Origin of the sequence: Parabacteroides sp. AF48-14, from assembly GCF_003477465.1 — a bacterium.
GTDB lineage: Bacteria > Bacteroidota > Bacteroidia > Bacteroidales > Tannerellaceae > Parabacteroides > Parabacteroides acidifaciens.
In genome coordinates, this window is record NZ_QUDI01000042.1 from 1 (window position 1) to 45,836 (window position 45,836).

Genomic DNA, 45,836 nt, shown 5'->3' on the forward strand with positions numbered 1-45,836 from the left:
TTTTTAATTTTGAAAAAAATTTGGAAGATTGAAAAAAAATGTTAGACTTTTGATGACTAAAATAAACGATCGTTTTTTTTAGTAGACTTTTGATGACTAAAATAAACGATCGTTTTTTTTAGTCATTTTTCAGGTAGATTTTTGCTCTGCAAATAGCAGTTGATATTCAAAAGATAGTAGTATTTACAATAAAACACTTACGTTTTTAAATGAAAAGCAGCCGAGGGTTTTCTAAATGTATTTTTACAAAACATACTTTTTGAAGAGAGTTCCCGCAGATTTCATATGTCCTGCCCGATACGTCTATACGCCTATATACCTCTCTGTTTTTCAGCGCACTAAGCCGACATCACCCTTTCACAAAAACGCGTAATCAGTATCTTGTTACATCTACATGTAAAGGGCGATTCTATGGTTCTTTTTTCCATTCCGAGATTTATCCCCTTTTCGAGGGCTTCCTGAGTGGTAAAATTTTCATTAAGCTGGAAAAAAAGTTGCATCGTTCAAATATTTTCAGGTTTGGATCCTCTGCAAATTGACAATAACCCCCTGTTTCGGCTATTTTTCTATTTCGTCCGAAATCTTGATCGATTTTTGATTGACTTTTTTTCACGGTTTTGGCCTCTCCGGCTGACAGCAATTGAAATGAAGTGCGCAGCCCATTCCGAAAAGTGTGCAATTTGATTGCCGGAAACCGGAAACAGCGGCAAAGTGATAAAGCTTAACTCCTGAAGAATCGAATATTTGCGAACGAAGGCGGACGGCGTTCCAAATATCCCAAGGAAATTTTAGGGGCTTGTTGCCGTGAGGTGCGCAGAAAATAGCCTTGAAGTAACGCTTCATCGTCCTGAGGGTTGACTTCGTGCTATATGAAGTCTGACTTCAGAGCAACAATGTTCCGGATCAGAGCGATAAAGTCCCTCTTCGCGAAAGTGAGGTGCCGGATCATAGGAAAAAGCTCCTTTTTGACAGCTGAAAAGTGGGGTGACATTTGTTTGAATTAGGAAACCTTTCGAGCTCAAAAAATCCGTTTTTTACAATAACCCCTCTGCCGCAGGCTCTCTTTTGCCGTTTCGTTTCAACGAACGGTTTTAGAGCTTAGAGGCGAAGCCTCTTCCTCTGTGGACTTCAGACCCTTTAATAGAGGTTGTTTGTAGATATTTGAAAGGGGTTCAAACCCACAGAGGAATCCGGCAAAGCCGGGGACTTAGCAACCTGTTGATTGAAATCAACGGCAAAAGAGAGCCTGCGGCAGAGGGGTTATTGTAAAAAACGCATTTTCCGAGCTCAAGAGACATCCGAAACAAAACAAATGTTAATCCACTTTTTCGACCTCAAAAAGGAACTTTTTCCTCTTTTTTGAGCGTTTCCAGCAATTACGACCGTCCTCTTTGCCATTATGACCGTGCTAATGTGTAGTGCACTCGGCACCTCGCGAAGATTAGCACGGTCGTAATGGCGATTTGGACGGTCGTAATTGGAAAGAGGACCGTCTAAAGGGCAAAAAAGTACCTGAATTTCCTTGGGATATTTGGGACGCCGTCCGTTTTATTTTCAAATATTCGATTCTCCGGGAGTTAAGCTTTATCACTTTGACGGCGTTTATGCCTTCCGGCAATCAAAAAGAATGCTTTTCAGAACGGACTGCGCACCTCGTTTTTCCTATTGTCATAAAGGGGAGCTTAAACCGTGAAAAAAGTCAATCCAAAATCGATCAAGATTTCGGACGAAATAGAAAAACGGCAAAAACAGGGGGTTATTGTAATATCCATCCGAGGAGTCGGGTGCGGAAAACTATCTTATATGTCTCCAAAAAAAGCTTTACCCCTCATCACTGAGACATAAAGCCCAAACACGTAAATCAGTTATTAAAAAAACGAAGCAGTGTTATATAATCATGTGTCTATAAGTGTATCCTCTCTTATTTGCCGGCAAAGTAACGGCACGCCTGTTGCATGGGTGTGACAGGAAGAATACAATTCCGTTGAAAGTTGTAAATTGAAAGTTGTAAATCGGATTTACTTCCGTATCTTAGTCCCCGGAAAGCCCGGCTTTCCCTAATTTTCAATTTTCAATTATCAATTTTCAATTACCAAGTGGTTTATCTAAAGCAAATCAAACTAATCAATCCGGAAGAAGTATCGGGACCGGTGGAAGATCTGAAATATCCGTACAGGGCGGCTGCCGTGCGCTATATGGACAAGTTGGTGTTTACAAAACCGGTTACTTTCCTGGTGGGGGAAAACGGGATCGGCAAATCGACACTGTTAGAAGCGGTCATGTATAAATATGAGATGCGGGATGAAGAAGCGCAGGGGATGTTGAACGACGGCGACGAGAGCCACAAGGTACTCGCCAATGTCCTGCCGGACCAGATCCGCCTGGTGGAAGTGCGCAAGCCGGACGACCATTTCTTTTTCCGCGCCGAATCGTTCTTCGACCATGCCCGTGAGATCGATGCCCGCTCGATGCGCGACATCCTCAAATACGGACGCGACTATTCGCTGGGACGCTACGGAGGGCGCCGCCTGCTCGAACAATCGCATGGCGAGAGCTTCCTCAACACATTCCTCAACTACGGGGAACGGAACATGCTCTATATCCTGGATGAACCGGAATCGGCCCTTTCCCCGCAGCGCCTGCTATCGCTTCTGGTGCGGATAAAAGAGTTGGTCGACCAGGGATGCCAGTTGATCATTTCCACCCATTCGCCTATCCTGATGGCCTATCCCGGAGCCGACATCTATAACATAGATGAAGACGGTGCCCGCCTCACTCCTTTCGAGGAGACGGAACACTATCAGCTGACAAAATATTTCCTGACGCACACCGAGCAGATGCTGCGGGAGTTGGGGATCGACTAATCGAGGAAACGGCACATCTCGCAGGCAGCAAGCAGGAAAGCGCCTACTCCGAAATTGGAGGTAGAACCGGCATTCACAACTTGTCCGGGGATGGCTTTCTCGCCTATCGGCTGCACATATCCGACCTTTCCGTCTGCCTGGAGCGCGACAGTGGTCAGATAGTCCCAACCTTTCAAGGCTGCGGGCAGATAAACTTCCTGATCGAGATAGCCATTATTGACTCCCCAAAGAAGAGCATACGTGAAGAATGCCGTCCCGCTGGTTTCCGGTCCGGGAGCATGAGCAGGGTCGAGCATGCTGCGCGTCCAATAGCCTTCCGGCTGCTGGCAGTCCACAACAGCCTTTGCCATTTTCCGGAAACGGCAAAGATACTCGACCCGGTGTGTATCCGCTTGCGGAAGTTCTTTCAATATCTTCGCAAGACCGGCCAACACCCATCCGTCGCCACGTGCCCAGAAATCTTTCTTGCCGTTTACACTCGTATGCTTCGGGTAAACATATTTGGCATCACGGTAATACAGACAGGCATCTTTGTCGTACATAATACTGTTGGCATAATTAAAATACTCATGCAGCTTTTCCAGATAAAGCGGGTCGCGAGTGATCTTATACAGTTTGGTCATCACCGGCATTACCATATATAATCCGTCGGCCCACCACCAATAATCGTTGCGGGTCGTGCTCATCTGGTATTTCATCACCTCACGGGCACGGGCGATCTTCTTCGGGTCGGGCTGCAGCAGGTATAAATCCGCATAAGTCTGAAAACAGATCTGCCAGTCCCCGAAAAGGACATATTCGTCGGTTTCACCATAGCTGTATTTCCAGTTTGCCTTATCATCCGACTTGGCCCCTTTCCATTCGTTATGTTCCGCCCAGGCTTCGGAATAGCGGAGATAAGATTCTTTCCCCGTCAGGAAATAGGCTTCCATATTCCCCGTATGGTAAGCGGCATTATCCCAGAAAGCCCTTTCGGGAACAGGATTCTGCGCTTGCCAATGGTCATTGACCCGGTAGATGATATCCACTACCTGCTTTTTCGTCCACTCCTTTTGGCTGAAACCGCTGGCAGGAAACACAAACAGGACCAGCAGCCATATATACTTATTCATATGAGTCACAATTTAGAATTAATACTCCACCGGGTAATCTTTATTAAACCGGACGTTGGCAAATGCTTTCCTGGCAGTCCAATCCTGCGGTTCCACCGTCCAGAACGAGTCATCGGCGGGAAGTCCCAACGGAAGGAAGCTCTCGGAGGTGATATACATGCTGCCATTGTTGCTGTACCAATCCCCTAATTCCGGCTGATGTCCGGCAAAGCCGATCGTCAGGAAACCGTCGTCCGTGAAATTGGTCGGATTGCTGAAGATACTCTTATGCACAGCCGTTAGTGCAGCTCTGACCTGTCCTTCCGGCAACTTTTCCGGTAGCTGCTTGCGGAGCGCCATCAGAGAAAGCGCCTGAAAAGCTCCGGTACGGTACGTTAGCGAACGTCCGAACGGCGGGAATGTCCCTTCCGGCGACACCAGCCGTTCGAGATGTTCGGCATAACGCCGGATACGCTGAAGTGCTAATCTGTACGTATCCTCCTTCACAACCTCTCTATTTACCAAAACCTCTAATACCTCCACCAACATGGGGTGGATCACAAATGAGTTATAATAATCGAAATGGAAACGTTCACCGTCGGCATACCAGCCGTCTCCCACGTACCATTCGTTTATCTTCTTGATCGTCAAATCCAGACGCATCGGGTCATAGTCTTCACCGACCATCATCAGGAATGTTTCGTTCATGGCAGCAAAGAGCAACCAGTTCGTGTACGGAGGCTTTACCCGGCGCAGTTGTTTCAGTTCAGCTATAATGCGTTGCTTCGTCGTTGCATCAAGCGGTTCCCACAACTGTTTCGGCGCCCGTATCAGAGCGTTTGAAAAGTATGCGGAATCGACCAGCGGTTGGCCTTCGTTCCGCCAGAGCAGGTAATCCGGACTATCCGGATCGACCGAATGTGCATAGCTCGCCAATGCCCATTCGCGCAGTTGTTTCCGCTGTTTCCCTTCCTGTGTATCGTCGTCCGGCAAGCTCAACCAAGGCGCCAGTCCGGACATCAGGCGTCCGAAACATTCCATATAGGTAACGCCTTTATCGCGCCCATCCCAGTTGGGACTTACCTCGACTGTCATCTTCTTCCTCAGCTCTCCTTTTGCCATATTCGACAGTACAGGCGAGGCAATCTTATACAGCAGGCTTGTCCAATACAAGCGGTCGCTCATCTCCGCTTCCGGCACCTTTTTCCTCTTCTTCTCCGGCTCTCCCGCCATCGTTAAAGAAAAAGGGCTACAGGCCACCACTCCTGTGGCGCCTGTAGCTGCTATTATTTTTATGAAGTTACGTCGTTGCATAACAATGAAGTCCGATTAATAACCAGGGTTCTGCTCGAGGACAGCATCCTTATTCAATTGGATTTCCGTCAAAGGAATAGGAAGCAAAGTATGTTTATTTGCATCAAATCCGGATAATTTCTTACTATTGTCCAATTCGTTCCAGCCGTTCAGCATCATGCTCACACGATTATCAAGTTCACCGGTACGCATTAATGTAAACCGACGGTTCTCTTCCCCTACAAGTTCACGGATACGCTCATCCAGAATAAAATTGATGTCAATCATATCGGCTGTCACTTTACCTGCCGACGGATTATTCTGACGGTATTCCTGGAAAGCACGATCGCGTAACACATTGATATCATCGGCTGCTCCCTGAGTATTGCCTTGACGGAAACGAGCTTCGGCACGAAGCAGATAAGTCTCTGCAAAACGCATCATCGGGAAGTCTTTAACAAGAGCATAACCGAAATCATCCGTTACATCATATCCGCCCCATTTGGTCGTGTGGGGATAAAACACATTTAAGGTATCGCCTTTATGTGGGATTACTTGATCGCCGGTCTTTATGGTGATATTTCTTACACCTTTATCCTTTTCTACTTGCCATCCGTCAGCATCCAGACCGATTTCCATAGAGAAATCAGGTTTGTTATACCACATCACACGACGGATATTGAAATTAGAATTACGGATATCTCCCTCTTCTTCAAACAAACCATATTTCACATAATTACTCAAACGCAAACGCCCGTTACCACGTCCACCGATAGAATCGGCATTCACCATACCATCCAACTTATGAAAAGCAGGAACCCAATTACGGCGTTGTTGCGGATTATCGATAGTTCCACCACTTACAGATGCATTATATTCCATCTCGAATGTCCAAATGCCTTCCGTATTGCCTTCACTGCGGCGCTGGTTACCCCAACGGAACATATCATGATAATAATCACCGGGGTCACCGGTATATTTGCCATAACGTCCGGAAATAAGTTTGTATTGGCCTCCCTCGATGATAGGCGTCAAAACATCTTCAGCCTTTTTAAAATAAGAATTATCACGCATCCCGATCCGCAGATAAGTTTCACCTGCCAGTTGGCGGGCTGCATCTTTGCTGATACGGCTTTCCTTAGCCAAAGCTGTAACCTCCGGCAAATTCTCTACTGCATAGACAAGATCTTCTTCAATCACCTTATCGATTTCGGTAACAGCTTCACGGACATAATCCGTACGCGGAGTCGTAGCCGACTCAATTACCAAAGGTACATCCCCCCAACCAGTTACAAGCTGGTTATAAGCCCAGGCACGGAAAAACTTAGCTTCTGCCACCAAAGCCTTATCGCCGTTTTCTTCTTCGGCTGTAATGATCTGATTGGAGCAGTTGATTATATCATAAAGCATCGTCCATAAATAGCTGACACCGGCATTTTCACTATTCAATTCCGCATAGCGGTAAAACGGGTTCTCAACTCCCTGCGTATCACCGGGTGCACCGACATCGGTTCCGACCTGCCATATTCCGGGATATCCCTGGTTACTCGAGTATCCGAGAATACAACCTACTTTATAATGTATTCCCAAGATCTTAGCATTCACATCTGCTACATCAGTTCCATAAGATGAATACATTTTTTCACCCAGAAAGCTGTCACTGCACGACGTGTTGCCAATCATTAATACAGATGCAGTGAAAGAAGCGAATAATATATCTTTAATTTTCATCGTTCTTCAATTTTAAAATGTTAAGTTAATACCGAATACATAACTTTTAGTCATCGGATAGTTATCCTCCCAATCTCCGCTACCACGTGAATCCTGACGGGTTTCAGGGTCCCAACCGATCCAATCGGTGAACGTAAACAAATTACGTCCGCTGGCATAGATTGTCAAGCCTCCGAGATGCGCTTTTTGCATCAGTTCGGCCGGGAATGTATAGCTCAAAGTTATGTCTTTGATACGGGTAAAGCTTGCATCCTGGGCAAAGCCATAACCATGTTTGTTTGATTGCTTACGCAACGAACGCCATTCATTGCTCTTATTTTCCGGAGTCCAGTAGCCGATCTCGGTAGTGGAATTACGACGTCCCATTTCATCACCGGCTATACCGATCAGGTTATTGTACTTCATCAAACCTTGGACAGTTTGGATAAATACGCTTAACGACAGTCCCTTATAAGTAAATGTATTGGTTAATCCGCCGATCCATTTCGGAGTGGTTTGTCCCTTTACATGACGGTCGTCATCATCAATTTTTTCATCGCCATTACGGTCTGCCAATTTCACATCACCGGCTTCAGCTGTCGAATCCCACTTTTCATGATCGCCACGTGCTATTTCATCTTCCTGCCAAATACCCACCTGGTCATAGTCGTAAATGACACCAATAGGCTGTCCGATAAACCATCTGTTACCCAAATCGTCTTTCCCGTCACCATACAAATCAGTGATTTTATTCTTGTTCCAAGAGAATACCAAGCTGGTTCCCCAAGTAAAATCGCGTGTCACGATATTTTTAGAGTTCAAAGTAAGTTCAACCCCCTTGTTCTGTGTCTCACCCATATTGGCATATACATTGCTGTAACCCGAAATTCTCGGTAAGTTACGTTGCAGAAGCAAGTCGGAAGTTTTGGAGAAATAAACATCAATGTTACCAGACAGACGATTATTCCAGAAACCAAAATCAAGACCTGTATTAAACGTCTTGGTCGTTTCCCAGGAAAGGTCATTATTACCCATACGTGAATTAGGATACAAGCCTACAACCGAATTGCCTCCCATTGCAAACTTGTGATTATCGAGTTTTACAAGCGTCTGATAAACGCCGATAGCCTCATTACCTGCCATACCATAAGAGAGACGAAGTTTCAAATTGCTCAACCAGTCATTTGTTTTTTGCATAAATGATTCACGTGCAACATTCCAGCCCAAAGCTACAGACGGGAACACTCCGTATTTATTGTTTTCTCCAAACACGGAAGAACCGTCGCGACGCACTGTAAAGGTAAACAGATAACGACTGTCGTAAGAATAATTAACACGTCCCATTTGGGAAACGGTAGTATAGAGGTCTGCATAAGAAGTGACAGTAGCCGTTTCTGCACTACCGAGGTTTCCGAATGACAAATCATCATTAATGAATTTCTGCCCTTGTGCAGAAGACTCGGAATATTTCTTACGTGAAGCGGCATAAAGTCCGGTCAGATCGATATGATGTTTACCGAAATCACGGGTATAAGAAAGGATATTCTCGATTGTATAAGTCTGCGTTTCGGCATTAAAAATCTTACCGGTACCATTCAGGTCATTGGCTGTTGCCCCGCTATAAGTGCTTTCACGTTTAGGCGCATATGAGAAACCACCGTTGAATTTATACTTCAACCCGGTAAGCGGATTGAATATTTTACCGAAATCCAGTTCTGCATATCCGTTGATACTTGCATTCCATTGGCGGCGTTCAGCATCACGGGTGGTATAAATCATCGGGTTAACAAACATAGTTTCACTATACATATGATAAATCTCATAATTCCCGTTCTCATCATATTCTTTAGCCCAAGGTGAAGAAGCTTCGGCCAAAAGGAAATTAACACGTCCTCCGTCACGATTGTGTGAGGCAATGTATGTATTTGATCCGACTTTCAGATAATCAGTAACATCTACATCAAGGTTTGTACGTAAGGAATAACGTTTATAGTCGTAACCGACCAAAACACCTTTTTGACTCAGGTAGTCGGCAGAAACATAATATTGTACTTTTTCGGCACCACCGCTAACGCTGACATTATGGTCCGTAATAATACCGGTACGCGATGCTTCATCATAAATCCAGTCTGTTTCAATACCGGCATTGTAGTTGTCTACTTCGGCTTGATACTTCACATTCTCATTATACATCGTCTCACCCGGATTAATAGCAACATAGTCTTTATAACGCTGAATAATTTGATCACCGTTACAGAATTGCAGTTTATTGGAGAAATCTTCAAAACCTACATAGCCGCTATACTTGATAGTGGGTTTCCCAGACCTACCATGCTTGGTCGTAATCAAGATAACACCATTCGCCCCATTTGTACCATAAATGGCAGTTGCCGAAGCATCCTTCAGGATTTCCATCGACTCGATATCCGAAGGAGCTATATCATTCAACGATCCACCGGTTTTGTTGATAGGCACTCCATCGACTACGATATACGGACCGGAATTGGCATTAATTGAGTTTTGTCCGCGTACCAATGCTGTCGGAGCATCACCAGGAATAGACGACGCTTGTGTGATCGTCACACCTGCAGCCGCACCCTGTACAGCCTGTAATACGTTTGTTACCGGAAGCTTTTCAAGGCGTTCCTTTGATACCGACGTTACCGAACCCGTCACGTCCGATTTCTTCTGAACACCATAACCGACCACGACTACCTCGTCAAGCATCTCACTGTCTTCCTTTAAAAGGATGTTCAGGTCTGTCTGATTTTTAACAGGGATTTCCTGTGCCACATACCCGATATAGGAGATAGAGAGGACAGCTCCGGCGGGAACTTCCAAAGAGAATTTACCATCGATATCGGACATGGTTCCGTTCGTGGTACCTTTGACAATAACATTTGCACCGATAACCGGTTCGCCTGTTGCATCTTTGATCACACCTGTGATTTTTTTCACTTGTTGCAGAACGGCTGCACTTTCGTGCCGCGATACATCTGCTTCAGCTGCGTTACCGTACAGTACGGGGCCAACACTCAAGAGTGCAACGGCCAAGGCTAAGCTTTGTGCTTTCATGCATTAAAAATTAAAATTAGTACTTGTGGTTCAAATTTTCTGCCAGCAAAGGAAAGGCTCTTTTCTTACTATATATGGGAAAGATGATTCAAAAAGGTAAGTTCTACACTCATACACCAGAATCAAACCTTTTTGAATTATAATTAAACCACAAGACAAGGACAGGCTGCAAAGCGCAGCCTGAATTTCAAGGATGGTCACACAACAATACGTTTCATTCCGAATGCCCCGGCACAAACTTATCCAAATACTCGCTGGGCTGCATACCGAACTCTTTTTTGAAACAAACACTAAAATACTTGGGGTCGTTAAAACCGACAGCATACGCCAACTCCGAAACACGGATATGTTTCTTTTCTTCCATAATCCGGCAAGCAGCCTTCAAACGGATATTACGGATAAAGGCAGAGGAGTTCAATCCTGTTAATGATTTCAACTTACGATAAAGAGTAGACTTGCTCGTTCCCATTTCATCGAGAAACGCTTGCTGATCGAAATCAGGGTCGGAAAGATGGCGGTTGACACAGTCGATTGCCTGCTGCAGAAAGTTTTCGTCGAGGCTCGTGTAGTTCAGTTCATTGGCTTCAAAGACTAACTGTTTCTTAAAATCACCCGACATACGTTCCTTTTGTTTCAACAAATTATTGATACGGGCATGAAGCACGCTTAAATTAAACGGTTTCATAATAAACCCGTCAGCTCCGGCATCATAAGCGTCTGCACGATCCTCTTCCCGGTTTTTGGCTGTCAACAGAACGACAGGGATGTGGCTGGTTTCCAAATGTCCTTTTAGCTGTTTACAAAATTCGATACCGTCCATTTCAGGCATCATAATATCGGAGACAACCAAATCGATCTCTTCCCGGTCGATAACCTCCATTCCCTCTTTTCCCGTTACTGCGGTATAAACCTTATAAGTAGGACTCAACAAACGAGTCATCAGGCGCAACAAATCTTCATTGTCTTCAATCAACAACAGTGAACGGAGATTCTCTTTATCTGACGGTTTCACCGATTCTTTTTCAGGCTCCTTCCACTCTTCTTTATTATCAGACGGAAGAACCGGAATATGCAAACTTTCATCGACTTCTTCAGGAGTGTAAAATTCACGGAGGATTGGAATTACTACGGAGAAAGCGGTTCCCTCATCCTGTTTACTGGATACCGAGATGCTTCCTTTATGTAATTCCACCAAATCTTTTGTCAATGAAAGGCCGATGCCTGTCCCAATTGTATTGAATTTGCGATAGTCACCCTCATAAAACCGTTTAAACAGATTCTTTATAGCTTCCGGAGAAAGCCCCTTTCCATTATCTCTGACAATTAAGTTCGCATTTCCGGAGCCAATAACAGACAGTTCGACCCGTACCGTGCCGCCCGGTTCATTATACTTGGCCGCATTGGACAACAGGTTATACAAAATCTTGTCCACCTTATCCGGATCGAACCAGGCTGGTAACTCCTGCGGATCACAAACCAGCGAAAAAAGCATTCTTTTCTTCTTAATCAACGGACGGAAACTATCCACACTGTTGCGTATGAACGACGCCAAGTCACCTTGTGAGACTCTTAATTTCAGGTTACCGGTCTCTGCCTTACGGAATTCCAGAATCTGCTGAAGCAGGCGGATCAACCGGTTGATATTGCTCGTCATAATCTGGTAATACTCCCCGTTTTGCGGTGTAATCATCTTCAGCTCATCCACGGCAGCCGATATGATAGTAAGCGGAGTCAACAGTTCATGCGTTATATTCGTAAAGAATTGCAATTTGGAGTGATTGACTTCCTCCGCCTTTGCCTGTTCAAGCTCCCTGAGATGCAATGCGTTCCGCATTTCCACCCTGTAGTGCACAATCCGGTAGGCGATATAAGCCAAAAGACACAACAGCAAAGCATAGCCGGCATACGCCCAACCTGACTTCCAGGGTGGCGGCAGGATCACGACTTCAAGATGCCGGGTGTCCTTATTCCAGGTTCCGTTCGAATTGGTAGATTTCAGAGAGAAAGTATAAGTACCGGGCTTCAGGTTATTATAATAGGCAAAGTGGCGCGAAGCATCCGCATATTGCCAATCCGTATCAAATCCTTGCAGCATATAGGCATATTTGATCTGCTGCGGATTAGAGAAACTCAAAGCGGCAAACTCGATACTGAAATTATTCCTGCGATAATCCAGCCGGATTCGTTCCGTGAAATCCGGAGCCTGTTCCGATATCTTCTTTTGTACCTTTTCATCAAGCAAAGACCAGGACTGGTTATAAATCTTAATATCCGTTATACTGATCGGCGGGAACGACTCATCTTCCATCATCCGGTCGGGGAAAAAGCTGTTATACCCCTTATAACCACCAAAGAACATTTCACCGTTTATATCGGTAAATGCTGTGTTACGATAAAAGATGTTATCCTGCAAACCGTCGGAAGTAGTATAAAGCCGGTAGGTTACGTTCGAAAGATCGTCCGGGATATGGACTTTCATCAAGCCGACATTTGTCCCCATCCAAAGGTTACCCTGCTGATCTTCCTGGATACTGAAGATAGCATCGCCTGGCAGATTTCTTTGTTTGTGTACCGGAATAAACCGGTCCTGAACAGGATCATACAAGTTCAGACCTCCTCCTTCCGTTCCGGCCCAGAGACGTCCATGGCTGTCGATAAAAAGACAAAGTACGGAGATGCTGTTCAATTTCTCATCCTCGAACGAGTAACGTTCAAACACCATCTCCTCAGGTTGTGACGGACTACCGCTGATTCTGATAATGCCCCCATTGTTCGTACCCGTCCAAATACGTCCCTGCGAATCCTGCACGATGGACAAATAGGCATAGGCATTGACAGATGCCCCGTTCAGTTTGAAAGAATCGAAGCGGACACCCTTATCCCCCGCCGTAAGGACACATATCCCATTACGGGTACCAAACCAGGTATTCTTGTCCTTATCTTCAAAAATAGAAAAAACACACTGGTTTGTCAACCAGTAATCAGTATCGTAATTGAACAACCGGACTTGCTGCCCGGCAGGAGCTGTTTTATCATACGAAACAATTCCCCAGTCATACGTTCCCAACCAGATCTTATCGCTGGTAGGAGATTGAATAATCGTATTGACAATAGGAAGACGCCCCAATCCCTTAAACTCCGGCATATCCAGATTATGCGTGTATGTTCCGGCAATACGGTTATAGACAAAGAATCCCCAGCTACCCAACCCAAGCCAGATCAAACCATCCCGGTCAACCAGGATACTGCGGACGGAAGAGTTCGTAAGCAACGGGTTTTTTACCGCATCCATCCGGTCCAGACTAAACTCCGGCTTGCGTGTAATAACGGTGTTCACGCCACCTCCCAGCAGTCCAAGCCACATCATTCCCTCCCGATCGCGGAAGACAGAACTGATCTCATTATGGTAAACAGAAGTTTCAGAGTTATCCGGTCGATAACTCTGAAACAATGAAGCTGCTTCATTGTAGAGTATGCTAAGCCCGTTCCGGGTTCCTATCCAAAGCGTACCTGTATTCAGGTCCTCATCGATATTATATATTATATCGTCACAAAGGCTATTCGGATTATTCGCATCATGCTTATACTGTTTCCAGGACAAACGTTCCGGTTCGTAAGGATTCTCGAGTAGAAACAGGCCATACCCCCATGAGCCGATCCAAATCCGTTGTTTGCTGTCTTCGAAAATATCATATGCCGAGTTCCGGCCATTCAATACCGGATAAGCAAACACCTTGTCAACCTCCGGGTCATACCGGTAAAACCCATCAGACCAAGTTCCTATCCATAGGTTATGATTGGAATCCTCGATCATTGCCTTGACAGAACCTTTCAGCACGTCCGGTTTGAAAGCTACACAAGAATCTTTTTCGGAGAAATATTCAAACACTCCCGCTTCCGTACCAATAAAAATACGGTCTGTTGCAGTTACCAGTAAACGGTCGACTATACTGCGCCGCAACTCTTTACTGTCAATTTTCCGGATATGTCCGGTCGTTTTATTGAGCACATTCACTCCGTCGTAAGCGGCGATCCACAAATTATGATGATTGTCCTCCGCCACACAGCAGATCGTATTATTACTCAACAGTCCGGGTGTATGCAGATTCGACTTGTATGTCTTAATCTGATAACCATCATATTGGCACAGCCCGCTATTGGTCGCGATCCAGATATACCCGTCCTTATCCTGATAAATTTGACGCACTTCATCCGTCGGAAGGCCATCTTGTGCCGATATATGCCCAAAATGAAATACAGGAAGAGAGTTATCCGATGCATATAAAGAAGAAATGACAAAGGATAACAAAGCTACAAGCCATAAACGAATTAACATAGCATTAGACATTGTGTTTTTGTTGTGTTCCGGGCAAAAATAGATAAAGTTTTTGATTTAATTGTATGTTTCGACACTTATTTACACAAAATGCCTGGAGATTATATCTCCCAGGCATTTACGACCTCCGCAACATATACATAATGCGGATTGCCGGCCATTGCGTTATACCATTTCTCGTACAGGGCAGGGTCGACAAAATGGTCTTTATCCATCTTCGTGACATAAAGAGTCTTACATTCGAGCGTCAGGCGCGCTTCCTTGAAACAGGGATTGCCGGATTCGGTGAAATACGGAGTCAGGCCGGTTGCAGCGACCTTATCGATATCACGGCCCGATTTCGATCCGCATATCTTATGGGCTGCCTTATGTTCTTCACCCAGGAAAGAGAGCGTAAAAGCGCCTTTGGCATCGACAAATTCGCGGGTATAGCGTTCCGGACGGATAAAGACGAACACCACCGGTTTGTTCCACAGGAAGCCTGCGCCGCCCCAACTCGCCGTCATCATGTTAAACTTGTCCTCGTCGCCGGCACTCACCAGCATCCACTCTTTTCCGATAATCTCTATAAAATTGTCCTTGATCAGACTCGGTTCAATTGCTTTCATAACTCAATACCTTATTAATAAACACTCAAAGATACGGAATTATTTATTTATCATATACTTATTAATCCTTAATCCGGATATCCTTCTTGCCTATACGAAATATTTTCTTTAGGTTTGTACGCTAATATTCGCGTAATTATCAAGACAATAAACTGCCTCAATGGAAATACTAAACAACTGGATCAGCGGAGCGAACGATATTTTATGGTCGTATATTCTGATTATTATGTTATTGGGATGCGCCCTCTGGTTCACCTTCAAAACCCGTTTCGTCCAATTCCGTATGTTCCGGGAGATGATTCGCGTACTCGGCGACTCCGCCAACAAAGCCCATGAGGGCGAGAAACATATCTCCTCTTTCCAGGCTTTTGCCGTGTCACTCGCCAGCCGTGTCGGGACAGGCAATCTTGCCGGAGTCGCCACAGCCATTGCCGTAGGCGGACCGGGAGCGGTGTTCTGGATGTGGATTATCGCCCTGTTAGGTTCTTCCAGCGCCTTTGTCGAATCGACACTGGCACAGCTTTATAAACGGAAAGGGAAAGACTCTTTTATCGGAGGGCCCGCCTATTATATGCGCTACGGGTTAGGGCTGAACTGGATGGGAGTCTTGTTTGCCATCCTCATCTCCATTACTTTCGGTTTCGCCTTCAATTCGGTACAGAGCAATACGATTTGTGCAGCCCTGCAAGGTTCATTCGATTTCAATCCGGCCATCGTCGGGGGAATCCTGACCGTGTTGACGCTCGCCATTATCTTCGGAGGAATCCAGCGTATTGCCAAGGTGAGCAGTGTGATTGTCCCGATAATGGCATTGGGATATGTGGCATTGGCATTAGGCATTGTCCTTTTCAATATCACAGAACTGCCGGGCGTCATCAAACTGATTGTCGGCAGCGCATTCGGATGGGAACAGGCATTGGGTGGTACAGTCGGTGCAGCTCTGATGCAAGGAATCAAACGAGGGCTGTTCAGCAATGAGGCCGGTATGGGTTCGGCTCCCAATGTGGCGGCAACAGCATCCGTGACGCATCCGGTGAAACAGGGGCTTATCCAGACATTGGGCGTTTTCACCGATACCCTGTTGATTTGTACCTGTACGGCTTTCATCATCCTTTTCAGCGGAGCTCCGCTGGATGGCTCGGTAAACGGGGTGCAACTGACACAACACGCCCTGACGCTCGAGATAGGGAAAGCCGGAGGCATATTCGTAGCGGTAGCCATTTTCCTGTTCGCATTCAGCAGCATCATCGGAAACTACTATTACGGGGAGGCGAACATACGGTTTATCACCCCTAAGAAAAGCATCTTATACATCTACCGCCTGCTGGTCGGCGGAATGGTGATGTTCGGTGCACTGGCAAGCCTCGACCTTGCCTGGAGCCTGGCGGATATCACAATGGCGTTAATGACGATTTGCAACCTCATCGCCATCTCGCTGTTAAGTAAACAGGCATTCCTGCTGCTCCACGATTATATCGGACAGAAACACAATGGAATCAAAAGTCCAACGTTCGACAAGAACAGGATACCGGAGTTAAAGGACAAGGCGGAATGCTGGTAATTATTGATAAATCAAACTAAACAACCGTTCCGGAGCAAAGACCTCGTTGGCAACTTCCAGTATTTCTTCTGCTGTCAGGCGTTCTACTTTGGCGAAGACTTCTGGTAAGGTGTCGTAGCGGTTATAATGGAGGAAACTCTTTCCCAAGCCCAAAAACAAGCCTTCTCGGTTGTCACCCGAGACACCTAACTGGCCGATCACCTGCTTCTTGGCGGCAGCCAACTGGGTGACCGACAGTTTCACATCACGCAGCTTTGCCAGCTCCTTATGGACCAACCGGACAGCTTTCTCCTTATTCTTCGGGTCAGTACCGAAATAGATACTTGCAAGACCTGTATCGGTATAGGAAGTTACATTTGATTCCACATTATACACCAACCCGTGCTTTTCCCGGAGGGAGACATTCAACCGGTTATTCATTCCCGGACCGCCCAACAGGTTATTGAGCAGGAAAAGCGGCAACCGCTTCTCGTCGTGCATGCTGTATGCCCGACCGCCTATCAGGACATGCGCCTGATGCGTATCTTTATGGACCTGTCGCGTCACAGGAAGAATCCCGGCAGGCGCAACCCGGTTACGCGACGCCATCGGGAAGGCGACATCCGACAAAGCGCTTTCCGCCATCTGCACAATCTTTTTAAACGGAATGCGTCCCATCGAGAAAAAGACCATGTTTTCGGGCGCATAGAAACGTTTCATAAACGACTTGCCGGACTCGCTGTCGAAGCTCAGCAACGATTGTTCATCTCCTAAGATATTATGCCCTAAGGCATGGCCGTCGAACAATAAATTCTCGAATTCATCGAAGATAAGTTCCGAAGGGCTGTCCTCATACGAGTTGATCTCGTCCAGGATGACATCCACCTCTTTCTCGATCTCCTGTTCCGGGAACTGGGAATGGAACACCAGATCGGCCAACAGCTCGAAAGCCCGGCGGAAGTGTTCTTCCATAAAGATGGAATAAACGAATGTTTCTTCCTTTGTCGTATAGGCGTTCAACTCTCCTCCCACATTCTCCATCCGGTTCAGGATATGCCAGGACTTCCGCTTTTCCGTCCCTTTGAATACCATGTGCTCCACAAAGTGAGCCAATCCGAATTCATGCGCCTCCTCATCCCTCGTTCCCGCATTCACGGCAAAACCGCAATACGACACCGGGGAAGCAGAGGGAAGATGCACAATACGCAAACCGTTCGGCAATATATGCGAGAAGTAATCTTTTTCCATTATCCATTCATTTAGAGCGCACAAAAGTACAATAAATTTCGGTGCAAAGGAAATCTGTTCCCGACGCCGTCGAAAAGAAATCCGCCGGTGTCAGGAATATACACGATGACGTCATAAATATAAATGACGCCGCCGAAAAACAAATATCAGTAACGGAAACTTCCTCCCCCTAAGAACTCACGCAAGAGAGAAGTGCCCGGAAGGCCGACATCGGGAATATAATTAAAATAGCGGAGGAAACGGAGCAAGCGGTAAGCCTCCGCATTTTCCGGATCGCATTCGCGCACTTCGCCTAAAATCGGTTCGGCAAACTTCCGCAAGGCTGCCAGTTCATACAACATGGCGCTGTTGAACATAGCATCCGCATTTTCCTGATACGGGAAAATCCATTTATCTTCGCCCCGGCGCACACTGGGCCAGCGGGCAATCGTATCACGGGCGGAATAGCCACGGAAACGGTAATCGCGGATAATACGGCGCAAGAGGCGGTTATCGGTCGTCGGAATCCAGTTATGGTTGTCTAACGAGATAGAGGTCAACACCGAAACATAAACCCGGTACTTATAGCAATCTTCGATCATGGAGGTCAACTCCGGATTCAGAGCATGGATGCCCTCGATCACCAGAACCGAATTCTGGTGCATCTTCAATTTCTTTCCTTTATACACGCGACGACCGGTTTCAAAGTCAAAACTCGGCACGTCTATCTCCTCACCCGAAAGCAATTTCTGCAACTCGCTGTTGAAATAAGGCAGGTCGAGTGCGTAGAGGGATTCAAAATCATATTCGCCCGTTTCATCCTTAGGCGTATCTTCGCGATTCAGGAAATAATCGTCTAACGAGAGGCTGACGGGATGAATCAGGTTCGTGATCAACTGTACTTCCAAACGCTTGCAGAAGGTTGTCTTTCCGGAAGAGGAAGGGCCGGAGATCAAGACGATGCGGATACCATCGTTATAGCGCGAAGCAATCTCTTCCGCGATCTTGGCAACCTGCTTCTCCTGCATGGCTTCGGATACCATGACAATCTCGGAAGACAGGCCTTTCTCGATTGCCCGGTTCAGGTCGCCTACATTATCCAGCCCGACCGTACGCTGCAAAGTCAGGTGTTCCTTATAGACCTGAAACATCTTATCTTGGCGGATGACAGGTTCCAGCTCCAACGGATTGCCTCTTTGCGGGACACGCAACAACACGCCGTCGAAATAAGGGACCAGATCAAAAAGCCGCACATAGCCGGTAGATGGCGTCAGGCAACCGTAAAAATAATTGATGTAACCATCCAAATCATAATAAGAGGTATAAGGCATACCGGCGCTTTCGATCAGACGCGCCTTGTCGTTCATGCCCCTTTCGCGAAACAAGACCGCCGCGTCGGCCGTACGGACCGTCTTCAAACGGAAAGGCAGGTCAGCATCGATAATCTCACACATCCGTTTTTTGATCTTGCCGATCGTTTCTTCATCGATATTCTTTCCATTGTGAATGACGCAGTAGTAACCTTTTGAAATCGGATGTTCCAGGTTCAACGTCGCCGAAGGCAGCACATCGTTTACAGCTTTGGAAAAGATATGACACAGGGAACGGACATACGTACGCATTCCCGACAGTTGGGAATAATCGACATATTCTACATCTTTCGGATGCCAGCAACGGAAGCTCAAGCCTTCCGTTTTATTGTTTACTTGCGCATTCATCGGCCGCAACCGGAGCGGAGCGCCTACAAGCGCATAGATGTCTAACAGTGAAGAACCAATGGGAACCTCTTTATAGGTATTGTTATTTTTGCAATAAATTGTAATCGTTTCAGACATGGTATATCAGTTATTATTTGTAAATTTGCCCCCTAAAGTTAGGAATATTAATCGGATATACATCCACTTAAACGTATTTTAAATGGACTATTCATTTTTTGATTTTCTACGCCTGATAGGTTCTTTAGGCTTGTTCCTGTACGGTATGAAAATCATGAGCGAAGGTCTGCAGAAATTTGCGGGTGACAGTTTACGCAAGATTCTGACGGCCATGACGACTAACAGGGTAACCGGTGTTTTAACCGGCGTTTTGATCACGGCCCTGATCCAATCATCATCCGCCACTACAGTCATGGTGGTCAGTTTCGTCAACGCCGGGTTGCTCACCCTCACCCAATCCATCGGGGTCATTATGGGAGCCAATATCGGTACGACCGTAACCGCTTGGCTGATTTCCGCCCTCGGATTTAAAGTCGACATCGCAGCCTTTTCCCTCCCTCTATTAGCATTTGGTATTCCTCTACTCTTTTCCGGTAAAAGTTCCCGTAAGTCGATCGGTGAGTTCATCTTCGGTTTCGCATTTCTCTTTATGGGTTTGCAGTCGTTGAAAGCCAATGCGCCTGATCTTGGCGCCAACCCCGATATGCTTGCTTTCGTGCAGAACTATACCGATATGGGATTCATCTCCATCATCCTGTTCCTTTTCATCGGTGCGATTCTGACCATGATTGTACAAGCTTCCGCCGCCACAATGGCAATCACGCTTATCATGTGTGCCAACGGCTGGATCGACTATCAATTAGGTGTAGCGCTGGTACTGGGCGAAAACATCGGAACAACCATCACGGCCAACTTAGCAGCGCTGACCGGAAATATACAGGCCCGGCGAGCGGCTTTGGCACACTTGGTATTCAACATATTCGGTGTTTGCTGGGTGCTTGTTTTATTCTATCCGTTTACAAATGCCGTTTCCTGGTTCGTGACAAATATCATGGGGATAAGCGATCCGGCAGTTGCCGTTTCCTTCAAGTTGGCGGCATTCCACACGGCATTTAATATCAGCAATACGTTCATTATGATCTGGTTCGTCAACCTGATCGAGAAGACGGTTCGTGCTCTCATCAAAGGGAAAAAAGAGGAGGAAGAAGAATACCGCTTACGTTATATTACAGGCGGTATGTTGTCTACAGCCGAGCTTTCCATCCTGCAGGCACACAAGGAAATCACTCTTTTTGCAGAACGCACGGGCCGTATGTTGGGCATGGTAAAAGAATTGTTCTACGAAAAGAATGAAGAAGCATTCCTGAAGACCTACAGCCGCATCGAGAAATACGAAAGTATCAGCGACCGGATGGAAATCGAGATTGCCAACTATCTGACCTGCGTGGCTGAAGGCCGCCTGAGTTCGGAAGGTAAGGAAGAGATCCGTATCATGCTTCGTGCCGTATCGGAGATAGAAAGTATTGCCGACTCCTGCAACAATATGGCACGAAGTATCAAGCGCCGCAACGAGTTCAAATCGACGTTTACGGACGAGCAAAACCATAACGTTGACCAGATGTTGGCACTGACGGAAAAGGCCTTGTACCGCATGATCGAGATCCTGAAAAAGACAGAACTCGTCCGCGATGATGTCAACCCGTCTTACAACATTGAGAACGAAATCAACAACTACCGCAACCAGTTGAAGAACCACAACGTGGAAGACATCAACAACAAGAAATACCAGTACCAGGATGGCGTCTACTACATGGATATCATCGGCGAAGCAGAAAAGCTTGGCGACTATGTATTGAATGTAGTGCAGGCGGTTATTGAGAAGAAGATATAAGATAAATATTTTATCCGGTCTTCTATTGCATGTCACAGCCGTATTCTTTTCATGTCACAATTGTCTTCCTTCTATGTTACAGTTGGATTTCTTTTGTTTCACGGCTGTGACATGAATAGCGGGTAGGTACGGAGGGGGCACACATCCCGCATCGTTCATTCTATCTGCCGGGTTATTCATTCCTTTACGGCACTATAACCCCATGAAGTACTGCAATACCATTTTACAGGCAATCTTGACAAGCCAGGACCTTCACGCTTGTTTATAGAACAGGCTTCGTAGGGGCAGTTCGCGAACTGCCCAGGTAGCGTATTTGTTGACACGAAGGGCGGTTCGCGAACCGCCCCTACGAGGTCTGTTTGATTCACTTCTGTCAATAAACGGATTATCCCGATTAATTATAATGTTACCCCGGATTTGAAGATTGCGATCTCCCGGTAACCGTTCTTTTCGTTATTGGTCGGACAACCGCTTGCGACATCGATGACAAAGCGGATAAACTCTTCACAAAGTTCTTTCATGCCTTTGCCTTCCAACAGGGAACCGGCGTTGAAATCGATCCAGTTTGGCTTGCGTACATACAAATTACTGTTAGTCGAAACCTTCACTGTCGGAACAAACGTGCCGAAAGGCGTTCCTCTTCCGGTTGTAAACAGAACCAGATGGCAGCCGGAAGCTGCCAAAGCGGTACTGGCCACCAGGTCGTTTCCGGGAGCGCTCAACAGGTTCAGACCTTTTGTTATTAACCGTTCACCATAGAGCATGACATCCCGCACAGCCGAAGTCCCGGCTTTCTGCGTACACCCCAGCGATTTCTCTTCCAGTGTAGAAATACCTCCCGCCTTATTGCCCGGGGAAGGATTCTCGTAAATGGGTTGTTTATTTTCTATGAAATAGGATTTGAAGTCATTGACCAAATGAACAGTCTTTTCAAAGACTTCCCGCGATTCGCTTCGGTTCATCAGGATCGTTTCGGCTCCGAACATCTCCGGTACTTCCGTCAGAACTGTCGTTCCTCCCTCTGCCACCAGATAATCGGAGAAGACGCCCAGCAACGGATTAGCCGTAATGCCGGAAAAGCCATCCGATCCGCCACATTTCAACCCCACACGCAATTCGCCTAAAGGAACATCCGTGCGCTCATCCTGTGAAGCGACTGCATAAAGTTCACGCAAAAGCGCCATGCCCGCCTCTAATTCATCGTCCACCTTCTGCGTTTCCATAAAGCGGATGCGTTCCGTATCGTATTCTCCCAATAGCTCGCGGAAAGCGCCGACCTGGTTGTTCTCACATCCCAAACCGACAACAAGAACCGCCCCCGCGTTCGGGTGCAAAACCATATCCCGCAATATCTTCCGGGTATTCTCGTGGTCATCACCCAACTGGGAACAACCATAGTTATGCGGAAAAGCGACAATCGCATCGACTCCCGCCCCTTGTGTCTCCCGCTGCAACTCATCGGCCAGCCGGCGGGCAATGCCATTCACACAGCCGACGGTCGGAATAATCCAGACCTCATTCCGGATACCGACATTCCCGTTCTTGCGGCGATAGCCTTTAAAAGCGAGCGAAGCCCGTGAAGGTTGTGCAGGAATGGGCTGCGGGTTAAATTCATATTCACGAAGTCCTTCCAGATTGGTTTTGATATTCTTCTCGTTTACCCAACAACCCGCAGCAATCGCTATCCGGGCATGCCCGATAGGAGCGCCGTATTTAACGATATAATCGCCTTCCTCAAAGTCCTGCAAGGCTACTTTATGGCCTGCCGGGATATCCTGTCGCACAACAACAGTCTTTCCATTGATGTCCAACGACATGCCGGTATGCAGGTCTTCGACGGCCACAGCCACATTATCGGCCGGATTTATCTGTATATACGTTCGCATCAGCAAATTTCTTTAACAGCAGTAAGCATTCCCTTTTCCTGAATGGTATCCAGAAACTCTTTCAGCATTTCCGTCAGCCCCGGAATCCGGTTCAGGTCTTCACCCCAAATAGAAGAGGCAGCCAATACGCCTTCCGCCACTTTCCGCGTCGAACCGGTCGCCCAAAGTTCCTGTAGCAACTTGAGGTTTTCCGCAGAGTCATCCGGCTCCGCTTTTACACCATCGGCACGTGCATCTCCCTTATAGTAGGTAATAATGGCAGCCAGACCTAAAACGAGCCCTTTCGGCAACTCGCCTTTCCGCTCCAGATAGACTTTCAGGCCCGGTAAATCGCGCGTTTCATATTTAGGGAATGAATTCAGCATGATCGAGACAACCGAATGATCGACAAACGGATTATTGAAACGTTCCATCACGTCGCGGCCGAACTGCATCAGTTCCTCTTTCGGCAGGTCTAACGTTTCCAGCAATTCTTCAAACATCACTTTATGAATGTATCTCCCCAATACCTCGTGCCGGCAGGCATCCCGTACGATATCCACCCCGGAAAGCCAGGTGACAGGCGCCAAAACCGTATGGGGCCCATTCAGCAAAGTTACTTTCCGCTGGTGATAAGGCTCTTCGCTCGGAACAAACAGCACATTCAGCCCCGCCTTGTCCGCCGGGAACTCCTTCGCTACCGAACCGGGCGCTTCAATCACCCACAGATGGAAGACCTCCGCCTGGACAACCAGGTTATCGTTATACTGTAACTTTTCCTTGATCGCATCGATCTCCTTGCGCGGGAATCCCGGAACGATGCGGTCCACCAGTGTCGCATACACCCCGCAGGATTCTGTGAACCATGTTTTAAAGCCATCGCCCAATTCCCACAATTCGATATATTGGTAAATTGTTTCTTTCAGCTTATGCCCGTTCAGGAATATCAGTTCACACGGGAAGATTATCAGCTTTGTCCTTATCGCCGTTAAATGTCTTGTAGCGATGGTAGAGTAACTGAGTCAGCTTTCCCGGATAAGAAGAAGCCGGCGCATCTTCCGGTTTGCAAGCCGGATCAAAAGTGATTCCCGCTTCCGTCGTATTGGAAATAACAAAACGCATTTCCGGCTGTTCCGCTAATTTCATGAAAGCGGCAAAATCCGTATAGGGATTCAACGCACGGCTGATCACATCGACCCGGGTCAGGCTGTTTACCTTCTCTCCTTTATCCAAGCCTTGCAGATTGACATGATAGAGGCAATCCTGCGCATTCAGCATATCCGCCATCCCCCGGTCAATCGGCTGGACAACGACCACACTACTGTCAAAACCCACCTTCTCGTTCATCTTTTGGATAATCCAATCCGCAAAGGCACGAAGGAAATTCCCTTCGCCGAACTGTATGATCCGTTCCGGATGCAGCACCTTTCCGGCTGTTTTTTTATTCAATTCTCTCATCTCAATCTCAGTTTAAAATCCGTTCATTAACGGCAATCGAAGCCGGTAATCAAATTGGGTTCTAATTTAAAGGAAAACGAAAACATATCCAACAATATGCAATAAAACATATAAATATGTCTGGTAATCAGGATTAATTTAATATATTTGCATCAAATATCTCTATCACGAACTAAAACCGGCATTTTGTATCATGAAGCATTTTCTTATTAACATACTAACTTTATTCTCTATTTTAATCACGGCAATATCCTGTTCGCCTAAAGTAGAAATCATTCCGGCTGAATTGGCCTACAAGGCCGAAGCCACTACCGGAGAAGGATCGATCTGGGACCCCTACCGCCAGACATTATTCTGGGTAGACATTGAAGGTCAGACGTTGTACGAATATCACCCGAACACAAAGAAATGCGACTCGTGGAAATTCGACCGCATGATATCCACTGTCGTACCGGAAAGCGACAGCACCGTTATCATCGCCCTGCAAAACGAAATCGTACGGGTAAACCTGGCTGACGGGCAGACGACATCCGTCGCTCCGATACCCGACAAAGACGGAAAAGTACGCTGCAACGATGGGAAATGCGACCCGGAAGGACGTCTATGGATCGGGACAATGGGTTTTGGCGCGCCGAAAGGAGCCGGAACCTTGTATTGTGTTTTACCCGACGGAACAATCAGCACCAAACTACAAAAAGTAACGATCTCGAACGGTATCGTCTGGACAGCAAACAAGAGATTCATGTACTACAACGATACGCCGACCGGCAAAATAGCCCGCTACCGCTATGATCCCGACAACGGCGATATCCTGTTTGACGGAATTGCGGTCGATCTGCCGGAAGGGACAGGGGCGCCGGACGGGATGACAATCGACAGTCAGGACCACCTCTGGGTGGCTCAATGGGGAGGCTATGGCGTTTACTGTTATAACCCTTATACGGGAGAATTATTGGCCAAGGTGAACGTTCCGGCCCCAAATGTCGCCTCCTGCGCATTCGGAGGTAAAAAGATGGACACGCTTTATATCACAACGGCTCGCGCCGGCCTGTCCGAAGAACAACTCCGCAAGTATCCGTTGAGCGGCAGCGTCTTCAGTTGCAAACCGGGTGCTAAAGGAGTAGCAGCCAACAGTTTCGGGAATTAAGGCCTTCCGGACATAATTTATCACAAATGTAAACAGCTTCTCAATATTTATTGTTTACTTTGTAAAACATTGAAATAAAAATATGACTAAGAATAAATCTGAAAAGAAAAGTAATAAACAGGGGAAGAAGCAAAACAGCTCCAAAAGCAATAACAAACGGATGAAAAAAGAGGCAATGATCAATGCCATCATCGACGTATTCAAGTCTTCTCCCAAGGAACCTTTCAACTATCGACAAATCAGCAGTATGATAGGAGTGACTAACCAAGTGCAGAAATTGCAGGTGGTGGACATCCTGTATGATCTCTCCGCTGATAACTTCATTTCCGAAATAGACCGGGGACGCTACCGCTATAACGACTGGGGAACAACAGCCGTCGGGACTTTCATGCGCCGGCAGAACGGAAAGAACTCTTTTATCCCCGAAGACGGCGGAACGCCTATCTTTGTGGCAGAACGCAACTCCGCCCATGCGCTTAACGGCGATAAGGTAAAAATACAGCTTCATGCAAAGAGAAAAGGCGCCGATCCGGAAGGTGAAGTGATTGAAATCCTGGAAAGCGAACGTCGGACAATCACCGGCAAGCTGCAAGTGACAAAAGGCTTTGCCTTCCTGATTACCGAAGACAAAACATTGGCAAACGATATCTTTATCCCCAAAGACAAGCTGAAAGGCGGCAAGACGGGCGATAAGGCGATTGTCCGTATCACCGAATGGCCGGAAGAAGCCAAGAACCCGCTGGGCGAAGTGGTAGACATTTTAGGTGCGGCCGGTGACAACAATGCCGAGATGAACGCAATCCTCGCAGAGTTCGACCTCCCATACAAATATCCGGCCAATGTGGAAAAAGCGGCGGATAAGATATCGGAAGCAATCCCCGAAGAGGAAATAGCCAAACGTGAAGACTTCCGTAATATCACGACTTTCACCATCGACCCGAAAGATGCCAAAGACTTCGACGATGCGCTTTCCGCACGTCTTCTGGAAAATGGCAACTGGGAAGTTGGCGTACATATTGCCGACGTCACTTATTACGTCAGACCGGAAAGCCTGATAGACCGGGAAGCATATGACCGGGCCACCTCCATCTATCTGGTAGACCGTACCATCCCGATGTTGCCCGAACGCTTGTGCAACAAGATATGTTCACTCCGTCCGGACGAAGAGAAACTCTGTTTTTCGGCTATCTTCGAATTAAATAAAAACGCCGAAGTCCAGCAATTCCATATCGCCCGTACGATCATCAAGAGCGACCGCCGTTTCGCCTACGAAGAAGCGCAGGAAGTGATCGAGACAGGAGAAGGCGATTACAAAGAAGAAATCCTGGCGCTCAATAGCCTGGCACAAAAATTACGTGAAAAGCGTTTCAAGGACGGAGCTATCGCATTCGATCGGTTCGAAGTCAAATTCGATATCGACGAGACAGGTAAACCATTGGGTACTTATATCAAAGAGTCAAAAGAAGCCAATAAGCTGATCGAAGAATTCATGTTACTGGCCAACCGTACAGTAGCCGAATTCGTCGGAAAAACCAAGAATAAGACAAAGAAAACATTCGTCTACCGTGTTCATGAACAGCCGGATCCTGAGAAATTGAGAGACTTCTCCGCATTCATCAGCCGATTCGGTCACAAGGTACGTACAGAAGGAAGTAAAACGGACATTTCCAAGAGCTTCAACCGCTTATTGGAGACCGTACAGGGCAAACCGGAAGAGAATCTGGTGGAGACATTAGCTATCCGTTCCATGCAGAAAGCCTTTTACGGGACAGATAATGTCGGGCATTACGGATTGGCAATGGACTATTATACACACTTCACCTCCCCGATCCGCCGTTATCCGGATATGATGGTACACCGTTTACTGGAACGTTATCTGGCGGGCGGGCGCAGTGTGATCAAAAGCAAGTATGAAGAACTCTGCAAACACTGTTCCGAAATGGAAATCCTGGCATCCAGTGCCGAACGCGCTTCCATCAAGTACAAACAGGTGGAATTTATGAAAGATAAGTTAGGGCAGGTATTCGACGGCAAGGTTTCCGGCGTAGCCGAATGGGGCTTGTATGTGGAACTGAATGACAATAAATGCGAAGGGCTTGTCCCGATACGTGACCTCGATGATGATTTCTACGAGTACGACGATAAAAACTACTGCCTGTTAGGCCGTAAAACAAGACGCATATACCGTTTGGGAGATTCCATCACAGTCAAAGTGGCACAGGCGAACCTGGAAAGAAAACAGTTGGACTTTGCGATAGTTTAACTCCAAAAGACAAGTCCTGCCACCCCGCAAGCAATCAACCCCAACCCTAACAGGGCATAAAAGATACGGGCACCCTTGCGACCCAGCCAGCGGACAAACGTCATGGCTCCGCTGGTCTGGAAATACCATTCGAGGTTCAGGATGGCAGCGACAATGGAGAAAGCCCCCAATGCGATAAAGAGAATCAGGATAAAATATTCGGTAGGTTCCATCGCTTACTTGACTTCTACGGTACGCGATCCGTCGGGATTCTCCGTAATGGCAACTTCCACTACATCGCCCGGCAAGAGTTCCTCAATCTTTTCCGGCCATTCGATAAAGCAGAGCGCGCCACTGTAGAAATAATCTTCCGTGCCGATATCTTCCGCTTCGCTCAGTTTATTGATGCGGTAAAAGTCAAAATGGTAGATCAGCTCGCCGGTCGTATCGCTGCGATATTCGTTGATGATGGCGAACGTCGGGCTGTTGATCACATCCTCCACACCCAATTCTTCGCAAATAGCTTTGATAAAGGTAGTCTTTCCTGCGCCCATGCTTCCGCGAAAAGCGAAAACGGTACGGTCGTCCATCCCGGCGATAAACGCTTTCGCGGCCTGGCGGATCGTATCTAAACTGTCGATTTTAATTACGCTCATAACTTTATAATTGAAAATGGAGAATTGAAAATTGAAAATTTGAATTCCGTTGCAAAGTTAATGCAATTTTCAATTCTCAATTTTCAATTCTCAATTATTTTGGCATCATCGTAATAAAAGGGACCAGCATCTCTTCCATCGAAATGCCGCCATGCTGGAACGTATTCTTATAGTAAGAAACGTAGTAATTATAATTATTCGGATAGGCGAAGAAATCATTATTCATCGCAAATATATACTTGCTGCTCAGGTTCGGGGAGGGCAATCCGACCTTGTCCGGATAGCGGATTTCGAGCACTTCCTTCGGGTTGTAATTCAAGTTCTTACCGACCTTATAGCGGAGATTGGTGTTCGTATTCTTGTCGCCTATCACCTTCAGGGGGTTATCCACACGTATCGTCCCGTGATCGGTCGTAACGATAACCCGGTAGCCTTTCCCGGCTATACGCTTGAAGAGTTCCAACGTGCCGGAATGCTGGAACCAGGAACGCGTCAGGCTGCGATAAGCCGCTTCGCTCTGGGCCAGTTCACGGATCATCTTGTTTTCCGTACGGGCATGCGAAAGCATATCGACAAAGTTAAGGACAACCACATTCAACTGGTTATTCAGGAGGGAAGGAACGATATTCAGCAACTTGTCGTTATACTGCGAGTCGTGCACCTTATGGTAGGAGAACGTATATTTCTTGCGGAACCGTTCGATTTGCGTCTGGATAAGCGGCGCTTCGTTCAGGTTCTTGCCTTCCTCGCTGTCTTCGTCCACCCAAAGCTCGGGGAACATTTTCTCGATCTGTAGCGGCATCAGGCCGGAGAATATCGAGTTGCGGGCATACTGTGTCGCGGTCGGCAGGATACTGTAGTAGAGGCTTTCGTCGAAAGTAAAATATTCGGCAAGCAGGTCTTTCACCTCACGCCACTGGTCGAGGCGGAAGTTATCGATCAGGATAAAGAACACCTTTTCGTCGTTATCGAGCATCGGGAACACCTTTTTCTTGAACAGGTCGGGGCTCATCAACGGGCGTTCGGCCGGGTTCTGAATCCAGTCCACATAATTCTTCTTGACAAATTTACCGAAAGCATTGTTCGCCTCCTGTTTCTGCATCCGGAGCATATCGGTCATCGGTACTTGGCTGCTTTCCAACTCAAGTTCCCAATAGACGAGTTTCTTATAGACCTCCATCCAGTCGTCGGTCGTCAGCGAGTCGTTGATCTGCATGCCGATACGGCCGAACTCCTGCTGATAGCCGACAGTCGTCGTCTCAGAGATAATCACATTCTTGTGGACATTCTTCTTGATAGACAAAAGCAGTTGGTTCGGGTTGACAGGTTTGATCAGGTAGTCGGCGATCTTATTGCCGATAGCCTGGTTCATGATGCTCTCTTCCTCGCTCTTGGTAACCATGACGACAGGGAGGTCCGGATTGATCGCCTTGATCTGGGCCAGTGTTTCCAGCCCGGTCAGACCCGGCATATTCTCATCCAGAAAAATGATGTCGAATGATTCCTCCTTGCAGCATTCAATGGCATCCTGCCCGCTGATCACCGGAACCACTTCATACCCCTTGTCTTGCAGGAAAAGGATATGAGGTTTCAACAAATCTATCTCATCGTCCGCCCAAAGTACTCTGTCTTTCTTTACTGCCATAGTTTTATCTTTTCTTCTCTACAAATGTATGATAATATAACGAGATACGCTTTCTTTTTGTATAACCTTCCCTCTTTTTTTAGGCTCTTTTGTATTACCTTTGTATAATATAAACGAGAACTATATTTATCATAAGACAAAAGCCACAGAGGATTCCGGCAACCGGGCCAATAACCTTTATCCGCAGCAATAGCGTATCCGCACCATCTATTTAACGGATATATTTGGGACAGACCTCGGAGAGAGCGAGTTCGGCAATCAGTATATGGACACATTGAGGTCAATATATTCATGGACATATTATGATGGATGTTTACTCTTATATTATGGAGATAACAGTTATTTTCAATATGAATTAATAGAAGAATAAAATGAAAAGGGGGAAACTTATTCTTCATTCAGTATATCCCGCGCCTCATCGAACCCTCCGTCGAACTGGTTATCCTTTATCTCCGCATTAATCACACGTTGGAAGAAGAAGCGGTGGTTGTTCCAGTGGAAGGCTGGATAATCCTGGTTCTGCCGGATCACGTTATTACGGAAGACGAGTCCGTCGACCGACTTCGCATACAGGATCGGGGCGTCAAAAGTATCGAACGTGTTGTTCTCAATCACGATACCGCTATGGAAATACTTCTTCTGGTCTTTCAGGTCGGGTATCTCCGGATAGATGGATATTACGGCATTGGTGAACTGGAACATATTCGTCAACGCGTTGATAAACCGGTTATTCCGGATCAATACGTCATGGCAAGCCCCCGTCTCGAACCATCCGTTGCAATCGCCGCACAGCAAGATAGCCGTACCGGAGGTATGGTCGAAGACATTATTTTCCACAACAGTCCGCTTAGGCGTGCTGAACAGTGAACCGCGGGCACGGTTATTACGAATCACATTGTCGGCGAAATAAACCGCCGGCGTCCATTCCAGGTTCTCGATACCATACGTTCCGGCCTCGCAGATCGCAGGATCGACAGGCTTCTCAAATGTGATGCGGAACAGCTTGGCACCGTGATCATCCGGCTTGTCGACAGCCTGGATAGCCGTCACCTTATTCCGCTCTCCCAATATCTCCATTGTTTTGGAATCAATAAACTGGACGGTGTCACCCAGACGCCCCCATTCGAAACCATATGACTGACCGTGCATATACTCGCCCACCAACGTTTTGTCGTCGACACGCTGCTGCACCTTCAGATAAGTGCCATGCACATTGATCGCATCGTCCATCATCCCCTCGTACAAACCGCCGACAGAGCGGATCAGTCCCTTGCATCCGGAAAAATGAGTGGCGTCCGCCTGTGTCGTGAAGTAACGCGGATCATCCTTGCCACGCAGGCAGACCGAGAAGCGATCCAACGTGATATTCTCGCTCATCTGTGCCAGCAAACCCATCCCTTCAGCATAATGGACCTGTATATTCTCCAATGCCGTATTGGTATTATGGTACATGAAAACGCCCGGAGTCGGACGGCCGTACCCACGGAAAACGACAACCGTTCCCGGTATCAGTTTCTTGTTTTTCCAGGAGGCGAGTATCTTACGGGGAGCGATCTCTGCCACATGCCTGCTACCTACGCCAATATCGCTGGTGGTATAGACCAGCCGTTTCGTATCTCCTTCAAAAGCGATTCCCCAGGCAGGAATATGTTCCCAGCCTTCCCCTTTGGCGACAAAGTTACTGTCGCGTATCTCATACTGTACCCAAGGCGCCACCTCGTAGGTGATCAAACCGTTCACCGTATCGTTTTCCAACACCTTAACCTGGCTGATATGCGGATTCTCGAAGTCGATACTGAAGTTCTTCAACGTGCAATTCTCCGAACCCACTAAGGAAACGGGAAGCATCCGCCCATGAAAAATCAGTTCCGAACCCTGCCCGTCAAAGACAACGTTCTTCATGTTTTCGAACGGCAGCCCTACGGACTTGGGATTGTCCTGGTCATGGTTGGAGATGAAATACTCACGAAGGGAAGCCCCTTCCGGATAGAAGTCGTAACGCCCTTTCGGCAAAACGATTGTGACACCATCCGGGTGATCCGTCGCAGCGATCTCCTGCAAAGCTTTCGCAATCAAGGGGGATGCGTTTTCCTTACTGTCCGGTTTTAGGCCATAATCAGCAAGATTATACGACTGACCGCCACAGGCTGTCAGCAGAACTGCCAGCATAAATGTGAGTATAAAAGATGATTTTAGTTTCATGGCAAGTATCTTATGTGTTGATCCTATTTTACAATTCGGGAACAAATATATCAATTTATTATTTTAATCTGCGGCCATTCCCCTCGATAATCTGTACCCTATCCGTAATTAATCGCGTAAATACCTTCCCGACAGGTTGGCAAAGGCAGAGATTATTCCTATATTTGCCCCTCTTAAAAATAAATAGATATGGAACATCCATTAAGTATTTACAACACGCTCACAAGAAAAAAGGAACAGTTCATCCCGCTGCACGAGCCGCATGTGGGAATGTATGTTTGTGGTCCGACCGTTTACGGCGATGCGCATCTGGGACATGCACGCCCGGCCATCACCTTCGACCTGCTGTTCCGTTACCTGACTCATATAGGATACAAAGTACGTTACGTACGCAACATTACCGATGTCGGCCACCTCGAACACGACGCGGATGACGGCGAAGACAAGATTGCCAAGAAAGCCCGCCTCGAACAGTTGGAGCCGATGGAAGTGGTGCAGTATTACCTGAACCGTTACCATCATGCGATGGAAGCGCTCAACGTCTTGCCACCCAGCATCGAGCCGCATGCATCCGGACATATCATCGAACAGATCGAACTGGTGAAGAAGATCCTGGACAACGGATATGCTTACGAGAGCGAAGGTTCCGTCTACTTCGACGTGGAGAAATATAACAAGGATCATAACTACGGCGTCCTTTCCGGCCGCAACATCGACGATATGCTGAACACGACCCGCGCTCTGGACGGGCAGGACGAGAAGCATAACCCGATCGACTTCGCCCTCTGGAAATGTGCACAGCCGGAACACATCATGCGCTGGCCTTCTCCCTGGAGCGACGGTTTCCCCGGCTGGCACTGCGAATGTACGGCGATGGGCAAGAAGTACTTAGGCGAACATTTCGATATCCACGGCGGCGGCATGGACCTCATCTTCCCGCACCACGAATGCGAGATCGCACAGGCGGTAGCTTCGCAAGGAGACGACATGGTCCACTACTGGATGCACAACAACATGATCACCATCAACGGACAGAAGATGGGTAAGTCGTTGGGGAACTTCATCACGTTGGACGAATTCTTTACGGGTAGCAACAAGATATTGCATCAGGCTTATTCACCGATGACGATCCGCTTCTTTATCCTCCAGGCGCATTACCGCAGCACGGTAGACTTCAGCAACGAAGCCTTGCAAGCCGCCGAAAAGGGTCTGGAGCGTCTGATGGATGCCTACAACCACCTGATGAAGTTGAAAGCATCCGACGCCTCGACGGTCGACGTGAAAGACCTGCGCCGCCGGTGCTACGACGCCATGAACGACGACCTCAACTCGCCGATCGTGATCGCCCACCTGTTCGATGCCACACGCGCCATCAACTCCGTGAAGGACGGCAAGGCTACGATCTCGGCCGAAGACCTGAAAGAGCTTCAGGACGTCTTCCATACCTTCGTCTTCGACATCCTCGGAATGAAAGACGAAGCAGCCTCAGCCGGCGGAGGCTCCTATGAGGCATTCGGCAAAGCGATGGATCTGTTATTGACCATCCGCCAGCAGGCCAAAGCCAACAAAGACTGGGCCACATCCGACAAAATCCGCAACGAACTGACCGCCCTCGGCTTCGAAATCAAAGACACGAAGGACGGCGCAGAATGGAAGTTGAGTTGACAGGGCGGACATTCGATATTTGACAGAACTGAACTATCCCGTTCCCGCGCTCCGACGCGGGATCGCAAAGGAACAGGTTTTATATTGAACCATAAATGATGATTTAGCGACATTGTCTTAGGGCTGTAAGCCCGGCAGATCTCAGCCCAAGGCGTGAGCCTTGGGTTAAGGGAAACGGCTTCCTACCCTCTTTAAGCCCTGTAAGGGCGGCACCGGTAACATCCTGTGTCACAATGTATCGCCCTTACAGGGCTCGAAGATAGGAGGTGGTCCTATTTAAACCCAAGGCTCACGCCTTGGGCTATAATCTGTCGCCCTTACAGGGCTTTGGGCCGGGTTTGGGACCACCCCTACGAGGCCGTTATCCTGACATCGTTAAATCATCATTTGCAAGTGGATATGGCTGGTTATTTTGCGATCCCGCGTCGGAGCGCGGGAACGAGGTAGTTCATTATTTCTTATACTATAATTATGACAATAAACGAATTTCTTCAAGGCGACAAGTTCGCCCTATTGGCCGGTGTAGAACTGTTGGAAACCGGTAATGGTTATGCGAAAGCCCGGATGGAAATAAAACCGGAACATCTGAACGGTGGCGGAGTATGCCAGGGCGGAGCGATCTTCACTCTTGCCGATCTTGCTTTTGCCGCCGCGACGAACAGCCATGCACGGCTGACGCTCTCGATCACTTCCAGCATCAACTTCTTCAAAGCCGAAAGCAAAGGCTTCCTCTATGCCGAAGCCCGCGAAGCTTTCAGTCACAAACGGCTTGCAAACTGCGAAGTACGCATCACCAACGAAGCCGGCGACCTCATCGCCACCTTCAACGGAACGGGTTACAGAAAGGATACGGAGTTGCCGTTTGCGGCGATAGAATAAGGTTTACATTTATTTCCACCATGATTCTACTTCGTTAAGCATATCTTCATGGCTGATATAACGTCCCTCCTTATCTGCCTTTTCGGCTTCATCCAACCGCTCATTCACCTCTTCGAGCGTATAAGCGCAAGGACGATGCTGTCCGGCGGCAGAATTCTTCAACCGCTTATAAGCTGATTCCAGGCGGCTCATCAGTTCGTCGTTGTCGATCGTATTGATGATATCCTGTATCAGGTTCAGTTTGCGTGCCTGCAATTCCAACTGCGTCATAATGAATGTCCTTTCTTTGTTATTGATACACGACAAATGTACGCTATTGCCGTCAGATAAGCAAATAGCGTACATTCTTTTATTTACTCGTAGCGCAAAGAGCGGGCAGGCTTGCTGAAGATAGTTTTGGCGGTCTGCCAACCGATGGTCAATAAAGAGATCACACACAACAGAATCACCGGGACGACAAAGAACCAGGCCTTCCAATCCGTACGGAACGAGTAATGGCTCAGCCAACCGCTCATGATCAGCCACGAAAGCGGAAGGGCGATCACGATCGCAATGGCAATCAAGAGGAAGAACTCGCGTCCTAACTCATAGAACAGTTGCATATTGGAAGCGCCCAGGACCTTCCTTATCCCCATTTCCCGCGTACGGGTCGAACAGGAGAACATGACCAGCACGCCTAACCCCATGCAAGAGATAAAGATCGCCAATATCGCAAATAACGCCACGATCAGCCCGAACACCTCATCCTGCCGGTATTGCTGGTCGAAGAACTGGTCGAGGAAGAAGTAATCATAGCTGGAATCCGGGAAATAACGCTCCCACACCGCCTCCGTCTGCTTCACCAGATCGCGCGGACTACCGCTCTCCAGGACAACCGAGATATAACGCTGCTTCATCCAACTCAGCTTCTCGTGCAGGGCGAACAAGATGGGCGTATAGTCTTTGTTCAGGGATTGCTGGTGGTAATCCTTCACCACCCCGATAATTTGCATCGGGCGGTCGACCGTCTCGACAGACAGGCGTTGTCCCAAAGCGGCATCCGGCGAGTCGAAACCTAATGTGCGGACCGCCGATTCGTTCAGGACGATATTATAGACATCTCCCCCGTAATCCTCCGAGAACCCCCGTCCGGCCACAAACTTCAGGCCGTAAGCATTCAGGAAATACTCGTCGCAGCTCAGCATCTCTAACAGGCGCGTCTGCTTCGTCACATCGCTCTCGCGGACGATGGAAAGGAAATCCGCCACCTCCGTCCCGGGCACCGCGCCGGAAACCGTAACCGCCTTCACGGAAGGCAACAAGGCGACCTCCTTCTTGAATGCCTGCAACTTCATCGCTAACTCCTCGCATTGCGCCGGGAATTTAAGGACAAGCGTCTGGTTCACGCGCACGCCTAAAGAGGCGTTCCGCATATATTGCAATTGCGCATAGACGATCAGCGTCCCGCAAAGCAAGACTAAGGAAGCCGTATATTGCAACACGACCAGCACTTTGCGGGTTATAGCCGCCCCCCGCGTATGCGTGAATTTCCCTTTCAGCAGGCGCATCGGCTTCACCCCCGACAGCACCGTCGCCGGATAAAAACCCGACAGGAACACCCCGACCGCAAAGATCAGCAACAAATATCCCCCCAACGGCGTCGTAAACCAAACGGAGAAACTCAAAGCGCGTCCCGTCAGATGGTTGAAAGCCGGCATCAACGCCTCCATCAATCCCGCCGCTAAGACGAAAGCAATCCCGTTCGTCAGCAACGATTCAAACAGGAACTGACCGATGATCTGCCTGCGGCTCGCCCCCGAAGCGCGGCGTATCCCGATCTCCCTGGCGCGCTCCATCGAGCGAGCAACCGTCATATTGATATAATTGATCCAGGCGATGCAAAGGATGGCAAGCGCCGTGCAGATCAGTACCCAGATGGAAGAGCGGTTTCCCTTCACCTCCGGCTCGTAGGCCTTCTGGGGGTTCAGGTGGATGTCGCGAAGGTTGACCAGCTGGATCGCCCAAGTCTTGTTCTTCAGCGCCTCTTCCGTCTTATATTTCTCCGCCATGGCGGGAAATTCCTGCTCCACCTGCTCTTTCTTCCCGGCAGACTTCAGCAAGACGTAGGAATAGACCTCGTGCCGGTACCAATAGTCGTCCAGCCACTTCGGAAGCGTCTTGTAAGAAATCAGGAGATTATAACGGATATGCGTGTTCACCGGCATATCTTCCATGATGCCCGTCACCTCGCAAGCCTCCTCCCCGATGTTGCTGCGGAAGATCAGTATCTTCCCGATCGGGTTCTTTCCCTTGAAGTATTTCCGGGCGATGCGTTCGGTAATCACCACCTTGTTCGGCCCGTCCAGACAGGTGTTCCTGTCCCCTTTCAGCAGCTTGAAGTCGAAGAAATTGAAGAAGTTAGCCTCCGCATATCCGATGCCGGTCTCCCGGTACAGCAGCTCGTTATATTTCACCACCTGCTCGGGGAAGTACTGGCTGCCGACACGGGTATAATCTTCCACGGCGCTCAGGTTCTGCTTCATCGCCGGAGCATATCCGGAGGAAGAAGAAGCCCAGTCGTCCGTCAGCTCCCCGTTCTCGTAGAAACGCGCCTCGACACGGAAGATGCGCTCCTGCCGGTCGTGCATATCGTCGTAGCTATACTCGAAAGCCACATAGGTCAGGATCAGCAGGGCGGCCGCCATACCGATCGCCAGCCCCGCTATATTGATGGCGCTGAATCCTTTCTTCTTCGCCAGGCTGCGCCGGGCACTGTTCCAATAGTTTGATACTACCATATTCGCAAATATATCATTTTAGTATTAGTTTCTCGTTATCCCCAAACAAGTCATAGCCGGAAATAATCACCCGTTCACCCGGTTGCAGCCCTTCCACCACCTCATAATATTGCGGGTTCTGGCGACCGATGCGGACAGGGCGGCGGCGGGCCGTCTTGCCTTCCTCGTCGACCACATACATATACTCGCCGCCGCTTGCCTGGTAGAAACTGCCGCGGGGGACGATCACCGCCTGCACCGGGTCGCCCAATTGCAGGTTCAGGTGATAGGTTTGTCCGGCACGGATATTCTCCGGCCGGCCGGAGACAAAATGCAGGTCGGTACGAAACTGCCCTTCACGCACTTCCGGGTAGACTTTCGTGACCGTCATATCATACGTCCTGCCCTCGCGTTCGAAGTTAGCGGGAAGGTCGGGCAGGATGCGTTCCACGTAATGCTCGTCGATCTTCGCCTCGACCTTCAGTTCGGGCGTGATGACCTGTCCGATCCGCTCTCCCTGGGCGATAGACTGCCCGATCTGGGCTTCGAGGTTGCCCAACTGCCCGTCCACGGGCGCTTTCACCTTCAGGTTCTCCAGTCGTTCACGCACTAAGGCGAGGCTCTTCTTCATATTCCGGATGTTCTCGTCCAGGCTCTTCAGCTGGCTGCTACGGAAAAGGGCGTCCTGTTCGATCCGTTCGTCCACGACGGCGAGCTGTCCGCGGGCAGTCTCGTAGTCTTCACGCGCCTGCAGGAACTCTTCGCGGGCGATGAGGCCCTCCTCACACAGCCGCCCGTACTGTTTGAACCGGCGTTCCTTCCGCGTCAATTCCTTGCTCAGTTCGATGCGCTCCTGCTTCAGCCGGAGGTGTTCCTGTTCCATGCTGAGGCGTGTGTTACGAAGTTCGTTCTCCTGGTAGGCGAGGTCTGCTTCGCTTTGCAGGATACCGATATTCAGGAGCGGATTACTAAGGCGCAGGATGATGTCGCCCGCCTTGACCTGCGTCCCTTCTTCGATGAGGCGTTCCTCCACACGGCCGCCTTCAATCGCGTCGAGATAGATGATACGGTCCGGCAAGACCTGCCCGATAACGCGGATATAATCGTTAAACTCACCCTTCTGCACGGCGGCAACCGTGAGGCGTTCCTTGTCCACCGTCAGCGAAGAAGAGGTGTCGCGAAAGATGAACCAGAGCAGGCAGAGCAGCACGAAACTCCCTCCTGCAACGGCATATATATGTTTCTTCTTAAAGCGGGACTTGCGCTCGATGCGGATGTCCATATTACTGTCTGTCGTCATACAAGAAGGGATGCAAACGGCATGCCAGAAACGTAGCGCACGGATAATCAGCAGGATAAGAGAGGACCTCCCCGCCAACCGTCCAAAATTTTGACACCTATCCGTCCAACTATTTGACACTGCCCTTCTCTTTCCGCCTGCCTGTCTGCCCGGCACCGCCTGCCGTCCTGTTTTCAACAATGTCCCATGAAAAAGCAGAAGAACAGGCACCTGATTCCCACAAACGCCGTCTCAATCCTTGTCCGACCCGGGTCAGACAGCTGTTCGACGAGGGTGGGACAGCTGTCCGACGGAGGTCAAACAACTGTTCGACCGGGTCGAACAAGGATTACATGGGACACGATTCCTTTTAGATGGGAACAAAACCATTATTTCCTCCCATGTAACTGAAATCTGGACGGCAGCCGGCGGCGGCCAACCGCAGAATAATCCCCTGAAAGTGTCAAATATTTTGACGCTTGCTTGCAAGGTATTCCGGAAGCGGATAACTTTACAGGAAAAAGAGACTATGCAAGCCGGAACAATCCTGATAGTAGACGACAACAAGAGCGTGCTGACCTCCCTCGAACTGCTCCTGGAAGACGAGTTCGAGCAGGTGGAGACTGCCTCGAACCCGAACAGCATCCTGTCGGTTCTGGACAGCAGGCCGGTCGACCTTGTCTTGTTGGATATGAACTTCTCCGCCGGCGTCAATACCGGTAACGAAGGGCTTTTCTGGCTTCGCCGGATACAGGAGATCGCGCCGGGGCTGCCCGTCATCATGCTGACCGCCTACGGAGACGTCGAACTGGCGGTAAAGGCGTTGAAAAGCGGGGCTGCCGATTTCGTGCTCAAGCCCTGGGACAATGACAACCTGCTGGAAAAGATACGCGCCGCCTTGCAGGGACGGCAGTCCGGACAACCGCTGCCGCCTCCGAAGCGGCCGAGCGAACCGGCGATGATTATCGGCCATTCCCCGGTCATGATGAAGCTCATCAAGGTCGTGACCAAAGTGGCCAAGACGGATGCAAACGTCCTGATCACCGGCGAGAACGGAACAGGGAAAGAGATGTTGGCACGCGAGATACACCGCCTCTCGCTCCGCAGCCGCCACGAAATGGTCCATGTGGATATGGGAGCCGTCAGCGAATCGCTGTTCGAAAGCGAACTGTTCGGGCATGAGCGGGGCGCATTCACCGACGCACGGGAAAGCCGGGCGGGCAAGTTCGAAGCGGCACACGGGAGCACGCTCTTCCTCGACGAGATCGGAAACCTGCCGTTGGGATTGCAGGCCAAGCTGTTAGCTGCCTTGCAGAACCGCGAGATCACCCGACTGGGGAGCAACCGGAAGATTCCGGTCGACATCCGCCTGATCGCCGCCACGAACCGGAACTTGCCGGAAATGGTCACGCACTCGCTCTTCCGCGAAGACCTGTTCTACCGCATCAACACGATACAGATCGAAATCCCGCCCTTGCGCAACCGGCGGGAAGACATCGCGCTTTTCGCCGACTATTTCCTGAAGAAATACACCGCCCTTTATAAACGGACGGGGATCAGCCTGCATCCGCAAGCGGTGGAGAAGTTGACGAACTACGACTGGCCGGGCAATATCCGCGAGCTGCAACATACGATCGAGAAGGCGGTGATCCTGGCCGAAAAGAATGTGATACGCGCCTCCGACCTCTTCATCCGTCCCGGCAAGGCGGTTTCCTTCAGCGAAGCGCCTAATCTCGGCGAAGTGGAACGGCAGGCGATCCTGGCCGCCATCACCCAGAACGAGGGAAATCTGACAGCCGCCGCCGAACAGTTGGGGGTGAGCCGGCAGACGCTATATAATAAGATGAAACGCTTCAACCTCTGATCCCCCCGACCGATATGTTCAGCATCCGCCTTTACATACGTATTTTGTTGCAAGTCGTTGCCATCGTCGTGGTGGCCGGGTTAGGCGCGGCAGGCATCGTGACGGGACGGGCGGTCATACTCGGCGTCGTGGCGCTCTTTATCGCCGCCTGGATGATCAGCTATCTCGTCTACTATCTCAATGTTTACAACCGGAGGATACAACTCTTCCTGGATGCGATAGAAGACAACGAGTCCATGCTCTACTTCCCCGAAAACATCGGCAGCCGCGAACAACGCCGCCTGCATGCCGCTTTCAACCGCATACACAAGCTGATGACCGAGAACAAACGGAAAGAGTTCGACCGCGAACTGCACCGGAAGGAATATGAATCGTGGGACAGGCTGATGCGCGTCCTGACGCACGAGATCATGAACTCTATCGCTCCGATCGTCTCGCTTTCCGGCACGCTCCTCTCCTATTTCCGGACAAAAGAATCCGTCAAAAGCAGCGAGGAGATCACCGACACGACGGTCCGCAAGACCGTCCGCGGACTCGACACGATCAAGAGCCAGGGGGAAAGCCTGATACATTTCACCGAGTCGTACCGGCAATTCGCCCACCTGAAGAAACCGGAACCCAAACCGTTCTCCCTCACCCGCCTGCTCCAAAACCTGCAAACCCTGCACCAACCGGATATGCAACGGCAACAGATCCGCTTCTCCCTCGACCTTTTCCAGCCGGAGATAACGGTTTATGCGGATGAAGAACAGCTTTCACAGGTATTGATCAACCTGCTGAAGAACGCCATGCAAGCCCTCGAAGGGCAGGAAGACGGACATATCCGCATCCAGGTAAAGCAGCAAAAGAACGAGTTGGAAATACGGGTGACGGACAACGGGCCGGGCATCCCCTCGGACCTGCAGGACGACATCTTCGTCCCTTTCTTCACGACCAAAGCAACGGGAAGCGGCATCGGCCTCAGCCTCTCCCGCCAGATCGTACGGATGCACGGCGGAGAACTGTCTGTCGTCTCGCAACCTTACGCGGAAACGTGTTTCACGATTGCTTTACCCACAAAGCCACGCGGGTAACTTAATATTGTTCCCTTCTCTTTATCTCTACCCGCGAAGTCAGCGGATAGCGCAAGCCTTTGGAGGACTTATAGTAGACCTCGGCGGCACCGATCTTCAGCTTGGCGCGTATCTTAATGGGGATATGGTTCTCATCGTCGCCGATCCAGATTTCGGCAGCTTCCTTGCTCTGGGTAAAGGCATCGTCGTAGATGTCGATGTAGAAATGGCGGGTACGGTATTTCAGCGTCTCGGTCCGCTCGACAATCTGCTGTCCGGTGTAACGGAAACTGATATTGATGCGGTCCCGGCCGATCGCCACCTGGAAGGGGAAAGTGTCGCCCGTCTTCATCGTATGCCAGTCTAAGGAGCGCAGGAACATCGTCGCGCCCAGCATATCGAACATATAAGGGTCTTCCGAAACCAGCATCGTGTCGATCTTCGTGCGGGAAGGCGTATAGCGGTGGGAATGGGCGAATATCTTTTTGTTGTCGTACGAGAAACGAATATCGTCGATCAGGTAATAGTCATTCTCGTTCACGCGTTTCTCACTGCGGAGCAGCAGCATATCGGAAGAGAAATGGCAATCGAGCGTGTCACGCATCTTGTAGAGCTTCTCGATAATACCGGATGTAGCGAAAAGAAGGCGGTAGTGGTAGGAAGGCTTTCCTTCGTATTCCGCATCCTGGATGGAAAGAGTGGCATGGCCTGCACGGGGCATCAGGAGTCCCCACTTGAAGTACAGCTCATACTGCACCTTCTCTCCGGGACTGAACCGTTCCCTGACAGGAATCGTCTGCGCTTCCGTCACGGCGGCAAACAACAAAAGCAAAAGCACCAGCCACAGGCAGGCTACTTTAGAACGGCATTCCCATATTGCCGCCGCTATTATTCCTTGACGATGATTGTTGACTTTCATCTTTGTAGTTTCTTTTCTTCTTGGTTACTTCTTTAGGCTTATTCTTCGTTATCTCAAGAGGTTTCTGCTTGGCTAACGGGGTCGAGGTGACATTCCAGGTCTCTTCCACCTGCCAGTTCTGCATGATCTCGTACATCTTGGGTGAATAATACACCTTCTCGGGTTGCCGCTTTTCGGCATAATTACCGGTATCCCAGACACCGTTATCATTCGTGTCGATGATGATGCGGGCATAATATTTATCGGGCTTCAGGTCCATAAAGAGGACACCGCCGTCTTTTACCTTCGCCTTGCGGACCGGGGCATCTCCCGAACTCAGCAACTCGACAAAGGCAGTTGTGTCCACACCGACGATATTGAGATAGAAATGGCCGTACTCATCTTCTTTCTTGATCTTAAACTCGCTGGTGAAGAAGTTGTTCCATTTGCCGTAAAGGCTGGTGATAGCAGCCGAGTCCACTTCTATGCGATATTCCTCCCCGTACTTCCAGGGACGTTTGATAAAGAAGTTCAGGCTGTTCGTCGTATCGGGGAAGAACTCGAAATCGACGGCATTCCAAACGGTATCGACCTTCTGGTCGAGGAAGAACATATCTTCGTTGATATCCAGCACCGGTTCGGAGAACGTAACGGATATCGTATCGAACAGATTCATCGAGCCGGAAGCGTTCACCTGCATTCCGAGGAAATCGATCGGTTCGGGCTCGTCTTTCTTCTTCTTTTTCTTTTCTGCCGGGCGGCGACGCATGACTACTTGCACGGTGTCGGTCTGCGGACGGAGGATATTCAGGGAATCGCTTTTCGGATAAGAGACCTGCACCTGCAGCGTGTCCTGCTTCCAGACAGTCGAATCGGCCAGCCAATAGTTGACAGCCAAGCCGCCTTCCGTCTGCTGGACGAAATACCAGGCGCTGTCTTCCGGAGTAAAGTTGATGGGGACGGGCACCGGAACGGTATCCAACTTCGAGTTGAAGCGGAGCGTGAAGTATTTCTCGTCCGGACGTTCCGGCTTCACCATATACTGGCGCTCAAACTTCTCCTTAAAGAGGCGGAGTTCGATGTTATCCGGCATGAAGCGGGTATAGCCGACCGTACGGATCGTATCGATCGTCAGACTGTCCTTCCAGGCGGTATCCTGCCGGGAGGTCAGCTCAAAGGTTGGAACGATAACGGAGTCTAAAAAGGCGATATCTTCGCCGGGCTGGTCGAACTTATAGTCGCGGTTGACATCGTTCAGGGCAAAGATATGATACGTGCCGGGGGCGATGTTGCGGATCGTGAACTGCCCCTTGTCGTTCGTGCGTGAAGTGCGGTCGAAAGGCAATTTGACAAAGGCCGAATCTTCGAGGTTGCTATGCAGACCGATCGTAATGCCGGGCATCGGCTCGAGGTTTTCCGCGTTCAGAAGCACGCCGGATACTTCGAGCGTGTCGATCACATCACCGGTGGAAAAGGCGAACGAGAAGTTTTCGTAAACGTTCTTCTCGTTGTTATCAGCGATAGAGTTCGTGAAGTCGATCGTATAAGTGGTGTTCTCCTTCAGCGTATCTTTCAGTTCGATCACCGCCTTCTTACCGGCAGAACGGATGATCGGCAGTTCCATTTGGGGAGGCGTGATAATCACGTTTTCCGAAGGTTTGTCGATTTGTATCAGTTCGTCAAACAGGATCTCGATCTTCTTCCCCTTGTAATTAACCTGGTTCGGAACAGGCGTGCTGCTCACGAACTTAGGCGGGTCCTCGTCGTAAGGCCCCCCGTTCGGACTACCGATATTGGCACACGAATAGATGACAACCAGCAACAGCATTCCATACAACAAGCGGAATGAATTTCGTATATATTTATTATCCATTTATGTCTATTTCAAATGCATTTGACAAACACGCGCAAAAATAGGGAAAAATCCGGTGAAAATTAGCGATATATAGAGTTATTAATCTATCTTTGCATCTATAAGATACTAAATCAACAACATATTAAGATATGCAGAACACAACAACATACCAAAACGAACATCCCGTCCAGACCTTATCAAGAGAGGAACGCCTAAAACTCGAATTCGAGAGGGACTGGGAAAACGGACTGACTGTAGAAGAGTTCCGTAAACTAATGAAAGAAGAGATAAGAAAACGCTATGCAAAATATAAACCGGCGAAATAATGTCCTGATTCCTGTTAGCATAAAAGAATACTTGCTGGATTTAACTGACACATTACTTGAAAAAGACTATTATTCTAATGTAGAATATGCAGATATGCTTGTAGACGATATACTTGATTTCGTCTATACAATACCTGAAATTCCCCATTACAGACTTTCACCCATTACCCAAAAACGTTTTAACCGTTATGGCAAAGACTTGTATTATGTATTCTTCCGGCGCAAAACCAGCTCACCCGATATTTCTTGGGGGTAGTTCTTTTACATTTTCCTTACAATGCTTACATTTGTCTCATGACAGATCCGACATTATTATCATTAGCGCAAATAGTTCTTCCCTGCGAAGTACTCGAGTCATTCGATATAGTCAAGGTAGAAAGTAATGAGACCGAGATTCACATCCATCTCGATGAGAAGTTGTATGAGACCTTACGTAAAGATGTTCACTTCGAATCCAAAGGTTTTATCCCGGCAGTATCCATCACAGATTTCCCAATCCGTGACCACAAGGTAATCCTTCTGTTCCGGCGTCGTAAGTGGATTGACACTCGCACCGGCAAGAGTTTCATTTTGCCCCTAAAAATAGCTGCCGAAGGTACCCGCTACTCGCAGGAGTTTGCGTCTTTTTTAAAAGAGACATATGGACACATCCCCGGTGACCTGCCGTACACTTGATGATTTTTATCACATTGACGCA

The 45,836-nt window shown here is 48.6% G+C and carries 30 protein-coding genes and 1 pseudogene; 12 read left to right on the top strand and 19 right to left on the bottom strand.

Translation table 11 applies throughout. The annotated features are described in order from the left end of the window. The first annotated feature begins 2,096 nt into the window (after positions 1-2,096). Positions 2,097-2,864, top strand: coding sequence for an AAA family ATPase (locus tag DW083_RS17315; RefSeq protein ID WP_115500756.1), 768 nt, complete (start codon positions 2,097-2,099; stop codon positions 2,862-2,864). Here the strand turns inward: DW083_RS17315 and DW083_RS17320 are convergent. The 6 genes from DW083_RS17320 to DW083_RS17345 all read right to left on the bottom strand — a co-directional run bounded on the left by DW083_RS17320 (position 2,861) and on the right by DW083_RS17345 (position 14,977). Next, positions 2,861-3,976: a glycoside hydrolase family 88 protein gene (locus DW083_RS17320; protein WP_122333252.1), complete on the bottom strand. Its 1,116-nt coding sequence runs from the start codon at positions 3,974-3,976 to the stop codon at positions 2,861-2,863. The two genes, DW083_RS17315 and DW083_RS17320, sit on opposite strands and share 4 nt — an antisense overlap. A gap of 18 nt (positions 3,977-3,994) precedes the next feature. Next, positions 3,995-5,188: a DUF2264 domain-containing protein gene (locus DW083_RS17325; RefSeq protein WP_199659192.1), complete on the bottom strand. Its 1,194-nt coding sequence runs from the start codon at positions 5,186-5,188 to the stop codon at positions 3,995-3,997. Positions 5,189-5,284: 96 nt separating this feature from the next. Beyond that, complete coding sequence (locus tag DW083_RS17330; RefSeq protein WP_122333254.1) at positions 5,285-6,979, bottom strand: RagB/SusD family nutrient uptake outer membrane protein; 1,695 nt, start codon at positions 6,977-6,979, stop codon at positions 5,285-5,287. 12 nt (positions 6,980-6,991) lie between these two features. Next, complete coding sequence (locus DW083_RS17335) at positions 6,992-10,033, bottom strand: TonB-dependent receptor (protein WP_122333255.1); 3,042 nt, start codon at positions 10,031-10,033, stop codon at positions 6,992-6,994. A 214-nt stretch (positions 10,034-10,247) separates the two neighbouring features. Next, positions 10,248-14,369 (bottom strand): hybrid sensor histidine kinase/response regulator transcription factor, encoded by a 4,122-nt coding sequence (locus DW083_RS17340; RefSeq protein ID WP_233552265.1) that lies wholly within the window; start codon positions 14,367-14,369, stop codon positions 10,248-10,250. A 101-nt stretch (positions 14,370-14,470) separates the two neighbouring features. Continuing rightward, positions 14,471-14,977, bottom strand: coding sequence for a flavin reductase family protein (locus DW083_RS17345; protein ID WP_122333257.1), 507 nt, complete (start codon positions 14,975-14,977; stop codon positions 14,471-14,473). Positions 14,978-15,137: 160 nt separating this feature from the next. Between DW083_RS17345 and DW083_RS17350 the strand changes: the two genes are divergently transcribed. Next, positions 15,138-16,538 carry a sodium:alanine symporter family protein gene (locus DW083_RS17350; protein WP_122333258.1) on the top strand — a complete coding sequence of 467 codons (1,401 nt, stop codon included), beginning with the start codon at positions 15,138-15,140 and terminating at the stop codon, positions 16,536-16,538. On the opposite strand, the gene DW083_RS17355 is transcribed toward DW083_RS17350, so the two are convergent. Then, a complete protein-coding gene (locus DW083_RS17355; RefSeq protein ID WP_122333259.1) occupies positions 16,539-17,765 on the bottom strand; it encodes a pitrilysin family protein in 1,227 nt (408 codons plus the stop codon). 146 nt (positions 17,766-17,911) lie between these two features. Further along, the gene (locus tag DW083_RS17360) at positions 17,912-19,579 is read right to left on the bottom strand and encodes a nucleoside kinase (RefSeq protein ID WP_122333260.1); all 1,668 of its coding nucleotides are present in this window, start codon (positions 19,577-19,579) and stop codon (positions 17,912-17,914) included. Between the two features lie 82 nt (positions 19,580-19,661). On the opposite strand from DW083_RS17360, the gene DW083_RS17365 reads away from it, so the two are divergent. Beyond that, positions 19,662-21,350: a Na/Pi cotransporter family protein gene (locus DW083_RS17365; protein ID WP_115500746.1), complete on the top strand. Its 1,689-nt coding sequence runs from the start codon at positions 19,662-19,664 to the stop codon at positions 21,348-21,350. Positions 21,351-21,748: 398 nt separating this feature from the next. Here the strand turns inward: DW083_RS17365 and DW083_RS17370 are convergent, their stop codons facing one another. Further along, entirely contained in the window at positions 21,749-23,236 is a 1,488-nt protein-coding gene (locus DW083_RS17370) for a UxaA family hydrolase (protein WP_122333261.1), read from the bottom strand. Further along, positions 23,236-24,673 (bottom strand): annotated as a pseudogene (locus tag DW083_RS17375) (tagaturonate reductase). Before DW083_RS17375 ends, DW083_RS17370 begins: the two are co-directional and overlap by 1 nt. Before the next feature lie 193 nt (positions 24,674-24,866). Here DW083_RS17375 and DW083_RS17380 point away from each other — a divergent pair. Both DW083_RS17380 and rnr read left to right on the top strand, forming a co-directional pair. Continuing rightward, complete coding sequence (locus DW083_RS17380; RefSeq protein WP_115500743.1) at positions 24,867-25,820, top strand: SMP-30/gluconolactonase/LRE family protein; 954 nt, start codon at positions 24,867-24,869, stop codon at positions 25,818-25,820. A gap of 82 nt (positions 25,821-25,902) precedes the next feature. Next, the gene (gene rnr, locus DW083_RS17385; RefSeq protein WP_122333262.1) at positions 25,903-28,083 is read left to right on the top strand and encodes a ribonuclease R; all 2,181 of its coding nucleotides are present in this window, start codon (positions 25,903-25,905) and stop codon (positions 28,081-28,083) included. On the opposite strand, the gene DW083_RS17390 is transcribed toward rnr, so the two are convergent. The 4 genes from DW083_RS17390 to DW083_RS17405 form a co-directional block, all read right to left on the bottom strand. Next, a complete protein-coding gene (locus tag DW083_RS17390) occupies positions 28,080-28,295 on the bottom strand; it encodes an immunity 17 family protein (protein ID WP_122333263.1) in 216 nt (71 codons plus the stop codon). The genes rnr and DW083_RS17390 overlap by 4 nt on opposite strands. A gap of 3 nt (positions 28,296-28,298) precedes the next feature. Beyond that, positions 28,299-28,718: a tRNA (adenosine(37)-N6)-threonylcarbamoyltransferase complex ATPase subunit type 1 TsaE gene (tsaE, locus tag DW083_RS17395; protein WP_115500740.1), complete on the bottom strand. Its 420-nt coding sequence runs from the start codon at positions 28,716-28,718 to the stop codon at positions 28,299-28,301. A 94-nt stretch (positions 28,719-28,812) separates the two neighbouring features. Next, positions 28,813-30,363 carry a PglZ domain-containing protein gene (locus DW083_RS17400; protein WP_115500739.1) on the bottom strand — a complete coding sequence of 517 codons (1,551 nt, stop codon included), beginning with the start codon at positions 30,361-30,363 and terminating at the stop codon, positions 28,813-28,815. A gap of 387 nt (positions 30,364-30,750) precedes the next feature. Next, on the bottom strand, positions 30,751-32,565 hold the full coding sequence (locus DW083_RS17405; RefSeq protein WP_122333264.1) for a right-handed parallel beta-helix repeat-containing protein: 1,815 nt from the start codon (positions 32,563-32,565) through the stop codon (positions 30,751-30,753). A 189-nt stretch (positions 32,566-32,754) separates the two neighbouring features. Between DW083_RS17405 and cysS the strand changes: the two genes are divergently transcribed. Both cysS and DW083_RS17415 read left to right on the top strand, forming a co-directional pair. After that, on the top strand, positions 32,755-34,230 hold the full coding sequence (cysS, locus tag DW083_RS17410) for a cysteine--tRNA ligase (RefSeq protein WP_122333265.1): 1,476 nt from the start codon (positions 32,755-32,757) through the stop codon (positions 34,228-34,230). Between the two features lie 471 nt (positions 34,231-34,701). Then, positions 34,702-35,109, top strand: a complete 408-nt coding sequence (locus DW083_RS17415; RefSeq protein ID WP_115498386.1) for a PaaI family thioesterase — start codon at positions 34,702-34,704, stop codon at positions 35,107-35,109. Between the two features lie 9 nt (positions 35,110-35,118). On the opposite strand, the gene DW083_RS17420 is transcribed toward DW083_RS17415, so the two are convergent. From DW083_RS17420 to DW083_RS17430, 3 genes are all read right to left on the bottom strand, one after another. Continuing rightward, entirely contained in the window at positions 35,119-35,379 is a 261-nt protein-coding gene (locus DW083_RS17420; protein WP_115498388.1) for a hypothetical protein, read from the bottom strand. A gap of 83 nt (positions 35,380-35,462) precedes the next feature. Further along, entirely contained in the window at positions 35,463-37,886 is a 2,424-nt protein-coding gene (locus tag DW083_RS17425) for an ABC transporter permease (RefSeq protein WP_122333266.1), read from the bottom strand. Positions 37,887-37,899: 13 nt separating this feature from the next. Continuing rightward, positions 37,900-39,147 (bottom strand): efflux RND transporter periplasmic adaptor subunit, encoded by a 1,248-nt coding sequence (locus tag DW083_RS17430; RefSeq protein ID WP_122333271.1) that lies wholly within the window; start codon positions 39,145-39,147, stop codon positions 37,900-37,902. 526 nt (positions 39,148-39,673) lie between these two features. Between DW083_RS17430 and DW083_RS17435 the strand changes: the two genes are divergently transcribed. Next, a complete protein-coding gene (locus DW083_RS17435; RefSeq protein ID WP_122333272.1) occupies positions 39,674-41,008 on the top strand; it encodes a sigma-54 dependent transcriptional regulator in 1,335 nt (444 codons plus the stop codon). Positions 41,009-41,022: 14 nt separating this feature from the next. Continuing rightward, positions 41,023-42,081, top strand: coding sequence for a PAS domain-containing sensor histidine kinase (locus DW083_RS17440; RefSeq protein WP_122333267.1), 1,059 nt, complete (start codon positions 41,023-41,025; stop codon positions 42,079-42,081). 1 nt (position 42,082) lies between these two features. Here DW083_RS17440 and DW083_RS17445 read toward each other — a convergent pair whose 3' ends face one another. Continuing rightward, positions 42,083-42,979 carry a DUF3108 domain-containing protein gene (locus tag DW083_RS17445; RefSeq protein WP_122333268.1) on the bottom strand — a complete coding sequence of 299 codons (897 nt, stop codon included), beginning with the start codon at positions 42,977-42,979 and terminating at the stop codon, positions 42,083-42,085. Further along, on the bottom strand, positions 42,918-44,831 hold the full coding sequence (locus tag DW083_RS17450; RefSeq protein WP_122333269.1) for an Ig-like domain-containing protein: 1,914 nt from the start codon (positions 44,829-44,831) through the stop codon (positions 42,918-42,920). The genes DW083_RS17445 and DW083_RS17450 overlap by 62 nt, the downstream gene beginning before the upstream one ends. A gap of 131 nt (positions 44,832-44,962) precedes the next feature. Here DW083_RS17450 and DW083_RS22145 point away from each other — a divergent pair, with 131 nt between their 5' ends. The 3 genes from DW083_RS22145 to DW083_RS17460 are packed head-to-tail and all read left to right on the top strand — an operon-like array spanning position 44,963 to position 45,814. Beyond that, positions 44,963-45,139 carry a hypothetical protein gene (locus DW083_RS22145; RefSeq protein WP_158582130.1) on the top strand — a complete coding sequence of 59 codons (177 nt, stop codon included), beginning with the start codon at positions 44,963-44,965 and terminating at the stop codon, positions 45,137-45,139. Further along, positions 45,114-45,395 carry a hypothetical protein gene (locus tag DW083_RS23085; protein WP_122333270.1) on the top strand — a complete coding sequence of 94 codons (282 nt, stop codon included), beginning with the start codon at positions 45,114-45,116 and terminating at the stop codon, positions 45,393-45,395. The genes DW083_RS22145 and DW083_RS23085 overlap by 26 nt, the downstream gene beginning before the upstream one ends. Before the next feature lie 38 nt (positions 45,396-45,433). Next, positions 45,434-45,814, top strand: a complete 381-nt coding sequence (locus tag DW083_RS17460) for a hypothetical protein (RefSeq protein WP_122333273.1) — start codon at positions 45,434-45,436, stop codon at positions 45,812-45,814. The last annotated feature ends 22 nt before the right edge of the window (positions 45,815-45,836 follow it).

Bases quoted from the DNA above. Each gene is read 5' to 3' on its own strand.
- DW083_RS17320 (WP_122333252.1), bottom strand. From the start codon at position 3,976: ATGAATAAGTATATATGGCTGCTGGTCCTGTTTGTGTTTCCTGCCAGC.
- DW083_RS17325 (WP_199659192.1), bottom strand. From the start codon at position 5,188: ATGGCGGGAGAGCCGGAGAAGAAGAGGAAAAAGGTGCCGGAAGCGGAG.
- DW083_RS17330 (WP_122333254.1), bottom strand. From the start codon at position 6,979: ATGAAAATTAAAGATATATTATTCGCTTCTTTCACTGCATCTGTATTA.
- DW083_RS17335 (WP_122333255.1), bottom strand. From the start codon at position 10,033: ATGAAAGCACAAAGCTTAGCCTTGGCCGTTGCACTCTTGAGTGTTGGC.
- DW083_RS17340 (WP_233552265.1), bottom strand. From the start codon at position 14,369: ATGTTAATTCGTTTATGGCTTGTAGCTTTGTTATCCTTTGTCATTTCT.
- DW083_RS17345 (WP_122333257.1), bottom strand. From the start codon at position 14,977: ATGAAAGCAATTGAACCGAGTCTGATCAAGGACAATTTTATAGAGATT.
- DW083_RS17350 (WP_122333258.1), top strand. From the start codon at position 15,138: ATGGAAATACTAAACAACTGGATCAGCGGAGCGAACGATATTTTATGG.
- DW083_RS17355 (WP_122333259.1), bottom strand. From the start codon at position 17,765: ATGGAAAAAGATTACTTCTCGCATATATTGCCGAACGGTTTGCGTATT.
- DW083_RS17360 (WP_122333260.1), bottom strand. From the start codon at position 19,579: ATGTCTGAAACGATTACAATTTATTGCAAAAATAACAATACCTATAAA.
- DW083_RS17365 (WP_115500746.1), top strand. From the start codon at position 19,662: ATGGACTATTCATTTTTTGATTTTCTACGCCTGATAGGTTCTTTAGGC.
- DW083_RS17370 (WP_122333261.1), bottom strand. From the start codon at position 23,236: ATGCGAACGTATATACAGATAAATCCGGCCGATAATGTGGCTGTGGCC.
- DW083_RS17380 (WP_115500743.1), top strand. From the start codon at position 24,867: ATGAAGCATTTTCTTATTAACATACTAACTTTATTCTCTATTTTAATC.
- rnr (WP_122333262.1), top strand. From the start codon at position 25,903: ATGACTAAGAATAAATCTGAAAAGAAAAGTAATAAACAGGGGAAGAAG.
- DW083_RS17390 (WP_122333263.1), bottom strand. From the start codon at position 28,295: ATGGAACCTACCGAATATTTTATCCTGATTCTCTTTATCGCATTGGGG.
- tsaE (WP_115500740.1), bottom strand. From the start codon at position 28,718: ATGAGCGTAATTAAAATCGACAGTTTAGATACGATCCGCCAGGCCGCG.
- DW083_RS17400 (WP_115500739.1), bottom strand. From the start codon at position 30,363: ATGGCAGTAAAGAAAGACAGAGTACTTTGGGCGGACGATGAGATAGAT.
- DW083_RS17405 (WP_122333264.1), bottom strand. From the start codon at position 32,565: ATGAAACTAAAATCATCTTTTATACTCACATTTATGCTGGCAGTTCTG.
- cysS (WP_122333265.1), top strand. From the start codon at position 32,755: ATGGAACATCCATTAAGTATTTACAACACGCTCACAAGAAAAAAGGAA.
- DW083_RS17415 (WP_115498386.1), top strand. From the start codon at position 34,702: ATGACAATAAACGAATTTCTTCAAGGCGACAAGTTCGCCCTATTGGCC.
- DW083_RS17420 (WP_115498388.1), bottom strand. From the start codon at position 35,379: ATGACGCAGTTGGAATTGCAGGCACGCAAACTGAACCTGATACAGGAT.
- DW083_RS17425 (WP_122333266.1), bottom strand. From the start codon at position 37,886: ATGGTAGTATCAAACTATTGGAACAGTGCCCGGCGCAGCCTGGCGAAG.
- DW083_RS17430 (WP_122333271.1), bottom strand. From the start codon at position 39,147: ATGGACATCCGCATCGAGCGCAAGTCCCGCTTTAAGAAGAAACATATA.
- DW083_RS17435 (WP_122333272.1), top strand. From the start codon at position 39,674: ATGCAAGCCGGAACAATCCTGATAGTAGACGACAACAAGAGCGTGCTG.
- DW083_RS17440 (WP_122333267.1), top strand. From the start codon at position 41,023: ATGTTCAGCATCCGCCTTTACATACGTATTTTGTTGCAAGTCGTTGCC.
- DW083_RS17445 (WP_122333268.1), bottom strand. From the start codon at position 42,979: ATGAAAGTCAACAATCATCGTCAAGGAATAATAGCGGCGGCAATATGG.
- DW083_RS17450 (WP_122333269.1), bottom strand. From the start codon at position 44,831: ATGGATAATAAATATATACGAAATTCATTCCGCTTGTTGTATGGAATG.
- DW083_RS22145 (WP_158582130.1), top strand. From the start codon at position 44,963: ATGCAGAACACAACAACATACCAAAACGAACATCCCGTCCAGACCTTA.
- DW083_RS23085 (WP_122333270.1), top strand. From the start codon at position 45,114: ATGCAAAATATAAACCGGCGAAATAATGTCCTGATTCCTGTTAGCATA.
- DW083_RS17460 (WP_122333273.1), top strand. From the start codon at position 45,434: ATGACAGATCCGACATTATTATCATTAGCGCAAATAGTTCTTCCCTGC.